This is a genomic window from Pontibacter chitinilyticus, assembly GCF_039748935.1.
GTDB classification, from domain to species: Bacteria; Bacteroidota; Bacteroidia; order Cytophagales; family Hymenobacteraceae; genus Pontibacter; species Pontibacter chitinilyticus.
In genome coordinates, this window is the sequence record NZ_JBDIZJ010000015.1 from 1 (window position 1) to 57,671 (window position 57,671).

44 protein-coding genes (1 of these 44 running past the window's edge) are annotated in these 57,671 nt (G+C 52.8%); 24 read left to right on the forward strand and 20 right to left on the reverse strand.

Features of this window, described 5'->3' with window-relative positions; all coding sequences use genetic code 11:
* The 5 genes from ABDW72_RS18045 to ABDW72_RS18065 form a co-directional block, all read left to right on the forward strand.
* Positions 1-719: T9SS type A sorting domain-containing protein (locus tag ABDW72_RS18045; RefSeq protein WP_347160003.1), on the forward strand; the 719-nt coding region annotated here is incomplete at its 5' end.
* A gap of 430 nt (positions 720-1,149) precedes the next feature.
* A complete protein-coding gene (locus ABDW72_RS18050; RefSeq protein WP_347160004.1) occupies positions 1,150-4,989 on the forward strand; it encodes a malectin domain-containing carbohydrate-binding protein in 3,840 nt (1,279 codons plus the stop codon).
* Between the two features lie 924 nt (positions 4,990-5,913).
* The gene (locus ABDW72_RS18055) at positions 5,914-10,026 is read left to right on the forward strand and encodes an Ig-like domain-containing protein (RefSeq protein WP_347160005.1); all 4,113 of its coding nucleotides are present in this window, start codon (positions 5,914-5,916) and stop codon (positions 10,024-10,026) included.
* A 248-nt stretch (positions 10,027-10,274) separates the two neighbouring features.
* Complete coding sequence (locus tag ABDW72_RS18060) at positions 10,275-11,450, forward strand: hypothetical protein (RefSeq protein ID WP_347160006.1); 1,176 nt, start codon at positions 10,275-10,277, stop codon at positions 11,448-11,450.
* A gap of 79 nt (positions 11,451-11,529) precedes the next feature.
* Complete coding sequence (locus ABDW72_RS18065; protein WP_347160007.1) at positions 11,530-11,991, forward strand: DUF4268 domain-containing protein; 462 nt, start codon at positions 11,530-11,532, stop codon at positions 11,989-11,991.
* A gap of 298 nt (positions 11,992-12,289) precedes the next feature.
* On the opposite strand, the gene ABDW72_RS18070 is transcribed toward ABDW72_RS18065, so the two are convergent.
* The 4 genes from ABDW72_RS18070 to ABDW72_RS18085 form a co-directional block, all read right to left on the reverse strand.
* Positions 12,290-14,884, reverse strand: a complete 2,595-nt coding sequence (locus ABDW72_RS18070) for a phosphoenolpyruvate carboxylase (protein ID WP_347160008.1) — start codon at positions 14,882-14,884, stop codon at positions 12,290-12,292.
* 276 nt (positions 14,885-15,160) lie between these two features.
* Positions 15,161-16,513, reverse strand: coding sequence for an ammonium transporter (locus tag ABDW72_RS18075; RefSeq protein ID WP_347160009.1), 1,353 nt, complete (start codon positions 16,511-16,513; stop codon positions 15,161-15,163).
* A 413-nt stretch (positions 16,514-16,926) separates the two neighbouring features.
* A complete protein-coding gene (locus ABDW72_RS18080) occupies positions 16,927-18,234 on the reverse strand; it encodes an NCS2 family permease (RefSeq protein ID WP_347160010.1) in 1,308 nt (435 codons plus the stop codon).
* 347 nt (positions 18,235-18,581) lie between these two features.
* Positions 18,582-19,256 carry a hypothetical protein gene (locus tag ABDW72_RS18085; protein ID WP_347160011.1) on the reverse strand — a complete coding sequence of 225 codons (675 nt, stop codon included), beginning with the start codon at positions 19,254-19,256 and terminating at the stop codon, positions 18,582-18,584.
* 321 nt (positions 19,257-19,577) lie between these two features.
* Between ABDW72_RS18085 and ABDW72_RS18090 the strand changes: the two genes are divergently transcribed.
* Both ABDW72_RS18090 and ABDW72_RS18095 read left to right on the forward strand, forming a co-directional pair.
* A complete protein-coding gene (locus tag ABDW72_RS18090) occupies positions 19,578-20,342 on the forward strand; it encodes an oxygenase MpaB family protein (RefSeq protein WP_347160012.1) in 765 nt (254 codons plus the stop codon).
* A 19-nt stretch (positions 20,343-20,361) separates the two neighbouring features.
* A complete protein-coding gene (locus ABDW72_RS18095) occupies positions 20,362-21,111 on the forward strand; it encodes a Mut7-C RNAse domain-containing protein (protein ID WP_347160013.1) in 750 nt (249 codons plus the stop codon).
* 78 nt (positions 21,112-21,189) lie between these two features.
* Here ABDW72_RS18095 and ABDW72_RS18100 read toward each other — a convergent pair whose 3' ends face one another.
* From ABDW72_RS18100 to ABDW72_RS18120, 5 genes are all read right to left on the reverse strand, one after another.
* Positions 21,190-22,704, reverse strand: coding sequence for a malate:quinone oxidoreductase (locus ABDW72_RS18100; RefSeq protein ID WP_430438165.1), 1,515 nt, complete (start codon positions 22,702-22,704; stop codon positions 21,190-21,192).
* 324 nt (positions 22,705-23,028) lie between these two features.
* Entirely contained in the window at positions 23,029-23,688 is a 660-nt protein-coding gene (locus tag ABDW72_RS18105; protein WP_347160014.1) for an SCO family protein, read from the reverse strand.
* Complete coding sequence (locus ABDW72_RS18110) at positions 23,685-24,512, reverse strand: formylglycine-generating enzyme family protein (protein WP_347160015.1); 828 nt, start codon at positions 24,510-24,512, stop codon at positions 23,685-23,687. Before ABDW72_RS18110 ends, ABDW72_RS18105 begins: the two co-directional genes overlap by 4 nt.
* Before the next feature lie 11 nt (positions 24,513-24,523).
* A complete protein-coding gene (gene nirK / locus ABDW72_RS18115) occupies positions 24,524-26,002 on the reverse strand; it encodes a copper-containing nitrite reductase (protein WP_347160016.1) in 1,479 nt (492 codons plus the stop codon).
* Between the two features lie 318 nt (positions 26,003-26,320).
* The gene (locus tag ABDW72_RS18120; RefSeq protein ID WP_347160017.1) at positions 26,321-28,621 is read right to left on the reverse strand and encodes a nitric-oxide reductase large subunit; all 2,301 of its coding nucleotides are present in this window, start codon (positions 28,619-28,621) and stop codon (positions 26,321-26,323) included.
* A gap of 178 nt (positions 28,622-28,799) precedes the next feature.
* Here ABDW72_RS18120 and ABDW72_RS18125 point away from each other — a divergent pair, with 178 nt between their 5' ends.
* Both ABDW72_RS18125 and ABDW72_RS18130 read left to right on the forward strand, forming a co-directional pair.
* The gene (locus ABDW72_RS18125; RefSeq protein WP_347160018.1) at positions 28,800-29,345 is read left to right on the forward strand and encodes a c-type cytochrome; all 546 of its coding nucleotides are present in this window, start codon (positions 28,800-28,802) and stop codon (positions 29,343-29,345) included.
* Between the two features lie 127 nt (positions 29,346-29,472).
* Positions 29,473-30,756, forward strand: a complete 1,284-nt coding sequence (locus ABDW72_RS18130) for an alginate export family protein (protein WP_347160019.1) — start codon at positions 29,473-29,475, stop codon at positions 30,754-30,756.
* Positions 30,757-30,861: 105 nt separating this feature from the next.
* Here the strand turns inward: ABDW72_RS18130 and ABDW72_RS18135 are convergent, their stop codons facing one another.
* The 3 genes from ABDW72_RS18135 to ABDW72_RS18145 all read right to left on the reverse strand — a co-directional run bounded on the left by ABDW72_RS18135 (position 30,862) and on the right by ABDW72_RS18145 (position 33,700).
* Positions 30,862-31,239, reverse strand: a complete 378-nt coding sequence (locus tag ABDW72_RS18135) for a GxxExxY protein (RefSeq protein WP_347160020.1) — start codon at positions 31,237-31,239, stop codon at positions 30,862-30,864.
* Positions 31,240-31,334: 95 nt separating this feature from the next.
* Positions 31,335-31,784, reverse strand: coding sequence for a 6-pyruvoyl trahydropterin synthase family protein (locus ABDW72_RS18140; RefSeq protein ID WP_347160021.1), 450 nt, complete (start codon positions 31,782-31,784; stop codon positions 31,335-31,337).
* Complete coding sequence (locus tag ABDW72_RS18145) at positions 31,781-33,700, reverse strand: nitronate monooxygenase family protein (protein WP_347160022.1); 1,920 nt, start codon at positions 33,698-33,700, stop codon at positions 31,781-31,783. The genes ABDW72_RS18140 and ABDW72_RS18145 overlap by 4 nt, the downstream gene beginning before the upstream one ends.
* A gap of 125 nt (positions 33,701-33,825) precedes the next feature.
* Between ABDW72_RS18145 and ABDW72_RS18150 the strand changes: the two genes are divergently transcribed.
* From ABDW72_RS18150 to ABDW72_RS18185, 8 genes are all read left to right on the forward strand, one after another.
* Positions 33,826-34,473, forward strand: coding sequence for a thioredoxin family protein (locus ABDW72_RS18150; protein WP_347160023.1), 648 nt, complete (start codon positions 33,826-33,828; stop codon positions 34,471-34,473).
* A gap of 123 nt (positions 34,474-34,596) precedes the next feature.
* Positions 34,597-35,889: a hypothetical protein gene (locus ABDW72_RS18155; protein WP_347160024.1), complete on the forward strand. Its 1,293-nt coding sequence runs from the start codon at positions 34,597-34,599 to the stop codon at positions 35,887-35,889.
* A gap of 144 nt (positions 35,890-36,033) precedes the next feature.
* On the forward strand, positions 36,034-36,993 hold the full coding sequence (gene ric / locus ABDW72_RS18160) for an iron-sulfur cluster repair di-iron protein (protein ID WP_347160025.1): 960 nt from the start codon (positions 36,034-36,036) through the stop codon (positions 36,991-36,993).
* A gap of 125 nt (positions 36,994-37,118) precedes the next feature.
* On the forward strand, positions 37,119-37,625 hold the full coding sequence (locus tag ABDW72_RS18165) for a hemerythrin domain-containing protein (RefSeq protein WP_347160026.1): 507 nt from the start codon (positions 37,119-37,121) through the stop codon (positions 37,623-37,625).
* 2 nt (positions 37,626-37,627) lie between these two features.
* Positions 37,628-38,449 carry a DUF2249 domain-containing protein gene (locus tag ABDW72_RS18170; RefSeq protein WP_347160027.1) on the forward strand — a complete coding sequence of 274 codons (822 nt, stop codon included), beginning with the start codon at positions 37,628-37,630 and terminating at the stop codon, positions 38,447-38,449.
* A gap of 4 nt (positions 38,450-38,453) precedes the next feature.
* Positions 38,454-39,761 carry a cytochrome C oxidase subunit I gene (locus ABDW72_RS18175; protein WP_347160028.1) on the forward strand — a complete coding sequence of 436 codons (1,308 nt, stop codon included), beginning with the start codon at positions 38,454-38,456 and terminating at the stop codon, positions 39,759-39,761.
* Positions 39,742-40,056 (forward strand): metal-sulfur cluster assembly factor, encoded by a 315-nt coding sequence (locus tag ABDW72_RS18180; RefSeq protein ID WP_347160029.1) that lies wholly within the window; start codon positions 39,742-39,744, stop codon positions 40,054-40,056. Before ABDW72_RS18175 ends, ABDW72_RS18180 begins: the two co-directional genes overlap by 20 nt.
* 111 nt (positions 40,057-40,167) lie before the next feature.
* Complete coding sequence (locus ABDW72_RS18185; RefSeq protein ID WP_347160030.1) at positions 40,168-40,551, forward strand: RrF2 family transcriptional regulator; 384 nt, start codon at positions 40,168-40,170, stop codon at positions 40,549-40,551.
* Between the two features lie 165 nt (positions 40,552-40,716).
* On the opposite strand, the gene ABDW72_RS18190 is transcribed toward ABDW72_RS18185, so the two are convergent.
* Positions 40,717-41,256, reverse strand: coding sequence for a universal stress protein (locus ABDW72_RS18190; RefSeq protein WP_347160031.1), 540 nt, complete (start codon positions 41,254-41,256; stop codon positions 40,717-40,719).
* 232 nt (positions 41,257-41,488) lie between these two features.
* Here ABDW72_RS18190 and ABDW72_RS18195 point away from each other — a divergent pair, with 232 nt between their 5' ends.
* From ABDW72_RS18195 to hemA, 5 genes are all read left to right on the forward strand, one after another.
* The gene (locus ABDW72_RS18195) at positions 41,489-43,000 is read left to right on the forward strand and encodes a sensor histidine kinase (RefSeq protein ID WP_347160032.1); all 1,512 of its coding nucleotides are present in this window, start codon (positions 41,489-41,491) and stop codon (positions 42,998-43,000) included.
* Positions 43,001-43,006: 6 nt separating this feature from the next.
* A complete protein-coding gene (locus ABDW72_RS18200) occupies positions 43,007-43,453 on the forward strand; it encodes a response regulator (protein WP_347160033.1) in 447 nt (148 codons plus the stop codon).
* Between the two features lie 153 nt (positions 43,454-43,606).
* Positions 43,607-44,839: an ATP-binding response regulator gene (locus tag ABDW72_RS18205; protein ID WP_347160034.1), complete on the forward strand. Its 1,233-nt coding sequence runs from the start codon at positions 43,607-43,609 to the stop codon at positions 44,837-44,839.
* Positions 44,836-45,897: a response regulator gene (locus ABDW72_RS18210; RefSeq protein WP_347160035.1), complete on the forward strand. Its 1,062-nt coding sequence runs from the start codon at positions 44,836-44,838 to the stop codon at positions 45,895-45,897. The genes ABDW72_RS18205 and ABDW72_RS18210 overlap by 4 nt, the downstream gene beginning before the upstream one ends.
* 662 nt (positions 45,898-46,559) lie before the next feature.
* On the forward strand, positions 46,560-47,822 hold the full coding sequence (gene hemA, locus ABDW72_RS18215) for a glutamyl-tRNA reductase (RefSeq protein WP_347160036.1): 1,263 nt from the start codon (positions 46,560-46,562) through the stop codon (positions 47,820-47,822).
* A 187-nt stretch (positions 47,823-48,009) separates the two neighbouring features.
* Here hemA and ABDW72_RS18220 read toward each other — a convergent pair whose 3' ends face one another.
* The 6 genes from ABDW72_RS18220 to ABDW72_RS18245 form a co-directional block, all read right to left on the reverse strand.
* Entirely contained in the window at positions 48,010-48,906 is an 897-nt protein-coding gene (locus ABDW72_RS18220; RefSeq protein ID WP_347160037.1) for a DUF5777 family beta-barrel protein, read from the reverse strand.
* Positions 48,903-49,475, reverse strand: a complete 573-nt coding sequence (locus ABDW72_RS18225; RefSeq protein ID WP_347160038.1) for a YceI family protein — start codon at positions 49,473-49,475, stop codon at positions 48,903-48,905. The genes ABDW72_RS18220 and ABDW72_RS18225 overlap by 4 nt, the downstream gene beginning before the upstream one ends.
* Before the next feature lie 12 nt (positions 49,476-49,487).
* Positions 49,488-49,880: a hypothetical protein gene (locus tag ABDW72_RS18230; RefSeq protein ID WP_347160039.1), complete on the reverse strand. Its 393-nt coding sequence runs from the start codon at positions 49,878-49,880 to the stop codon at positions 49,488-49,490.
* Between the two features lie 75 nt (positions 49,881-49,955).
* Positions 49,956-50,414 carry a CHRD domain-containing protein gene (locus tag ABDW72_RS18235; protein WP_347160040.1) on the reverse strand — a complete coding sequence of 153 codons (459 nt, stop codon included), beginning with the start codon at positions 50,412-50,414 and terminating at the stop codon, positions 49,956-49,958.
* Between the two features lie 105 nt (positions 50,415-50,519).
* Positions 50,520-51,854: a porin family protein gene (locus ABDW72_RS18240; RefSeq protein WP_347160041.1), complete on the reverse strand. Its 1,335-nt coding sequence runs from the start codon at positions 51,852-51,854 to the stop codon at positions 50,520-50,522.
* Positions 51,832-52,398, reverse strand: a complete 567-nt coding sequence (locus tag ABDW72_RS18245) for an RNA polymerase sigma factor (protein ID WP_347160042.1) — start codon at positions 52,396-52,398, stop codon at positions 51,832-51,834. Before ABDW72_RS18245 ends, ABDW72_RS18240 begins: the two co-directional genes overlap by 23 nt.
* A 388-nt stretch (positions 52,399-52,786) precedes the next feature.
* Here ABDW72_RS18245 and ABDW72_RS18250 point away from each other — a divergent pair, with 388 nt between their 5' ends.
* Complete coding sequence (locus ABDW72_RS18250; protein ID WP_347160043.1) at positions 52,787-54,121, forward strand: NAD(P)/FAD-dependent oxidoreductase; 1,335 nt, start codon at positions 52,787-52,789, stop codon at positions 54,119-54,121.
* A 295-nt stretch (positions 54,122-54,416) separates the two neighbouring features.
* Here ABDW72_RS18250 and ABDW72_RS18255 read toward each other — a convergent pair whose 3' ends face one another.
* Positions 54,417-56,882 (reverse strand): penicillin-binding protein 1A, encoded by a 2,466-nt coding sequence (locus tag ABDW72_RS18255; protein ID WP_347160044.1) that lies wholly within the window; start codon positions 56,880-56,882, stop codon positions 54,417-54,419.
* A 298-nt stretch (positions 56,883-57,180) separates the two neighbouring features.
* Between ABDW72_RS18255 and ABDW72_RS18260 the strand changes: the two genes are divergently transcribed.
* A protein-coding gene (locus ABDW72_RS18260) for a (2Fe-2S)-binding protein (protein ID WP_347160045.1) crosses the window boundary here: on the forward strand, positions 57,181-57,671 show its 5' portion. Its footprint extends 37 nt past the window's final position; the window shows 491 of its 528 coding nt (coding positions 1-491); it begins with the start codon at positions 57,181-57,183; its stop codon lies beyond the right edge, outside the window.

Below are 57,671 nucleotides of genomic sequence, written 5' to 3' on the forward strand. Positions count from 1 at the left end.
ACAGCTATGGGTTAACGGATCTGGCAGTGGGCCGGAAGCTATATACCGACCGTACGTACCAGGTTACCTCCGTACCAGGTGTGCTGCAGGGTGCTTGGCTCATTCAGCCGCCGAATGCCGATAAATGGAGCACGAGTACTGCCGTGCTGAGCTTTACCTTAAGCCAACCGGCCATTGTGTATGTGGCCTATGACCCACGCGCTACCGCGCTGCCGGGCTGGCTTTCCGGCTGGACGAAGCTGGCCGATAGAGTAGGCGTAGATGACTCGAAGATCAGCTCCATGGTGCTTTACAGCAAGAGCTTTCCGGCAGGCAAAGTAACGCTGGGCGGCAACATGGCCAGTCCTGCTGCCGGAGCAGAGACCAATTACCTGACCATGGCCGTGGCAGCAGGGCAGGCGCTGGTAGCCACACAACCGCTGAGCGCCACCGCTACCCAGCAGCACCTGCGTCAGCAACCTGATTTGCAGGTATTCCCGAACCCGGTGAAAGGAGGCAAATTAAATATAGGCATCACGAACTTTCCAGGCAACGAAGTCGTGCAACTCTCCGTGTATGATGTAGCAGGCCGTGTGATTGCCACTAAAAAAATTAAAACGGATGCGCAGGGTAAGGGAGAAACAGCAATTCAATTGAGCCAGCGTATCGGGAGCGGTATTTACCTGCTGAATGGCCAGTCTGCCTCTGGCAAGGTGCAGGTTAAGTTAATGATACCATAACAACAGAGGCAACGATGGGAGCAGGTTCTAAATCGCTGCCATCGTTGCCGCTGTTTAAACTATAAATTTAGCACACTGCTGAAACCTTTTCCTGTAAATTATATATAAGAGCATACAATAAAACAAGAGTTCCCGTATGCAGCTTACTAAAACAAGATAAATAGACAACCCCATCGCTGCAAGAAGGCATAGGCACTTCGTTGTATGACAGGGCGCCATGAATGCAGGGCATTCCACGCGCGTTTTAAGGAATCCGTATCTCAAAACAAACTCTAATAGAGTAATTATGACTTTAAATTTTACATTTATACCCCTATACAGGAGAATGCATGCACTTCTGCTGGTAGGGATATTCACTAGCTTACAGCTATTTTCTATTCCGGGGGCTACTGCCCGGAACATAACCTCCCTTAACACATCTGTTTCTGCTATGGCAACTACTGCGCTGGTATCGAACGTATCGGCCAGCAGCGGCAAGAGCTATAGTTTGGCAAGTATGGCCGCAGGAACGAAGATGTACACTGACCGCACCTACCAGATCACATCTGTGCCTACAGTGCTTTCCGGTGCTTCGCTCATCCAGACAGCCAATGATGACAAATGGAGCACCAGTACGTCGTTGCTTTCTTTTGACTTGAGCCAACCAGCCATCGTGTATGTGGCCTATGACCCACGGGCTACCGCGCTGCCGGGCTGGCTTTCCGGTTGGCAGAAGCTGGCCGATAGAGTAGGCGTAGATGACTCGAAGATCAGCTCCATGGTGCTTTACAGCAAGAGCTTTCCGGCAGGCAGAGTAACGCTGGGCGGCAACATGGCCAGTCCTGCTGCCGGTGCCGAGACTGGTTTTCTGGTTGTGGCCAGGTCAAGCGGTACAAACGAATCTACAACAGCCTTGGTAACGGACGTAGTAGCCAGTACCGGAAAAAGCTACAGTGTAGCAGACTTGGCAGCAGGTATCAAGATGTATGTAGACCGTACTTACCAGATCACGTCGGTACCAACTGCTCTTTCCGGTTCCTCACTTATTCAGACAGCGAACGGTGATAAATGGAACACCAGCTCTTCTTATCTGACATTTAGCCTGAGCCAGAATGCTACTGTCTATGTGGCGTATGACCCACGGGCTACCGCGCTGCCAAGCTGGCTTTCCGGCTGGACGAAGCTTGCAGACAGGCTGGGCGTTGATGATTCCAACATCAGTTCGATGGTGCTCTACAGCAAGAGCTTTGCGGCTGGCAAAGTAACGCTGGGCGGCAATATGGTTAGTCCCGCTGCCGGTGCAGAAAACAACTACCTGGTTATAGCCAAGCAGAGCGATGGCGGAACCCAAACACCAGGTATGCAGAATATCCAGGTGAACTTTCAGTTGGCCGGCTCTTCTACGCCATCGGGGTATGTGGCAGATGCAGGTTTAGCCTATGATGCCAGTCGTGGCTACGGCTGGATCAACCCGTCAACAGGACAGCCAAAAGATCAATCGGCCAGTATGCGCGAACGTTCCGGATCAGCCGACCTGCGCCTGCGCACATTAGCTCAGATGCAAGCCAGCACAGGAGGTCAAACGCCTGGTAACTGGGAACTGGCAGTGCCAAATGGCATTTATAATGTAACTGTAAGTGTGGGTGATCCCAGCTACTATGACAGCCGCCACCAGATAAATGTAGAAGGCGTATCGGCAATAGCGGGCTTCGTACCAACCTCACAAGTATGGTCTAAGTCGGCCAATGTGAACGTGGAAGTAAAAGACGGAAAACTTACCATTGATGCCAGTGGCGGTTCCAATACCAAGCTTAACTATGTGCTCGTTAGCCCTGCTTCAGCAGAGGGAGACATCATTGCGCCGGTTGCCAATGTGAGCTTCAACGGAACGATGCAATCTGAGGGAGTATACCGCAATGAAGTACAGATAACAGTTGATGCTTCGGATAATGGTGGTTCAGGGTTGGCTTCAGTACAGTATAGTTTAAATGGAGGCGCTTATGCGGCTTATACTTCTCCCCTTAAACTAACAACAGTTGGTAATTATACTTTCCGTGCCAAAGCAACCGATGGTAGTGGAAATACGACTACTACTGACCTGTATTCTTTCAGTATAGCTAAGTCTACTGCCACCAATACATATATGGTAGTAGAGAACCAGGACAAGTTACCTGCTCTGGACGAAATGACGTTCTCTTTAATTCAGATACCTTGGAGAAGGCTCAAATCCGATGGAACGTATACGTCTTATAATGCCAATCACAACCAGGTAAAATTACGCATCAGCAACAAAGGAAAAGGAACGCTGATTGTAAATGAGCTGATGCTTTCCAACACCACTGACTGGCAGATAGCGCAGTTGAACGGGGCAGCCTACAGTGCAGGATCTTCATTGCCGGTGTCTGTTGGTCCGGGTTCTTATGTAGATGCCTTGATCGAGTATAGAGCCAAAGATAAAGCTACGCGGGTAAAAGTGCAGCACGATACGCTGTTTATCCGCTCCAATGACGACTTTGTCCCTTACAAAAAAGTAGCGCTGCACGGCCTATGGCAGAAACAGGGCGAAGATGTGCATGAACCTTGGGCACAAGAGATCATCAGTGCTTTTGGCTTCCGTACAAAAACAGGTTACAATCATGACGATGGAGCAATAGATGGTAATTCGGTGGTGCCTAATTCAGATGAAATCGCTGCTTCTTTCTTTGTGAGAGCCGATCCAAGCAGGCCAATTTCCGTTACCCAGATGGCAGCCTATCATAATTGCTGCTCCTCTACTGAAAAGATTCAGTGGTACAGCCAAGGCTCCACTACTATCAATACACTGTTTACCCACAACCCAGTGGATGGACAGTCGCTGTTACCACGAAAAAGCGGATCTTCTACAGCGTTAGCACAAGCTAACTTTAGTACTTCCAGCACCTTTGCCTTTAAAGTAGGATCTGACTATACAGACCGAACCAGAAACTCAGAAGGTAAAATAGGAATTCGGGTGTGGAAAGTTATTGATAGCAAGGGGAATGTAGTTCCGAATGCTTATATCATCGGAAATGATTACCTGGGTACGCAGTACACGAATTATGACTATAATGATAACCTATACTATATCAGCAATGTGAAGCCAGCCTCCGGGTCGGCCAATTATTCAGAGCTGGTAGCTGCCCCATCGGATGTATCGTTCGGTACTCTCCAGACAGGTGCTTCTAAAACGTTGAGCGTAACCCTGAAGAATGCGGGTCAGACGTATGCCAGTGGCAATGATCCGGCGGTTCAGATTAGCAAGGTTGAATTGGTAGGACCAAACTTTGATGAGTTCTCCTACACCTTGCCTGCCACTACATCGCTGGGAGCACAGGGCACAACCAGCATGAGCGCTAAGTTTAACCCTAAATCACCTGGTCTTAAAAATGCGGCCTTGCTGGTATATTACAACAGTGGGGGATCGCCGCTGCGCATACCACTTTATGGTATAGCAAACAGTAGCAGCACCACAATCTCGTTGGTGAAGCGGATTAAAGGAGCAGCAGATGCCAATGTAAGCATCGGAGGCAACACATGGGAAGCAGACGCCAATTACCGCAGCGGGTCGATTAAACTGGATGCGCAGATGGTGAAGACTCCTATTGCGGCTACGGATGATGATGTGTTATACCAAACCTACCTTTCCGCAGCTACAGACATGGCCGAAACGGGTTACAATATTCCGCTAGCGAATGGTAACTATGTGGTACGCCTTCATTTTGTAGAGAACTATTTTTCTGCTATCGGCTCCAGGGTGTTCAACACAATTATCGAAAACTCCCTGCGCCTCGCCAACTTTGATATTTACCGCGAAGTGGGCTACAGATCAGCGTTGGTAAAAGATATCGAGGTATCGGTAACAGACGGAGTGTTAAACTTTAAGTTTGATCCTACGGCTAACCGTGTGGCGATTGCCGGCCTCGAGATCTATAAAGTGACTACCTCCGCAGGCGTAGTAGCAGCAACGGCTTCTCAAAGTAAGATAGCGGACGGTACCCATGCTGTTGAGTCCAGGAACCTGCGCCTCTATCCGAATCCGGTGACAGGCAACAAAGTGACCATGGAGCTGAATGGATTTGGTGCTAAAGAACAGGTTACTGTTACAATGCATGACATGTCAGGGCGATTGGTGCAAACAAGTGTTGTGCAAACCAACGAGCTGGGTGCTGCTGTTGTGGAAGTACCAGTGTCGAGGTCTACCAGCCGGGGTATTTACGTGCTGAAAGCAGTAGCACCTTCCGGACAGGCACAAAGCAAATTAGTTGTACACTAATATAACCGTAAATAAAAAAGGGGAGCTGCAGCAATGTGGCTCCCCTTTTTTATTTACTCCAATAAGGAGGAGCTAAAATAGGAGGAATGGCACAAGCAGGATGCAATCTAAGACAGGGAATTACCAAGGAAGTATTAAGCTGCTATGTTGGTGAAATTTAACAGCTTTTTGTGTGGTAGCGGAATTATAAAGAAAGCTGGTGCTGTTTAACCAAAATTACTAGGGCTTTATGCTCTAAAACCGTAGTGCTGATTTTTGTTCCTATTTAATTTAGTTAGTATAAGTATAACCTATTGATAGACAAACGAATGCAATTTTTTTATCATTTACAGGAAAAAAATGTAGGAAAATAATCACATTACTGTTCAAAGTCCGTAATGTATACATGAAGTTTTAGAAGAAACTTCACAGCCGCACAACCTATACTAAATAACCCACAATTAAGTTGATGAAAGGCAACTGTGTTTACATCCAATCTATTCTTATAACTAAGGTTACTTAGTGCTAACCACTTAAAGATGTGAGTAATGGTGTCTGTTCAAGTATGAACTTGAGGGAAATTACTGTGCAATGTGGAAGCCTGTATAAGTTGGACGGAGTTTGAAATCAGGAAAGAAGTGAAGAGCAATTAGAAGTAGGTAAAAAGGAGAATTAAGATTTACAAAGTGACATGTCTATATGGAGAAATATACTTTTACAACTTTAATCAATAAAAGGTATTTACTAGTGCTGATAGGCTTTTTAGCAAGCTTGCAGCTATATGCATTTCCCGGTAGCAGGGATGTAAATGCAGAAATATCAAGAAGCACGAACCCTTTAAATATAGCCGCCCTGCCACCTGTTGAAGGAACAGCTTTAGTTTCAGGTATAACCGCGAGCACAGGCAGCAGCTATACATTGGCAAGCCTGGCAGTAGGAGCTAAGATGTTTACGGACCGCACCTACCAGATCACCTCCGTACCAACTTCGCTGCAGGGCGCCTCGCTTATTCAGGCGGCCAACGATGATAAGTGGAACACCAGCTCCACGCTGCTCACCTTCAGCTTAGACCAGAGCGCAACAGTATACGTGGCCTATGACCCGCGTGCTACTGCCTTGCCAAGCTGGCTTTCCGGCTGGACGAAGCTTGCAGACAAAATCGGAGTGAACGATTCTAAAGTAAGCGCGGTGAACCTCTACAGCAAAACCTTTCCGGCAGGGCAGGTGACGCTGGGCGGCAACATGGCCAGTCCTGCTGCCGGTGCCGAAAACAACTACTTCGTCATTGCGAAGCAGGCAGGTTCCCTCGTTTCAGGTATAACTGCGAGCACAGGCAGCAGCTATACATTGGTAAGCCTGGCAGTAGGAGCTAAGATGTTTACGGACCGCACCTACCAGATCACCTCCGTACCAACTTCGCTGCAGGGCGCCTCGCTTATTCAGGCGGCCAACGATGATAAGTGGAACACCAGCTCCACGCTGCTCACCTTCAGCTTAGACCAGAGCGCAACAGTATACGTGGCCTATGACCCGCGTGCTACTGCCTTGCCAAGCTGGCTTTCCGGCTGGACGAAGCTTGCAGACAAAATCGGAGTGAACGATTCTAAAGTAAGCGCGGTGAACCTCTACAGCAAAACCTTTCCGGCAGGGCAGGTGACGCTGGGCGGCAACATGGCCAGCCCTGCTGCCGGTGCCGAAAACAACTACTTCGTGCTGGTGAAACAGAACGATACTTCCACACCGCCGCCGCCGGCTGGCCAGGACGTAAAGATTAACTTTCAGGTGGCAAACTCCTCTACACCCTCTGGTTATATAGGTGATGTGGGTTTAGCCTATGACAAAGCGCGGGGCTATGGCTGGATTGATGCAGCCAGCGGCCAACCAAAAGACCAAACGGGAAGTATGCGCCAGCGGTCTGGTAGCACGGACTTACGTCTGCGAACTTTCTCACAAATGCAGGATGGGCGAACCGGCCTGACCCCGAGTAGCTGGGAGTATAACTTGGCTAACGGTGTCTACTCGGTAACTGTGAGTGCCGGAGATCCTAACTATTACGACAGCCGCCACCAGGTAAATGTACAAGGCATTGCGGCCATAAAAGATTTCGTGCCTACGTCACAGCAAAAGTTCCGCTCTGGTACCGTAACGGTAGAAGTGAAAGACGGCATGCTGCACGTGGATGCCTCCGGAGGGCAAAACACCAAGTTGAACTATATTATAATTAGCCCGTCTACACAGCAAATAAAGGCGCTGGCTTTCTCACCCACTTCGCTGCAGTTTTCGGCAGACGAGAAGATGTCGGTGGTAAAACAGTCTGTAACATTATCTGCTTCTTCCGGCACTCCTACTGTAACGCTAAGTAAATCGGCAGGGGCAGACTGGTTAACTTTGCCGGCTGCTACTACAGGCACGCTCACCTTTGGGTCATCTAACATTAACACCAACCTGGCACCAGGTACCTACAAAGCAACTGTAACAGCTTCGGCTACGGGGTATACTTCCGCAGACCTGTATATTACCCTGACTGTAAAGCAAGCTGCAACTGCGCAGGAGATGAAGATAAACTTTCAGCCGGCCAGTTCTGCTACGCCAACTGGTTTTGTTGCTGATGCAGGGCTTTCGTATGATGCTACTCGTGGTTACGGGTGGATAGATCCGGCAAGCAAACAGCCTAAAGATCAGACAGCAAGTATGCGCTACCGCTCCGGGTCAGCTGATGCCCGACTAAGCACCCTGGTGCAGATGCAGGCGACTACAGGCGGCCAAACACCCGGAACCTGGGAAATAGCGGTGCCAAATGGGGTCTTTACTGTATCTGTTAGTGTTGGTGATCCAGATTACTATGACAGCCGCCACCAGATAAATGTGGAAGGCGTGGCTGCCATTATGGGTTTTGTGCCTTCTGCTGAGCAATGGTCCAAATCGAATACTGTAACAGTGGAAGTGAAGGATGGAAAGCTTACCCTTGATGCTACTGGTGGGCAAAACACTAAAATGAATTATGTTATCATCAAGCAGGTGCCTGAAAGCGAACTGCTCCGGCCGTATGTTACGGCTGTGCGCCCTGCAGACGATGCCAAGGATGTACCGCTGGATCAATCTGTTTCAGTTGACCTGCAATTCCCAAGTGGGAAGTCGCTGAATGGCAGCACCGTAAACCCGAATACTGTAAAGCTATATACTGTAGCGATCGGGGGTGGGTCAGAAGTAACAGGAACTGCTGTGAACGCGACAGGCGGCGGTGATGCCATTACCATCTCGGCAACCCTAAAGCCAAATACAACTTATGAATTCCAGATAACGGATCAGGTGAAAGATGGCAACGGCTATGCTATGGTACCGTTTACTTCCCGCTTTACGACTACAAGTAATGTTCCGGAAACACCTACCGATCTGGCAGGTGTGTCTTTTACGGAATCAACGTTGATTGATAATACCTTCGGTTCCGATGGCTTCACGAGCTTGGTAATTGGGCCGGATCATCGGCTGTATGCTGCTACCTCAGGTGGTAAAATCGAGCGCTGGGACATCAATGCGGACGGTACGATCAAGAATCATGTAACAATTGCTCCTTTCGGTACTAACAGGCGCCTGCTGATCGGCTTCCGCTTCGATCCTAAAGCAACGGCAACAAATCTGATCGCCTGGATTAGCCATTCAGATCCGGTTTTCCTGGGAGCTGCTGATTGGTCGGGTAAAATATCTAAAGTAAACCTGAATAATCCGGCTACTCCACAGGTGGTAAACTATGTCGTGAACCTGCCCCGATCTTATAAAGACCACTCTACCAACAGCATTGACTTTGGTCCGGATGGCGCTTTGTATGTGATGCAGGGCAGTAACTCAGGTATGGGCTCGCCGGATCCGGCATGGGGTAAAAGGGAGGAGCGCCTCCTGAACGCTGCCGTGCTACGTTTGGATATTGCCAGAGCCGAGAGCATGGGCTTGCCTGTAGATGTAAAAACCGGAGAAGGGGGTACCTACAATCCGTATGCATCCGGAGCACCGTTAACGCTTTATGCAACCGGTATCCGCAACGCCTACGACCTGGTGTGGCACTCTAACGGCCAGCTGTATGTAGCCACCAACGGGTCTGCCGCAGGTAGCAATATTCCTGGCCTCAACAATGGCGAAGTATGGTCTAACGGGCAGCCCTACACAGGGCCTGATGTTGCACCTTTAACAGATGTGCGCCAGACGGAAAGCGATTACCTGTACAGAATAGAAAAAGGCGGCTATTACGGACATCCAAACGTGTTGCGCCACGAGTACATCATGAATGGTGGTAACCCGACCTCCCGTGAAGATCCGGGCGAAGTGGTGTGGACAACAGATGGTGTGAACTACGGCTATCCGGTGGGGACCCCAACAGAACCGAATTACCGCGGCTGGACATATGACTTCGGCCTGAATATTTCGCCGAATGGTAGTATAGAATATAAGAGCAATGCTTTTGGAGGCAAGCTACAAGGCAAACTGATGGTGTGCCGTTTCAGTGGTGGTGATGATATCATTATACTAGAGCCAGGCACCACAACCCCGGAAATCATCAAAGCTACAGAAGGTATTAAGGTACCAGGATTGCGCCGGCCATTTGCTAACCCGTTGGATGTGATCGAAGATGTGACAACTGGCAACCTATATCTGTCGGAGTACTATGATGGCAACGGCGACGGCCAGCCGCGCATTACGTTGCTAAAAGCAGATCAGCCGGCATCCTCTGCTGCAGCGCAAAGTACCAGTTATGCATTGCAGGCTGCCAAAGCAGCGAAAGTGGCAGCAGGTGCCAGTACCTATGAAATGAAGGTATGGCCGAACCCTACTACCGGAAACAGAGTGCAGGTAGCACTTCAGGGCTTCTTGCCAAGCGAAACCGTAAAAATTGTGATGTATGACGTGGCCGGACAAGTAGTGCAGTCCCGAAGTGTGCTAACAGATGCGACGGGTGCTGTTGCAACAGAATTGGAAGTGCCGAGTGGTACCAGCCAGGGCATGTATATGCTCCGTGCAGCCTCACCTTCGGGCAAGGCCCAGGGCAAGCTGGTGGTAGTACATTAAGTATAAGCACAAAATAATATTGCACAACGGGGCTGATATGTATCAGCCCCGTTGTTGTTTGCGGCCTGTTGTAAATACAGCATAGCAGTATAGATGAGGTAAAAAAAGCAGCTACAGAAGTATAACCAGCCGCTAAAAGGCGAACTGAAATTCTGCCGGGTATGTTCTTCGTTTAAAAGTAGTACCCCAGATCGGGCGCAGCATCGCAGGTGTTTGTGTTCAGCTGGTTCGGTAATGAAGAATGCACTATGCCTGCTATACCTTTTACATCTTATATTCGGAGCTTCTTCAAGCAAGAAAGCGCTTCATTTGCTGGGCACCGGCCAAGATATTGGCTGCTTCTGGCTGTTTCATTTATCTTGTTTAGTGGCGCTACCAGCCCCGCTGCAGAAACAGACACGATTGTGCTGCGTGCGGAGCCTTTGCCGTTCACACCAAAGGAGTTCTATATTGCGGCGGTGAACGATGAACGACCTAACCAGGCTACTGTAGGAACCTTGGTACCCGTGAGCACGACGCCAGCCGCAAAGCCGGCTGCACCGCGACCGGTAGATCTGCAAGGGGGCGGTTTAGCTGCGATCCGGCAATATATCCGGAAAAGCCTGCCTGCTAACCCAAAATTCCGGCCTGTTATCATCCGCCTGCAGCAATGTAAAGTAACAGAAACAGCAGCGGCAAATGGCCGTGTAGCAGGGCAGGTAGAAGTAGCTATGGCGTTTGATTTGCAGCGCGAGGGGGAGCCGGTACAATTGTTAACTTATAAAGGAGGCGCTAGGTACAACCGGCCGGTCAGCCAACAGACAGTGGTGGAGCCGGCCTTGCGACAGTCGCTGGAAGAGGCTCTCCGCTACCTGAATACCTGGATGGACCAAGAAGCAGATCACAACCCGAAGCTTGCCCGCTCCCTTATAGTATCAATTAAGGATTATACCCGGAATGCTGACGATGATACGGTCTTTTACGCGCCCGCGCGGCCGCTGACCTGGGATGATTTTCAGGCACCGCCCACTGCCTCGAGTAGCTTTGCCGCCTCTGTGTTTCCCAGTTTTGCTTACGAGGGCCAAACGGATGTTGTAAATGGGGTCATTCACCTTGATCTGGAGATGAAAGTATATGTGCTGCGCGGCTCATCTTGGGTTAAAGCGGCCGCCCGTAATGCCTATAGCCTTAACCACGAGCAGCGGCACTTCGATATTGTAAAGCTGGTGGCCGAACGGTTCAAGCAAAAGATTCAACCCGATAACCTGACGCTCGAAGATTATAACAGCATCATTCAGTACCAGTACCTGGAGTCGTTCCGCGAAATGAATCGCCTGCAGGAGCAGTATGACGGCGAAACGCAGCATGGGCTGAACGAGGCGGCGCAGCAGCGATGGAGTGAACGCATCGAAAAGGAACTTCAGGCCTATGGCATTAAGAAGTAAGTATAGCTTATACTTGGAAGCCGATAACCCTAGGAAGATGGCGGCTTGCTTTCCGGCGACAATTTTATAATTTGGCGCCATGTACACTCGCGAACAGGCCTCGCAACTCCGGCAGGCTTTCTGGACTACTTTCGGGCAGTATATCGCCCCGCACTTGTCGGCTGAAGGGCTGCGAACAAACTGGCTGAATTACCGCACCGGATTCAAGGATGTTTACTTCCGGATGCAGGCGGATAAAAAAGCTGCTTCGATTGCCATTGAACTCACGCACCAAGACCCGGAGATACAACAGCTTTTTTTTGAACAATTTGGCGAACTCAGGAACCTGCTGCATGAAAGCATGGGAGAGGAGTGGGAGTGGGTACTTCATACGACTGATGATGAGGGGAAAACGATTAGCCGGATTTATACTTCTATCTCGGGCGTAAATGTGTTTAGCAAAGACGACTGGCCGGCACTGATCTCCTTTTTCAAACCCCGGATTATTGCATTGGATGAATTTTGGAGCGATGCAAAGTATACGTTCGATGCGCTGCGCTAACAGGCGGTTTCAACCAAGTTTATACATCAGCTTAACGGACGCTTTACGCTGTATACAAGTATAGCTGTGAGGTAACAGCCACTTCATTTAACTACCTGCACAAGTATAAGCGACCTTTTTATCAGGCAATTTATACTTTGCTGTTGATTCGGGACTGGTTGAAATTGACTTTCGTATATCCAACCGTTAACAAAAAAAGCCTCTGTATTCCGGAGGCTTTTTTGTTGAGCTAAAACATGAAATTTATACTTGATGGGTGCCACAGGAGAACTTCCCACATGTGCCGGTATTTCTTTGGCTAAGCTGAATTACGTTCAGCGTTGATAATACCGAAGGAGCAACGCATCACCAGTTTCTCAAACGTGCGCTTGTGGGTGGTGTCGGTCTCCTGCTCCTCTATTTCTCTTATTTTTGTGAGCGCATACTGCTGCACAGTTAACAGCGGCAGCTCAATGCGCTGGCGCATTTTAATAGAAAGCTGGTTTACCGGTTTGTTCGCCATCAGTTCGGTCGCCTTTGATAAGCGCAGCACATACTTTTTCGTCAGCTCAAACTCTTCATAAATCTCCTGCCATAAAGGGCCATACTGCGGGTGCTGCGCCAGGAAAGCCGTTAGCGGGAAAAAGCATTTGGTTAAGGCCATTTCGCAGTTTTCCATCAGCGTTTTAAAGAATAGGGAGCTGTGGTAGAGCTGTTCGATCTCGTGCCAGCGGCCATCCTGCTCAAACTTACTGAAGGCTTTGCCCACGCCGTAGTAGCCGGGCAGGTTCTGTTTTAGCTGGCTCCAGGAACCTACATAAGGCACCGCCCGCAGGTCGTTGAGGTTCAGCTTGCCTGGCTTGCGCTTGGAGGGACGGCTACCGATATTTGCCTCGGCATAGTAGCGCAACGGGCTGGCATAATTCAGATACTCCAGAAAATTAGGGTTATTCTTCAGCTCACTATAGGCATCAAAGCTTACATCCGACAGCTGCTGCAGCAGGATTTCTTCGTTGCCCGAGAGCGTGGAGGCGCGTGCCGTGAAGAGGGCATTGCTGATGCCGGCATGAATCAGTTGTTCGATGTTGTACTGTGCCGCATCTGGGGTGCCAAAGTTAGAGCTGACGGTTTGCCCCTGTATGGTCAGCTGAATTTCTTTGCTGGCAATGTTGCTGCCCATGGAGGCATAGAATTGGTGCGTTTTGCCACCGCCCCTCGCCGTTGGGCCGCCACGACCATCGAAGAATACCACCTGCACGCCATACTGCTTGGATACCATACTTAACTGCTCTTTCGCCTTGTAAATGCTCCAGTTGGCCATCAGGTAACCTCCGTCTTTGGTGCCGTCCGAGAAGCCCAGCATAATCGTTTGTATGTTGTTCCGCTGCTCCAGGTGCTGGCGGTAGGTTGCGTTCTCATACAATTGCTGCATCACCTTTCCGGCTTCCTGCAGGTCGGCCACTGTCTCAAAAAGGGGCACAATATCAACGGTAAGGTCTTCCGGCCGCCAGCCACTGAGCAGCAGCAGGCCGTAAGCTTCCATCACATCCAGGGCGCTGGTGCTATGGCTGATAATATAGCGGTGGCACCCTTCTTCGCCGTTCTGCTGCTGTATGGTGCGTATAGCAGCCATCGACTCCAATGTGTCGCGGTATAGGTCGTTTTTCAGGTGTGCTGCTGGCACTGTAGTACGTATCTGCAGCAGCACCTCGATTTTCTCCTGATCTGAAAGCTGGCTATAGTTCTCCGGAATAGCAGAGGTGGTAGTCGCAATCACCTCCAGCAGTTCGCTGTGTACGGAGCTGTCCTGGCGTATGTCGAGAGAGGCAAAGTATAACCCGAACAGCTCTACTTTTCGCATCAGGTTGTCAACCAGGTTCAGAAACAAGCTGTTGTGTTGTTCGATGAGGATGGTGCGGATCTGCTGCAGCGTCTGGAGTATGCCGGCCCTGCTGAGTTCGGCTGCATCTCCCTGCTGGTACAGGTTGTCGCAGATTTTCTCTTCCAGGGCAGCTACCACATCAGCAACCCCTTTAAACGTGAGGCGCCGCCGGAGCTGGTGCACATCCGTGTAATACGACCGTATAATGCTGGCGCGCAGGGCATCAGCCACTTTCAGCGTAGTGGCGGTGTTTACGAAAGGATTGCCGTCCCTGTCGCCGCCTGGCCAGAAGCCGAGCCGTATCAGGCCCGCATGTTCGCTTACTTCCTCCGGAAACTGGTTCTTCAGTTTAGACAGAATATGACCAGCCGAGTGGTAAAAAACGTTTTCCAGAAACCAGATCAGGCTGATCGCTTCGTCGTAGGGCGTCGGTTTTTCAGTTTTGAAGAAAGGGGTTTTGCCAAGCTGCTGCAGGTAGCTGTTTACCTCGGCAGTATTATCGTGGTGAAGCGCTTTGGATAGATCGTGGATAATGCCCAGCACTTCGCTGGGATAGAACTGGGTAGGATGCGCCGTTAAGACCAACCGCACCGAAAAGTCTTTTAACTTTTCAGCGAGTTGCGCCTGCATCCCTGTTTGCAGCACCTCCGACTGCAGGTGTTTTAGGGTGCCGATGCCGTTCATGTCGTGGGTATCGCGGTAGGAGGCATCTTCCAGCGCATCAAACAGCACCACCTGCCTTTCAGCATACTGTATAAACCGGAACAGAAGCCCGAGTTTCTCCTGCTCCTCCTCGTAAGAAGTATACTGTTTTATAAAGCTGCTGATGATGTGCTCGGGACTATGTCCTTTTTCATAACCCTCTTCGCAATGCTGCAGGAAAATAGCCAGCAGAACACCCGTCCGCTCAACCCTGTGAAATGGCAGTGCCGTGAAGAGGCTGTTGTACAATTGAAATTTCAGACCTACTTCTTTGTTGTAGACTTCGAGAACATTATCGTTAGAGTTATCCATGCTTATTAATTTCTGCATTCGTATAGTCTTAAGCAAACTTCATGGTGCCAGACGGAAAAAGAAGTCGCTTGAATTTACTTCCATCTGAAACAGCCGCCCTTTAAAGGGAAGCAGCCAATAGTTATACTTCAGTTTACCCCTGCAGATGAGGTAAGACTTTTATCATTAGGTAATTAATACAATATTTAGGTAGCACCTACACTGTATACCTTGATTGGGCACAATCCTGTATTTTTGAATTGTTTACCAATAGGTATTTACTTGCATTGGATGCCGTATTCTCCTGATGAGCTGTCACACTTTTTCATCGTGCTGGCTCAGGTCCAGCCCCAGGGCTTCTTCCTGCTCAGATACCCGTAACGGTGTGATCAGATCGGTTAGTTTGAGCAGCACCCAGGAGCCACCGAATGCAAAAGCAGAAACCACAATCAGGGCGCCCAGCTGAATAAGAAACAGCTTAGTCTCTCCGAAGATCAAGCCGTTGCCGGTGGTATTAGCCGCATTCACTGCCTGGCTGGCGAACACACCTGTTAGCAACATGCCCACCATGCCGCCTACGCCGTGACACGGAAAAACGTCTAGCGTATCATCTATTGCGGTTTTGGTGCGCCAATCTACAACAAGGTTGCTGACGATGGCGGCAATCACACCAATCACCAGCGCATGCGGCAGAGTTACAAAGCCAGCGGCAGGTGTAATGGCTACTAACCCTACCACTGCCCCAATGCAAGTGCCCATAGCAGAAGGCTTGCGCCCTTTCAGCGCATCAAAAAATATCCAGCCCATGGCGGCAGCGGCAGAAGCGGTCATGGTAGTGCCGAGGGCAACAACGGCGAGCGAACTGGCACCCATGGCCGAGCCGGCATTAAACCCAAACCAGCCGAACCACAACAGGCCGGTGCCCATCAGTACAAAAACGATGTGAGAAGGACTGTGATTGGTATCGTAACGTTTTTTCAGGTAAAGTGCGGAGGCAAGCGCCGCCCATCCCGCTGACATGTGGACTACCGTGCCGCCGGCAAAATCCAGCACGCCTAGTTGTAGCAGCAGCCCGTCAGGGTGCCAGGTAGCATGTGCCAGTGGGGCATAGATGAAGATAAAAAACGCACAGATGAACAGGATATAGGATTTGAAGTTGATGCGTTCGGCAAAAGCACCGGTGATAAGCGCCGGCGTGATAATGGCAAACTTAAGCTGAAACATGGCAAAGAGCAGCAACGGAATCGTGGGCGCGGAAGGCCATGGAGCACCATCTATAACGCCGTGCATCATAAAAAAGGTACGGGGATCACCAATGATGCCGCCGATAGATTTGCCAAAGGCCAGGCTAAAACCAAACGTAATCCATAACACCGTGATAATGGCCATACAGATAAAACTCTGCAGCATGGTAGAAAGCACGTTTTTCTTGCTTACCATACCGCCATAGAAAAAGGCCAGACCGGGCGTCATAATCAACACCAGAGCAGTAGAGGTAAGCATCCAGGCTGTATCTGCCGCACTTATACCGGCAGAAGTGGTGGGGAGGGCCGGCACAGACGGGAAAGCCAGGGCTACCAGCACCACTAGCACCAGCAACAGGAAAGGTACTCTCGAAAGGGTCTTCTCAAGAGACTTTACAGTTGGTTGAGACGTTAAAACGGTCATAAAAGTAAATTAGCGTAACCTCACTTTGCGCACTGCTTTGAAGTTTTCTAGTCAGTCAGCCGCTGCGCATTCTATAATGCTTAGCAGCTTTATAAACTAGAAAAGCTGTTGTATGCTGCGCCATTTACGGAAGAAATGATGCAATAGATGGCAAAAATTAATAAATAAATTATCAACAAACAAACCCATTGTTTGTTTTAAGTTAAATTATAGTGTTAAAATGCTGTATTTTTAATAATTTATACTTGGTTAAATTGTGTAATTGTTAACCTTAAGTTTTTGTTCGGAGCGGGTGAATATGCCGGACAGCCATTCATTGAGGCAGGCCCATCAGCTTGCAGATACGGCTTTGCTTGTACTATAGCAGGTGCTAACGGCAAGTTGGCAGCACCTGAAAAAGTATGTCAAATGGCTTAGGCCAGTATAAGGGCAAGTATGGCAAAAGCATCTATCACCAGCAGGGAGGTACTGATGTCCTTGCGTTTGCCAGTTGCCAGCTTTAAGGCCGTCCAGCTCAAAAAGCCCCAGATAATGCCTTGGGTGATTGAGTAGGTGAAAGGGATCAGCACCATTGCCAGAAAAGCGGGAATAGCCTCGTCAAGCAGTAGCCAGTTGATTTTAGTAACCGGACGCACCATAAATACGCCGACCAGCACCAGTGCCGGAGCGGTAGCAATGGCCGGCACCACCGACAGCAGCGGCGCCAGAAACAGGAACGGGAGAAACAGCAAGCCACCTACCACAGCCGTCAGCCCGGTGCGGCCGCCACTTTCGATCCCTACAGCCGACTCGATATACGCTGTGCCGGGGCTGGAGCCCACCAGGCCTGCCAAAGTAGTAGCAATGGCATCCACCATCAGCGATCGCTTTACGTGGCGGGGCTCGCCGTGCTCGTCCAGCAGGTTAGCCGCCTCGGCCAGGCCGACCAGCGTAGAAAGGCTGTCGAACATATCCGTGAAAACAAAAGCAAAAATCACTGGCACGACAGACCACTGCAGCGAATGTACCAGGTCTAATTGTAAGAGCAGGCTAAAGTCCGGCGCAGCAAAAATGCCCTGCCAGTTCACGATCGTAGCTGTGGCTTCAGTACCCCACCAGCGCCCAATGGGGTAAGCAGCCACCGTTGTGAACAGAATGCCTATCAAAATACCGGCTTTAACGTTTCGTGTTACCAGCACCGCTGTTACCAGTAGCCCTGCCAGAAAGGTGAGCAGGGTAGGGTTTAACGGACTTATGCCTATAATAGTGGCGGGGTTGTGAATGATGAATTTGGCGTTCGCAAAGCCGATAAGCGAAATAAACAGGCCAATACCGGCTGCAATAGCATAGCGGAGCGGCCGCGGAATAGCCCGCACAATGTAGGTGCGGATGTTAAATGCGGAAAGGAGTAGGAAAATGATGCCCGACCAGAACACAGCGCCCAATGCTACTTGCCATGGCACTTTCATGCCCAGCACTGCCGAAAAGGTGAAAAACGCATTCAGGCCCATGCCTGGCGCCACCAGGATCGGGTTTTTAGCATACAATCCCATCATCAGGGAGCTAAAGCAGCAAACGATCACGGTGGCTGTGAGTACTCCGGCAAAAGGCATTCCCGCCTGGCTCAGGATGCTGGGGTTCACGACAATGATGTAGGAAGTGGCCAGAAAGGACGAAACACCGGCAATGACCTCGGTTTGTACCGAGCTGCCGTTTTCCTTTAGTTCAAAATAGGAGTACATGTAAGTTCACTTTTGGAATGATATGGGTTGCCGCAGCCAAGTGGCAGCACAAAGGTAAAGAATCAAACAAACGTATAGCAGGCAATTTATACTTGCCTAAAGCGCTCCTAACAGAAGGTGTACGGCTATTCGGCTCCGGGTGCAAGGTTAAGTTGCCCAGGCTATCAAGTATGGCCGGGTGCTGTTATCTACAGATGAGGAGCCGGGTCTTATAGGCAGTAAGAATCTTCGGTAGACCCGGTACAAGTATAAGCTGCGGGCAGCGCCTGCCGGAAAGTATAAACCCAAAAGCTGACTGCTGTAGCCGGCTTTTGGGTTTATACTTGGTAGTGTGCTTTGTGCGAGCGCTAGTGGTGGTGGCGCTGCAGTGTGGCTATTTCTTTGTTCAGTTCCTCTATCCGGTTCATCTCGGTCTGGAGTTCTCTTTTCAGCTTCAGCTCTTTTTCACGGGCCGACTTTTTAGATTCGGCCAGTTCCTGCTCCATTTCGTTGTAGGCGCGTTGCTTTTCGTCTGTCACTACTTTGCTCTTTCTGTACATGGCTAATATTGCGAGCAGCACCACCAGCAGTGCTATAATAATGATGCCCGTCAGCAGCACATAAACCTGTTTTGGTATTTCCATCCCCAGCACCGACAGGTTATTTACGGCACTAGCGCTTTTCTGTACTTCCTGCTCTTTGCGGGCATTTTCCTGCTTTAGCGCCTGCAACTGCTTTTGCTGGGCGGCAATGGTCGCCTGCGCCTGCGCCAGTTCCTGCCGGGTATCCTTACTTGCATTCAGTAGCTTCTTTTCCCGCTCCTCCAGGGTAGCCTGCACATTGTCCCAGAAAGCATTCAGCGATTTAACACTAACTACTTTATAGTCCACGCCCTTTTCCTGGTAGGAGTTGGCATTGCCTTTAAGTTTGTTGAACTGGTTGGATAATGCACTGGATGCAGGTGCGCCTTCTTTCGGTGTTCCCTGCGCCATGGCGGCTGTAGAAAAAATAACCAGGAACAGTGGTAGAAAGAGTGCCTTCATAGTGTAGAAATTTAAGTATGGAAATTCTCTTTTGGTAAAAATAATAAAAACCGATAAGACTGGCTAAAGTATTCTCAACTTATAAATGAAGCTGCTAAATCTCTTCCAATAACTCTTATTTCTACCGCTTTATTGCTATGCTGGCCCAGAAAACCTGTTTTAGTTTAGCTCTGTGCTTGTTTGCTGAGGTTAACTATCTACGAATGTCATAGCAAAAGCCGGGCAGATACAGGGCACCAGTTGGCATGTTGCTTTAGCTCACTGTAAACAGCTTATCCGGCGCCCACTGCACGTTTTTGGGCTGTTTGTTGTTGAGCTGATATGAAATATTTTGTGCATCAAGACTCCATTGTAAGAGAAATTTGGGGGAAGGCGGATACGGTACTTTTTATCTTTGCGGGTGCCTCCGCAGAGTTTGCCCTGAACAAAGCTGTAGACTGGCTATACTTTACCGGCCGCCTGCCTGCAGACCCGCTCGGTCGCTTGTTTTCCACAGTAGCATATGCCCGCCGGATCGTGTTTTCGGAGCTGGAGGAGGCAAACTCCGCCATTGATACCATGGCACACATCCATGCTGCAGTGGAGGCCAAGCGGGGAACAGCTATACCTGATTGGGCTTACCGCGATGTACTTTTTATGCTGATCGACTATTCTATCCGTTCGTTTGAGGTGCTGGAGCGCAAACTGACGGTTGCTGAGCAAGCGGAAGTATTTCAGGTGTTCGGCCGTGTGGGCAATCGCATGGGGCTAAAAGGTTTGCCGACTTCGCTGCAGGAGTGGCAACTGATGCGCCAAGAGCACCTGGCGCAGAACATGCAGGAAAGCTGGCACACCCGGGACCTGTATCAGCAATACCGGAAGCACCTGGGCTGGGTGCGTTATCGGCTGCTGCTGGAGGCGCAGGCGCTGGTAGCGCCGGAACAGGTGCGGCGTTTACTCGGGTTAAGGCCGTTCTCCCTATTAACGCCTGTTTTGCAGGTATATAAGTTCAGTCGTGCCTTACGGCTAGCTTGGCTCCTGAAAGCTATCGTGCTGCCTACCACCTATAAAACCGAGATCAAAGCCCTGGACCAGGTTTCCTCCTGATCTCAAAGTATAAGTATAAATGCTGCTGTCTGCTGATTTCCTTTTCTATAGTACGCTGAACGACTTTTTGCCGAAAGCAAAACGGGAAGTATGGATTCGCTATGCATTTCGTGAAGTGCCGGCTGTGAAAGATGCCATCGAAGCACTTGGCGTACCGCACCCGGAAGTGGAGGTAATACTGCTGAATGGTGCCCCGGTGCCGCTGCTACATCCTTTGCACCCGCACGACCGGGTGGCGGTTTACCCCAGAGCGGCAGCCTATACCTGGCCTGCAGGTTATGCTGCCGCGCCAGCACTGCCCACCCATCCTGCTTTTGTGCTGGATGTGCACCTGGGTAAATTAGCCAGAGCCCTGCGGATGCTGGGATTCGATACTTGCTACGAAAACAACTACTCCGACCATGCCATTGCGCAACTTGCCGCAAAGGAAAACCGGGTGGTGCTAACGCGTGATATAGGCCTGTTGAAGCAAAAAGTAATTACCTGGGGCTATTGGCTGCGATCGCAGCAGCCGGAGGAGCAACTGGCAGAGGTGCTGCAGTACTTTAACCTGGCTGAAAAGTTGCAGCCTTTTACGCGTTGCCTGTGCTGCAATGGTCGTATCGAGCTTGTCGCCAAAAACGAGGTGCTGCACGTGCTTCCTCCCAAAACGAAACAGTACTTTCACGAGTTCTTCCGCTGCCCCAACTGCCGGCAAGTATACTGGAAAGGCTCCCATTATGAACGGATGCAGCAGTTTGTGGCGCAGCTCCGGCAGCAAAGTCAATGATGGTGGGCGCTATCTGCAACATCAAAAAGGCCCCTGCTATACTTAGCAGGGGCCTTTTTGCTCAAGTATGGCAACGGCCTATTCTGCCAGTTTATAGTACGTAAGCCCGAGCACTTCGCTGGTATAGGTCCGGATCTCATCGCACAGCTTCGGGTCGTTAGCCAGCGATTTGCCGTAAGATGGGATCATCTGTTTCAACTTCTGCTGCCATTCCGGGGAGTCTATTTTGTCAGGGAAGCAGCGCTTGAGCAGCCCCAGCATAATAGCAACAGCCGTAGAAGCACCCGGCGACGCTCCTAACAGGGCGGACATAGAGCCATCCGCAGAGCTGACCACCTCCGTACCAAACTCCAGAATGCCACCTTCTTTCGGGTCCTGTTTGATGATCTGAACACGCTGCCCGGCTACTTCCAACTTCCAGTCTTCCTTGATGGCATTGGGCACGTACACCCGCAGCGCCTCAATGCGGTCATCCGATGACTGGCGCACCTGGTCAATCAGGTACTTGGTGAGCTGCATGTTATCCAGCCCGGCCTCCAGCATGGGTTTGATGTTGTTGAATTTGATAGACTTGGGCAAGTCCAGCAGCGAGCCGTTTTTCAGAAACTTAGTGGAGAAGCCGGCATAAGGCCCAAATAGCAACGCTTTTTCGCCCCCGATCACCCGCGTATCGAGGTGCGGTACTGACATGGGAGGAGAGCCGACAGACGCTTTTCCGTATACTTTAGCCTGGTGCTGCTCAACTACAGCCGGGTTTTTGCAAACCAGCCACTGGCCACTTACCGGGAAGCCGCCGAAGCCTTTACTCTCCGGAATGCCTGTTTTCAGGAGCAGCGGCAAAGCACCACCTCCGGCTCCGATAAATACGAACCGTGCCTTTAGTTTTCTTTTATGGCCTGAGGCCAGGTCCTTCACCTTCACCCGCCAACGGCCGTCCGGCTCCTGGCGCATCTTACGGACCTCGTGTTCCAGGTGCAGTGTCACACCATCCATTTCCTGCAACTGGCCCAGCAACCTCCGCGTTAGCGCACCAAAGTTCACGTCAGTACCAATTTCCATGCGGGTAGCAGCAACCCGCTCCGACTTATCGCGCCCTTGCATCACCAGGGGCATCCATTCCATTAACTGCATCGGGTCGTCACTGTAAGTCATTCCCCTGAATAAGGGCGATTGCACCAGCGCATCATGCCGTTTGCGGAGGTAATCCACGTTTTCTGGCCCCTGCACAAAGCTCATGTGCGGAATACTGTTAATAAACGAGTGCGGTGAAGAGAGAAAGCCTTCGTCCACGAGGTGCGCCCAGAACTGCCGGGAAATCTCAAAAGATTCAGCAATCTTAACGGCTTTCGATATATCAATGGAGCCATCGGGCAGCTCCGGTGTATAGTTCAGTTCGCAGAAGGCAGAATGTCCGGTGCCGGCGTTGTTCCAGGCATCCGTACTTTCAGCGGCCACTACGTCCAGCCGCTCAAATATCTCGATCGTGAGGTCAGGTTGTAATTTCTTTAGTAATACCCCGAGCGTGGCGCTCATAATGCCGGCGCCGATCAGCACAACATCAGGGTCCATTTCTTTATTGTTATATCGTGTCATAGTCAGTTGTATAAATTTCAAGAATACGATGAAAACATCGCAGGTGTTAATGCAATTATAGCCAGCCGGACTGCTGCGCCATAACTGTAGCTATTTATACCTACGGCAACGGCAGCTTTTTTGCCAGAGGCCCGGACGCTACCAGCAGCCCTTTTCGCTCAAAAAATGTGCCGTCGGCCCGGCAGCAGAAACTGTGGCAGCCTTTGCGTAGATTTTGCAGCCGCCGCCGCACATATGGCAGCCATCATGTATGCGGAAATGCAAAGACCCTGCGCTAAGGAGCAGGGTCTTCAGAAGGAAACAGAAAAAGTGAGGTGTAGACTATTATTCCAGCAAGGTGGCTGGCAGGTTTTTGAGTGCTTGCAGGGTTTCGGCAGGGTTTGTACCAAGGCCTTCCTGCTGATGTATGATTTCTCCTTCTGCATTCAACACCGTGATGAGGTTGGAGTGCGAGAAGTTGCCGTTCAGGTCTTTGGCATACTGCACGTTCAGCAGTGCGGCCAGTTCCCGGATATCGTCTGGCTGGCTGGTGAGCAGTGTCCAACGGCGGGTATCCAGGTGGTGGGCGACAGCAAAGGCCTTCAGTTTCTCCGGCGTGTCACGGTCCGGGTCCATGGTTACGAGCACAAAGCCTATCGCTTGCCGCTTGTCCTCCGGTAGCTTTGCCTCAATGTCCTGCAGGTCGGCGGTGAGGCGGGGGCAGGCGTAGGCGCAGCTGGTATACACCATCGCCACCACCTGCGGCTTGCCCTGCAGCTCCTCCAGCTTCAGCTGCCGGCCCTCCTGGTCCGTCCACTCCGAGCTCAGGTTGTACAGCGACAGGTCCGACAGGGCGCCGGCATGCGAAGCCATGGGAATGACGGCGGCTGAGGCCGTGGCAGCGGGTTTGGTGCAGCACAGTGGGATTTCGGCTTCCTGCTGCTGGCAGGCAAACAGGCCGGTCAACAGCAAAGGGAGCAGGTAAAAAGTATGTCTCGTTCTCATTTCTTTTTCTGGTTAGCAGGTTGGGTGCGGGCGGAGCCGCTGGGTGTACTTTGCGCGCAGCGGAAGCCGAGATTACCGACGGTATAGCTGGGCTTCAGGCTGGAGCGGAAGGCGTAGCGCATAAAGGCCACGTAGTTTTTAACGTTGGTGGCGCTGCTGGCCCCGGCCCCGCAGAACAGCTGCTGATCCTGGCTGCTGCTGCCCCGGGCGTCGTTCACCAGCAGGGTGGAGTTGTAGTCGGAGGTCCATTCCCACACCAGGCCGATCATGCCGTACACGCCGTAGTAGTTGCGGAAGCCGCTTTGCACCGGCGGTAGGTATTGCGGGTTGGGTTGGCTATACCACTCCAGGCTGCGCTGGTAAAATTGCTCATCATTCGTGGCGTCGGCCTTCGTTTCACTGGCAAGGGCGGCGTACTCCCACTCGTTCACGGTAGGCAGCCGCTTGCCCTGGCATTCGCAGTAGGCTTTGGCCGCAAACCACGACACGTTCGTCACCGGGCTGTTGGCGATCTTGGCTGCATCAGGGCCTATCCTTTGGTCGGCGGCCCAGTGACGCAGGTACTGCGCATCGGCAAAGAGCCTTTTCACCGTTGACTTCTGCCAGTTGGGGTGCTCCTTCACAAAGGCCAGGAATTCGGAGTTGGTCACCGGGTACTTGTCGAGCAGGAACGCCTGCACGGGCACCGGTGCCTTGCTGGCGCCGTAAAGCGGCACAAAAGGGCCTCCTTTGATCGGTGCCATCGGCGAAGGAGTGCGCTTTTGTGCCATACTTACGTGGCAAGTGCTGAGCAGCAGGAACAGGAAAAGGAGCTGTCGGGCCATGCCGTAAAGGGTTATTTCTGACTGATCGTTTTAGACTGCGCCACTTGCTGCGGCGTTACCTCGCCGCCTTTGTTGCCCCAGCTGTTCAGCACGAAGGTTAGCACGTTGGCCACCTGCTCGTCCGTCAGCTGCAGCTTGGGCATGGTGCTGTTGTAGAGCTTGCCGTTCACCTTGATCTCCCCCTCCAGTCCGTTCGACACGACACCAATGGCGCGGTGCACATCGGCGTTCAGGAAATCGGATTTGGCCAGCGGCGGGAAGGCGCCGTCCACGCCCTGTCCTTCGGACTGGTGGCAGGCCTGGCAGTTGCGGGCGAAAATGGTCTTGCCCAGCGCGATGCGTTCTGCCTTGCTGCTAGCCACCGGCGCTTTGGGTGCGGCAGCGGTCGGCATGTCCTGCACTGCAGAGCCTTCGGGCAAGTAGATCTTATCCGATATCTGGCCGGAGTAAATGTCCTTGTTTTCGGGGCCTTCCACTTTCAGCATGCCCAGCGCGCCTTTGTTAAAGGCCCGGAAGATGGCGTGGTCCACCAGGATGAAGTTGCCGGGCACGTTGGTGGTGAGCTCGGTGATGGCCGCGCCGCCGGCAGGCACCAGCGTGGTCTGCACGTTCTGGTTGGCGGTGGAGGCTCCCTCGGGGTATACTTTATCGAAGATCTCGCCGATGACGTGGAAGGAAGACACCAGGTTAGGGCCGCCGTTGCCCACGAACAGGCGCACGCTCTCGCCGGTTTTGGCGGTTAGGGAGTTGTCGCCGGTGAGGGCGCCAACAGAGCCATTGAAGAGCACGTAGGTCGGCTCCTCTTTCAGCGCCTTGCTCATGTCGAAGGGCTGCAGGCCGGGCGCCCCGAAATCGCCTTTGGTATAGAAGTCGCCCTGCATCACATAATATTCTTTATCTACCTTGGGCAGCCCGGCCTCCGGCTCCACCAGAATCAGCCCATACATGCCGTTGGCGATGTGCATGCCCACCGGCGCGGTGGCGCAGTGGTACACAAACAGGCCGGGGTTGAGGGCCTTAAAGGAGAACACCGTTTCGTGGCCGGGGGCGGTAAAGGTAGAGGCCGCGCCGCCGCCCTGGCCGGTTACGGCGTGCAGGTCGATGTTGTGCGGGTTCTTGCTGTCGGGGTGGTTCATCAGGTGAAACTCCACCTCATCGTTCTCGCGGATGCGGATGAACTTGCCCGGCACTGTGCCGCCAAAGGTCCAGAAGGTATAGTCCACGCCGTCGGCCAGCCGTTTCACCACCTCTTTCACCTCCAGGTGCACCACCACCTTGGCGGGTGTTTTACGGGTAATGGGAGCCGGCACCTGTGGCGGCGACGTCAGCTCCGCTTCTATGGTCGGCAGCTCTTTAGGGGCGGAGCTGGTGCCGGCTGTCAGCACGTTCTCGGCCTCCGTGGCCTGCGAGCTGCAAGAGCTCATAATACCCGCACTATAGATCGCAATGGCGAGTAGTTGTACTGTTTGGGTAATGGTTGACCTTTTCATATCGTATCAGGTATGGTAGAATTGATGGTACTAAATAAAGACTTAGCCCTCTTTTATTGAATGATGCCCGTCATGCCGCCGGGTGACTTCCATCACTATTGCCGAAGGGAGAAAAAGAGATGGGAGGGGATGTGTTATACTTCCTTTAAATTCATCTACTTATGTTTAATTGAGGCTATACTTTGTAGGCCGGCCGAGCCGCACTTGGGATAGGTTTCCCCTTAAAAACAGCCGACAAGTGTAGCGCCTCCAAAAAGCGAAAGCCCTGCACCGGACGAGAGGTCCGGCGCAGGGCTTTCTGTTGCTTTCGCGTACGCGTTATTTCACCAGGTTCTTTTGCTTCACGGTTGGGTAGTCCTCCAGCGTGATGTCTGTGTCGTCTTCCAGCGACCAGCCGGTTTTCAGGCCCACGATAAACCAGCCCAGGGCCAGCACCCCGCCGGCAAAAACCGTGTCGCCGATCACGCGCATCCAGCGCAGCGTTTGCATGGTGTCGGTCTGCATGAACTCCATGGAGCGGGCGTACCAGAGGCCATGCTCCACGCTGGCCCAGGTCTGCATCAAGCCGATAGGCAGCAAACTGATGAGGATCATCAGCGTCAGGCCGATGTTGATGGACCAGAAGGCGAAGCTGATGACGCCGTTTTTCCAGCGCCGGCGGGCCGCCATACTCTTCAGCACGAACAGCATCAGGCCGATGCCCAGGATGCCGTACACCCCGAACAGCGCCGCGTGGCCGTGCACCGCCGTGGTGTTGAGGCCTTGCATGTAATAGAGCGCAATCGGTGGGTTGATCACGAAACCAAATACGCCAGCACCCACCAGGTTCCAGAAGGCCACGGCAATGAAGCAGTAGATCGGCCATTTGTAGGCTTTGATCCACTCGGTGGCGCGGCTGATGGTGAGGTTGTGGTAGGCCTCGAAGCCGATGAGCACCAGCGGCACCACTTCCAGCGCGCTGAAGGTAGCGCCCAGCGCCAGCACAGAGGTAGGCGTGCCGCTGAAGTATAAGTGGTGGAACGTGCCGATAATACCGCCGAACAGGAAGATAATGGTGGAGAACAGCACGGTACCGGTGGCCAGGTGGGTGCGCAGCAGGCCCATCCGCACGAACAGGAACGCGATCACTACGGTGGCGAACACCTCAAAGAAGCCCTCTACCCACAGGTGCACCACCCACCAGCGCCAGTACTCGGCAATGGCCAGGTTGGTGTGCTGGCCCCACATCAGGCCGGCGGCGTAAAACAAGGCGATGGCTACGGAGGAGATCAGGAACATGCCCAGCAGGTGGCGACCCTCGGCCTGCGCCTTAAAGGCGGGCCAGATGGCGCGCGTCATCAGAAACAGCCACAATATCAGGCCCACCAGCAGGAACACCTGCCAGAAGCGGCCCAGGTCCACATACTCATAGCCTTGGTGGCCGAACCAGAAGTTCTGGGTATAGCCCAGCTTCTGCATGATGCCATACCACTGCCCGGCCATGGAGCCCACCACAATGAGGAGCAGGCAGACGAACAGGAAATTGACGCCCAGCCGCTGGAACTTCGGCTCATAACCCGACACGGCCGGGGCAATGTATAAGCCGGTGGCCAGCCAGGAGGTGGCGATCCAGAAAATGGCCAGTTGCACGTGCCAGGTGCGGCTCGCCGAGTAGGGGAGCAGCTCGGCCAGCGGCAGCCCGTACAGCTTTTGCCCCTCCACGCCGTAGTGCGCCGTCACCACGCCCATGATCACCTGCACCAGGATCAGGGCCGTCACGGTCCAGAAGTACTTGAGGGTGGCGCGCATGGACGGCGTGGCCTGCAGCCCCAGCAGCGGGTCCTGCTTGGGCAGGCGCTCCACGTCCAGTTCCTCTTCCTTGTTAGCGGCATAGTAATAGGCCAGCAACCCGATGCCCGCGATGAGAATGATCACGCTGAAGCCGGTCCAGATGATGAGGTCGCTGCTCGGGCGGTTGCCGACCAGTGTCTCGGCGGGCCAGTTGTTGGTGTAAGTCACCTCGGAGCCGGGGCGCTCGGTGACGCAGGCCCAGGAGGCCCAGAAAAAGAAGGCATTCATCTGGCGCATGCGCTCGGGGTCCTTGATGGCATTGTCGGCAATGGCATAGGCCTCGCGGTACTTGGCCATCTCCGGGTTATCGGTGAAGAGGCCGCTGTAAAACTGTCCGGTGTGGGCCACCGCCTTCGCCCGCAGGTCCGACACGGTGATGGTGTTGCGGGCCTTATCATAGGTGTTGGCGCGGATCTGCTGCTGGAGGCGGGCCTGCAGCATGGCCTGCGTCTCCTTGTCCAGCTGCGCATAGGGGGTGCCTTTGGCCTCCTGGGCCCAGCCGTCCAGTATAAACATCACCTCTTTGTGTATCCAGTCGGCGGTCCAGTCGGGGGCTACGTAGGCGCCGTGGCCCCACACAGAGCCCAGTTCCTGACCCCCGATCGACTGCCACACGTTCTGCCCGTTGCGGATGTCGTCGCCGGTAAAGAGCACCTGCCCAGAAGCGGTCATCACTTTGTCGGGAATGGGCGGGGCCTGGCGGTAGATCTCGGAGCCAAAATAGCCCAGCACGGAAAACGAGCCGATGATGACGGCCAGAAATCCGATCCAAAGTTTTGTGTATTTCATGATGCGATAGGTTTGAGTGAAATTCTCTTTGCATCACAAAGGTGTGGCAGAAGGAGAGGGGATAAAATGACATAGGTCATCAATAAAAGATATGTATGTCTTTTATTTAGGGCGAAAGGCCGTCTACCTTTGGTTTGTTGATCATCACCCCTTACATGCTACACCAATCATTAAAGACATGAAAAAGAGAAACCAAACCCCTGCGGCAGCCATGGCTAGAGTGACTGCCGGATCATCTTTACTGCTGGCAAGTATGGCTTTTTACAGCTGTTCCTACGGCGAAAGCGAAGGCATAAACAAAGAGGAATACCAGCAGGAGCAGACCGCCACGCCTGCAACACCAACCACAACCGCTGCGACACCTGCCGCCGCCGCCTCAGATGACGGCAAAGGCGTGGGGCCGGTAAAAGACGCGCAGGTAGGCGAGGGGATAGATGCTTCGCTGGCCAGCACCGGCAAGGAGCTGTTTGAGGGCAAGTGCGCTGCCTGCCACCAGCTATCCGACCAGAAGGTAATTGGCCCGGGCCTGGCGCATGTAACCGAGCGCCGCAAGCCGGAGTGGGTCATGAACATGATCCTGAACCCCGAAGAAATGACGAAAGAAGACCCGACCGCAAAAGCTTTGCTGGCGGAGCACAACGTGCAGATGGCGAACCTGAACCTAAACCAAGAGCAAGCCCGCGCTATTCTGGAGTATTTCCGCCAGCAAGACAAAGCCAGCTAAGTTGAGAACAACAAAGAGCTGCCTGCGCCAGCCCCGACAGCGCATGAAGCAGAGGTGACAGGTGCCTCTGCTTTGTGCTTTGGCAAATTGCGCAAGACCATACTTCCACTATTTAATTATGTGCGTTATGAAAAGATTATTTACTCACGCGCTCCTCCTGCTTGCCAGCCTTTTGTGCTCCGCGCAGGCGGCCTTTGCCCAGTTTTCATTATCTGCCGAGATCCGGCCCCGGGCGGAACTCCGCAACGGCTTTAAAACCGTGCAGACGGATAAAGAGTCGGCGGCTTTTTTTATTGAGCAGCGGTCGCGGCTCAACGTGAACTATGCCCATGATAAGCTGGCCCTGCGGCTGTCGGTGCAGGATGTGCGGGTATGGGGTGGCACCAACCAAGTGTACAAGGCAGACCCCAGCCTGATGAACGTGTATGAAGCCTATGGCGAGTACCGGTTTACGCCGGAGCTGGCGCTGCGGGTGGGCCGGCAGGAGCTAGACTACGACAATGCCCGTTTCCTGGGCAACCTGGATTGGGCGCAGCAGGGCCGCAGCCATGATGCCGTGCGGCTCATGTATGCCGACAGCACCGGCTTTGCCGTGCACATGGGCGCCGCCTTTAACCAAAACGTGCCCAATGAGCCTACCAAGCTGAGCAACACCTTCTACGGCGGCCTCGACAACTACAAGACCATGCAGTACCTATGGCTGCACAAGGAGGGAAGGCTGGGCAAAGTATCCGGCTTGTTCTTTAACGATGGGCGCCAGCGGGCCACCGACTCCACCGTGTTCTTCCGGCAGACATACGGGGTGCTGGGAGAGCGAAAAGCCGGGCCTGTAACGTTGGGCGGTGAGTTGTACTACCAGGGCGGCAAAGATCCGTCAGGCACAAAAGTCAGCGCTGTGCTGGCCGCCTTCAACGCCACCCTCCTCACCAAAGCCACGCCACTTACCCTGGGCGTAGACTACCTCTCTGGCTCCGGCGCCACCAACACCCGCAACCATGCCTTTGCGCCGCTCTATGGCACCAATCACGGCTTCTACGGTTTCATGGACTATTTTTATGTGGGCAACAACCACGGGCAGAACGGCCATACTGCCGGCTTAACCGATGTATACCTCAAGACCAGCTTCAAACTCAATCCCAAAATGGCTTTGCTGGCGAACTACCACCACTTTGAGTCGCCGGTGCGGGTGGTAAGTATGGAGGATGCCGGCACAAAGCTTCGCTCCCGGTTGGGCGAAGAGCTGGACCTGGTGCTGAACCTGAACGTGAACCCGGAGTTTAATGTGAAGGCCGGTTACTCCCAGCTGATGGCGACAGACGCGTTGGAAGCATTGAAAGGAAAGAAAGGGGAAGGCACAAACCAATGGGCCTGGGTGATGCTGACCTTCAAGCCGGTGCTGTTCAAGCAGTAGAGGTTTAACCGCGAAGTACGCGAAGACTTTACGCAAGGGGCGCAAGGAGGTATGACTCTCTTTGCGCCCTTGCGTTTTAACTTTGCGGTCTTGGCGGTAAAAAAATTACAAATTATTCACCACCCTCCGAACCCCATTCTTCAGCAACATCACATTAAAGTTGATCAGCAAGCCAAGTTTGCAATCGGCTAGTTTGAGGTAGGTGAGGAGCTGGGCCAGATGAATGTCATTCAACGCATCCACCGCTTTCACTTCGATGATAAACTTTTTCTCCACCATGATATCCACCCGGTAGCCCGCCTCCAGCTTTACCTCCTCATACAACAAAGGCAATGCTTTCTGCTTCTCTACAAGCAAGCCAGATTTAATCAGCTCATAGTATAAACAAGCTTCATACGCACTTTCCAATAGCCCCGGCCCTAATGCTCTGTGTACTTTCAAAGCAGCATCAAATACTAAACGAGCAATTTCATTCTCTGTCATTTCTTTGCGCTCTTTGCGTAAAAACCCTCGCGCCCCTTGCGGTTAAAATCTTACCGCTAAGAACGCGAAGGGTTTCGCAAGGTTCGCTAGGAGACTTATACCTGATCTGCCGCATACCACTCGGCAAAGGCGTTCTCTGTTTCCCAAAGCTTGAGGCTGTGCAACGCCACCTCCGCCGGCAACCATTTAAGCAACCTTGTTTTAAAGTCCAGCAGCATATTCTCGCAGGTGGGCTGGTAGGGCGTGAGCAGGATTTTGTGGTGCAGTTGCCGCAGCGGCTCCACTAGCGCTGGCGGCGTATCGGCGCGCAGGAGCAGGGCATGGTCCACAACATCCAGTATCTTTTCCTGCACCAGTTTTTTGAGGTCGCCGAAGTCCAGGACCATGCCGTTTTTCGGGTGCTGCTCGTCCACCAGCGGCGTGCCCATCACCGTTACCTCGAGCTTATACGAATGCCCGTGGATATTGCGGCAGGCGCCGTCATAGTGTAAGAGCGCGTGGGCCGCCTCAAAGGTGAAGCGGCGGGTTATGCGTATTTTACTCATACCGTCGCAGCTTCTTTTAGCCGTGCCGTCCAGAGCTGATCCTCTGCTTCGAGCAGTTCATCCAGCAGAAGTACCTGCTTTTCCAGCTGATCGGCAAACAGGGCGGGCAGTAGTTGTTTATAATAGCGGATGCCGGCCTGCAGGTTCTGCCAGAAATTCTGCAGGTACTTTTGCTGCTTTTCGGTGAGGCCGTCCAGCTGCTCGGCTTTCTTGTTTTTCCAGTAGTCGATGTACATGCGCAGCTCGTTCATGAACAGGTGCGGGCGGTACGTCTGGTTCAGGGCGTTAAAGCGGCCATAGATATGGTCTACCATCTCCTGCAGCCTGAACACGCCGGAGAAGTATGCCAGGTTGGGGCCGGGGCAAATGGTGACTGCTTTAGAAGCGGCTTTTTTTCCAATGGTAAAGAGCTGCAGCGCGGAGTTAGCCAGTCCGTCGCAGAGGCACTCTTTGGCCAGCACTTTGGCCTCCTCGGCTAGGTATACATGCGGGGCCAGGTTGCCGGCCTGCAGCTGCTCCAGCTTCCGTCGCTGGTATTTGCGGGAGGCCGTGCAGATGGGTTCGTTCGTAAACTCGGTGCTGAACACCAGGTGCTTTTTAATGCAGGGGCTGCCGGGCTTGCCTTTGCCAATGCGCTCCTCCTTTTGCTGTTCGCTGGAGGTTCCGCGCAACGCATTGAAGGGAACACCCAGCGGCGAGATCGGGCTCAGGTAAAGGTCATCAGCCGTGGCCTGCACCAGCTTTGCCAGCGTCTCGTCGTCCACGGTGGTGGCTTCGGGTACCAGCAGGAAAGGCGTGCCCCAGCCGGTGGCGTCTGCGCCATAGTGCTGCAGCATAAAAGTGTGCTCTTCGGCCGTTCCGAGGCCGCCCTGCACCGTCAGTTTTTGGGTCGGAATCTGTAAGGGCACGTGCAGGCCTTTGGAGGCGAGTGCAGAGCTCCAGATGCTGTAAAGCTCCTCCCGCATCCCTTCGCGGTTTTGCTTGAATTCCTCCATAATAGGGCCCAGCAGGTAGCCATCGGTGGCAAAGGCGTGGCCGCCGCAGTTCAACCCTGACTCCACCCGAAACTCCGACACCCAAATGCCTTTTTTCGCCAGGATCTTGCCCTGCACAAAAGCGGAGCGGTAGTCGCTCACCTTGATGATGACCTGCTTTTGGAACCTATCATTTTTATCCTGAGCAAAGCACGGGAACTGCTCCAGGTAACTATAGAGGCGCATGTTCATACCTGCCGAGAAAACAACTGCCCCGCCCACCGTGCTGTTAGCAAAGCCACGCAGTGCCGACAGCGCATCCGAATATTCCTGTGGCAGCGGCTCCCCGTTTTTGGCGTAATTCGTTTTATCGAGCTTGGTCATGATGTTCACATCGATGCTGCCTGGCACCACGGCATTGCGCAGGGCCTGCTGCAGGTGATGCTTCTGCTCGGCGTCTACGGTTTGGCACATGTTCAAGTATAAAGCCCGCATAGGCGCGTTGTTTGGGAGCATCCGGAAGTATTTGGCCAGTTCCGACTCCGGCGTGAATTCCTCCTGCCGCAGCGCCTGTACCTGCTCTTTCACCAGCTCATCCAACAAATTGAGGTAAGCCGTGATGCGCCGGGCCCGGTAATCTTCCTGATCGGTGGTGATGGGCGTATAGGCGCGTTGGTACTGCTGGCAATAGTGCGTCCGCATTTGCTCCAGCAACTTATCGTCGCTGATAGAAACCACGGAGGAAATGCCGAAGCGGGCCACTTTTAAAGGAGAATCAACGGTAAAGGCCAGTCCCATGACAGGGATGTGAAAGGTATGAGGTGCGTTTGGACACATGCGTGTGAGGTATAAGGGAATGTTCTTGAAAGCGTTTTTCAGGCTGCCAAGGTAGCGGCAGCGGCGTGGAGGCGGTATGAGCTGGATCAGTTGGGAAGCTGACATGCGTCATTGCTATATTCCAAAGTATGCATGTTGATGCACTTCGCCGGAAAATTTTAGAAGAAGTGACAAGTGTCATTTCTAAGGCTGTTGCGTTGTGCTAAACTTGCAGAAACTCCTTAGAACTCATGGAATTATTTGCGATAACTGCCCCAGCCATGCTTAACCCGCGCTCTTACCCGGCCTATAGGAGCGTGGTGGAGGAACTGGTCAGGCAGCAGAAAACCACAGGCCCTGAACAGACGGAGCGGCGGATTGACCTCACCCGCCAGAACTGGCAGCGAATGCAAGAGGTAGAGTCGCAGTATGAACTGCTGCCCGCTTTGCAGGAACTATTGCAGATGCATCAGCCCCAGTGGCAGTGGGTGGTGTTAGCCGAAGCCTGGTGTGCCGATTGCGCCGCGCTCGTGCCAGCCCTTGCGGCCATCGCAGCCGCTTCGCCTGGTATTAAGCTGCGGGTGCTGCTGCGGGATGAAAACCCCAACTGGATGGACAGCAGCCTCACCAAAGGCAGCCGCGCTATTCCGAAACTAGTTTGCTATGCAGCAGCAAGCGGCGAAAAGTTGTTTTCCTGGGGGCCGCGGCCGCTTGCCATCCAGGAGCAGCTAAATAGGTTCCAATCTGATCATCCTGACGCCCCGGCGGAGGAGGAGAATTTATTCCTGCACACCCGCTATGCCCAAGACCGCAGCAAGGCCGTGCAGCAGGACCTGCTGGCGCTGGTGCAGGAGGCCCTGAAAACAGACGAGCAGCGGGAGCCAGTAGTGGCGTTTTAAGGGGAGCTCTTGTATCCTTTGCGTAGATCTTTGCGTTCTTCGCGGTTAGCCCTTCACCGCAAGAGACGCAAAGGAAGCGCCAGGAACGCAACGTGGCACGGTGGCTTAAAAATAAAGTATAAGATGCACGCTAGTTTTAGACGGGATTGGTTGTTAGTGGCCCTGCTGAATTTGGTGGTGGTGGCCTTCCTGGGCTTGCTGCTCCGGTGGCTGTACGTGGCGCCGGTGGAGGGTATCAACTATAAGTTTTTGCTGCACGGGCACTCGCACGTAGCCCTGCTGGGCTGGCTGTACTCGGCTTTTTTTGTGGCCTTGCTGCACGTCTACCTGCCCTCGGAAATGCAGCAAAAAAAAGTATATGCCTGGCAGTTCTGGCTCTCGCAGGGGGCGGTGGCGGGTATGCTGGTGAGCTTCCCGCTGCAGGGCTACGCCTTGTTTTCCATCATCTTCTCCACGCTGCACATCCTGTTGAGCTACGGGTTTGCCTACCGGTTCTGGCGCGATGCCAGGGCTGTTCAGCGCAACCAGGAGCAGCATCGGCTATCGTTTAACTTCATCAAAGCCGCGCTTTTTTTCCTGGTGCTCTCCTCCCTGGGTCCCTGGGCGATGGGGCCGATCATGGCCACCGGCCACCATGGCGACAGCCTATACTTTAACGCCATTTACTTTTACCTGCACTTCCAGTACAACGGCTGGTTCACTTTTGCCGTGCTGGGCCTGTTTTTCTGGCTGCTTGAGAAGCATCAAATACACTTCAACCGCAGGTTGGCCATGTCTTTTTTTCGCTGGATGTTCTGGTCCTGCCTGCCCGCGTACCTGCTCTCCGTACTCTGGACCAAACCGGCTGCTATACTTTATGTTGTCGGCGGGGCCGCCGCCTTTGGACAGGTAATGGCGTTGGTCTTGCTGGTGCGGATGCTGTACCCTATGCGCCAGGCCATCCTGCGCTTGTTTGATGATTGGAGCCGTGGTTTGATCTACTTGTCCGCGCTGGCTTTTGTGCTGAAAGTACTGATGCAGTTCTCCACGGCTTTCCCCTACATGGCCGACCTGGCCTACCGGCAGCGCAACTTCGTGATTGGTTACCTGCACCTGGTGCTGCTGGGCTTTGTTAGTTTGTTTGTGTTTGCCTTTTTCGTGCAGCAGCGCTGGCTGAGCCTGGCGCAGCGCCAAAGCCGCCTTGGCATCAGCTTTTTAGTGGCTGGCATCCTCAGCAGCGAAGCGTTACTATTTCTGCAGGGTGTTCTGTACTGGGCTGGCCTTGGTACTTTACCGCACTACTTCGGCCTGCTGTTTAGCCTGAGTGTTGCTTTGCCCGTTGGAATCCTGTTGTTTTTCCTGGCGCAGCTCACAGATCGCCACCCAAAAATCGGGCAGCCAAAAACTACCTTAAACCTGCAGCACAGCCAGGTATAAAGCATTAATCCTGTCATTCTTCAGAAGTGACAAAGATCATCTGTATAGAAGACATTTGTCTCTTTTATTCTGTCTTGTCTTCTCTACTTTTACAACGGTGATGATCACAACCCCTCAATCTTTAACAATCATAAAATCATACAAATGGAACATACCCTTCCCATCGACATACTGGATGTAACCGTGCTCGAACCACGCCTGAAGCATCCCACCATCTTCGACCGCTTCGATCAGCTGCAGGGCGGCGAGGCTTTCATCATTCACAACGACCACGACCCCAAGCCGCTCTACTACCAGTTGCTGGGCGAGCGCGGTAATAGCTTTAAGTGGGAGTACCTGGAGCAGGGCCCCGAAGTATGGGAAGTGCTCCTCTCGAAGCTGAACCGGGAAACTGGCGACACCGTGGGTGAGCTCGTAGCCAAGGATTTTCGCAAAGCGCAGGTATTCAAAAAGTATGGCATTGATTTCTGCTGCGGCGGTAAAAAATCGGTGAAGCAGGTGTGCGAAGAAAAAGGCCTGGACGCTACCAAAGTAGAACAGGAGCTGCAGGCCCTTCCTGATGCCAGCACCACCAACGAAACCGACTACGCCAGCTGGGAACCTGCGTTCCTGGCCGATTACATCGTGAACGTGCACCACAAGTATGTGCGCGAGGCGATACCGGTCTTGTATGAGTATACTTCGAAGATTGCCCGCGTGCACGGCAAGCGACATCCGGAGCTGCTGGAGATCGCCAAGCACTTTGTGAACGTGGCTAACGAGCTAGAGGCGCACATGCCGAAGGAGGAGCGCGTGCTGTTCCCCTTCATCAAGCAGCTGGCCGAAGCGCAAAAGAGCGGCGTAAAGCTGGACAAGCCGGCTTTCGGCACCATTCAGAACCCGATCAATATGATGGAGATGGAGCACGAGGTAGCCGGCAACGACATGGAGGCGATCCGCGAGCTGAGCGGCAACTATACGCTGCCGGAGGATGCCTGCGCCACCTATACCGTCGCCTATAAAAAGCTGCAGGAGTTTGAAGAGGACCTGCACCGCCACATCCACCTCGAGAACAACATCCTGTTTCCAAAAACACTGGAGATGGAAAAAGAAGTGATACGATAAACTATGTGTCTGAAAAAGGATTTGCGGGATTTTAGGAATAGGGGATTTTATACATCATGGAACCAAATAATCCTGTTCATCTTATAACCTGTAAATCCTGATTCGGGCTACAATCGACCATGGATATGAAAAAGACAGAAGCTAGCCCCCAGAAAAGAGATAAAAGCCTGTTGCCGCTTTCGCGGGAGCACCACTTTGGCCTACTGTTCTGCTGGAAACTGCGGCAGGGGCTCAATAACGGCACCGACCTGCAGGTGCTGCGCGATTACGTGCGCTATTTCTGGGACACGATCCTGAAAGACCATTGCGAAGAAGAAGAGTGGCTGCTGCAACGGTTGCTGCCTGAAAACGACGCGCAGCGCATCCGCATGGAGGAGGAACACCACCTGCTGTATGGCATCGTGCACCTGATCAGCCACAACAAGCGCCTGACGCGCGACCTGTTCGAGACGCTGCAGCAGGACCTCAACGACCATGTGCGTTGGGAGGAGCGGGAGCTGTTTCCCTACCTGCAGGCCACCGCGCCCGCCGATGAACTGGAGCAGGCCGGCAAGCTGCTGGAATACCGGCACACGGTGCACACCGACACGTTTACTCCTGAGTTCTGGACTAAAGCCACAACAGCAGCATAAAGATGAAACTTGCCGCTGACACCAAGATCTCGGCCATCATCAAAGCTAACCCTGCCGCGATAGAGATCATTGCAGGCATTAGCAGCCACTTTGAGAAGCTGCGCAACCCGCTGCTGCGTAAACTGCTGACCTCGCGGGTAAGTATAGGCGATGCTGCCCGCATTGGTGGTTGCCAGGTAGATGATTTCTTTCAGAAGCTAGGTCCGCTGGGCTTTACCGTGAACGAACCGGAGGAGCCGGAAAAACCGGAAGTAAGGACAACAGGAGCCTCTAAACCCGGTTTTCTGCAGCAACTTTCTCCTGATAAGATTACGACGCTGGATGTGCGGCCGCAGATTGCCTCCGGTCAGGACCCTTACCGCAGCATTATACTCGCAGTGAATGCGCTGACTACCGGGCAGGCACTGCTACTGGTCAATACCTTTGAGCCGACGCCCCTGCTGACCATACTTCAAAAGAAAGGCTTTAGCCATTTTGTAGAGAAGCTGTGTTCTGAACTGGTGTATACTTACTTCTGGAGAGCAACAACTGCTGCTCCTGTTGCCGAAGAAACCCCGCAGCAAACTACTGAAGACACGTTTGAAGATAAGCTGGCTTCATATACCGGTAAGATGCGTCGGGTGGATGTACGCCAACTGGAGATGCCAAAACCCATGATCACGATTCTGCAGGAACTCGAGCGGTTAACGATGGCCGAGGCGCTGTATGTGCTCCATAAGCGCGTGCCGCAGTACCTGCTACTGCAATTGCAGGAGCGGGGCTTTGCCATAAGTATAAAAGAGGCAGGGCCCGGCGAAGTATACTTGCTGATTTATAAAATCTAAGACCATGCCCGCTACGACTGCTTCCAACTCACCTGCCAAATGGGTTGTGCTGCCGCATTATGCCTTTGCTGCGCTCTCTTTTATGGCGCTGAGCGTACTGCTGCTGTTCTCGACTGATGCGTTTGGAGGCCACTATTTCAATCCGAAGCTGCTCACGCTCACGCATGTCACGGTACTGGGCTGGGCCACCATGCTGATCTTCGGGGCGCTTTACCAGTTGCTGCCCGTGGTGCTGGAGGGGCGGCTGTATAGTGAGAAACTGGCGCTTTATACTTTTGGGTTACTGGCGTCGGGCACCCTGCTGCTGGCGTGCGCCTTCTGGCATTTCTGGGTAGACGTGCCCCTGCAACTGGCAGCCATTTTGCTCTTTCTGGCTTTCGTGCTCTTTACCCTCAATGTCATTCAAACTGCCCGTAAAGCTCCAAAGTGGACGATCGAAGCGGACTTTATCGTGACCTCGGCTATCTGGCTGCTGGTAACAGGGGCGGTAGGGCTGCTGATGGCCTTTAACTTCACCTTTGCCTTTCTGCCCGAGCAGCACCTGCATTACCTGCAGCTGCATGCCCACATCGGCATGGCCGGCTGGTTTCTGCTGCTCATCATTGGCGTTGGTTCCAAGCTAATTCCCATGTTTCTGCTGGCGCACCCCACGAGTACAAAAAAGCTGCACTGGTCCTACAACCTGGTAAACGGCGGACTGGTGCTTTTTATCTTCGACCACCTGTTTTTGCACACGGTTTTTGTGCCCGCTTATGCAGCGTTGGTTACCGGAGGCGTCGGCTTGTTTTTGTGGTTCCTGGCAGACGCCAACAAGCTAAAGCGGCGCGAGGATCTGGACCTGGGGATGAAGCAAACTTTCGTGGCGCTGCTGCTCACATTTCTGCCCCTGGCGCTGCTGTTTGTAGTAGGTGGAAACTTTACTTTGCCGCAGCACTTGCTTTCTTCCATTTACCTGGTGTACGGCATCTCCATTTTCCTGGGCTTCATCTCGGCCCTCATACTCGGGCAGACCTTCAAAACCCTACCCTTTATCATCTGGATGCACGCGTACGAGGAGTATGTGGGCCGCTTTAAAACACCCCTGCCCAAGGACCTGTACAGCCATACCTGGCTGCGCTGGCAGAACAGCTTTTACCTGGCTGGCTTGCTGCTGCTGCTGGGGGGCGTGCTCCTGAGAATACAGCCGGTTATACTTGCCGGCGCACTTTGCTTTTGCGTAACGGCCCTGCTGTATGCCGCCAATGTTTTCCGGCTGCTGGCGCACAAAGCGCACGATTTAAAACCTTTTACCTATGGAAGCGCAAACACCTGATTTCGGAGACGAGGTTTTCGAGACGCTCAAATACATTATCGACCCCGAGGTGGGGATAAACATTATAGACCTGGGGCTGGTTTACCAGGTGGCTCTGGAGGGTGACACACTGGAAGTGCAGCTGACGCTGACCACGCCCGGCTGCCCCATGAGCAACACGATTGTGACAGCAGCCGAGCAGATCCTGCGCAAGCGCTTCCCAAACCTGGAGGTGCAAGTGGCGCTGGTCTGGTCGCCGCCCTGGTCTACTGAAATGATCACTGAAGAGGGCCTGCGCCAGCTTGAAAGGCAGTAAGACCCTTGCGAACGTAGCGCTTACTTCGCGTTTAAATACCAACCGCGAAGGCCGCAACGTCTTTACGCACAGTTCGCCAGGGTTTCATACAGCAGCTTAGCTATAGAATTCATGTTATCGAAGACCACAGAATACGCCCTCCGCGCCATCGTGTACATTGCCCTTAGCAACACCGAGGGGCACCGTGCCGGCGTAAAGGAGATTGCCAAAGAACTGGAGCTGCCCGAGCCGTTTATGGGCAAGATCCTGCAGGACCTGGTGCGTAAAGGCATAATCGCCTCGGCCAAAGGACCCCATGGTGGCTTTTTTCTGCATCGCCCGGCCAGTGATATCAGCATTCTGGAAGTGGTGCGCCAACTCGATGGGCTGGATGAATTCAGGAAATGCGGAATGGGAATGAAGGAATGCTCCGACAAGCACCCCTGCCCGCTGCACAACGACATCAAAGCCTACCGCGACCACCTGCTAAAGGTATTCAGCGCCAAAACCATATAGGACCTGGTGGATGAGATCAAATCAGGAAAATACTTTATCAAAAACGTGCCTGAAGAGCAGCTGGGAATTAGTTAAAAAGAGCAAGTATAAGAGAGGCTTGGGTATACTTTAGTAAGTTGTAGCACAAGAGCTTCAGCTTTTAGTTAACTGCGCGTGTTTTGCAATTTAAGTAGCATTGGCGCAAGCTGCTCTAATGCCTTCGGATTGGAGCAATTCCGGTTCTCCGGCGACAAAGTACATTTCTGTTTGCCCGGCTTTTTGTACGTAAGACAAATCAGCACCCGGAATAAAAACGGCACCAGCAGGAATAGCTAAAACAGGTATCTGAGTTTTCTGAATAACAGCGTTAGCCACCTCTCTTTTCGCCTTCAAACACGCACTACAGCCCAGCACGATCAAGTTTGCTTTCACTTTGCTGGCCAGGGCCGTAATCTCTTCTGCAGCATTGCCCGGCTTGAGCAGGCGCGTAACCGATACGCCCTGTTTCTTGTGCAGCTCCCGTGCCAGGGCATCCAGTTTCGCCTGCGAGCGTACTTCCAAATCAGTTAAAGCTATTTCTTCTGCATCAGCCGCTGCAAACAATGGGAGCACGTGCAGCAAGATCAGTCTGCCACCGGTAGCACTGGCCAGCTGCGCTGCGTAACGTGCTGCTGCCTCGGCACCTTCCGTAAAATCTGTCGCGACAAGTATATTCTTAAGTTTCATAGAAGCTTGTGTTATAGATAAGCAGCAGTTAGAGCGCTGGTGTGTAAGCGGCTAATACCTGCTGCTGTCTGAGTTTGTAAAGGTACCATTAACGTATGGAGGAGCGGATGATTTCAGACACTCCAAAAAATGACATATATCACTATCCGGGAATGTATGGCTGCGGAGTTGGCAATTCTTTGCAGAAGTACCTATTTTTACGAGAAGGCTATACAAGAAATACGTGGATACGATGGAAAATAAGTCGCGGCTGAAGGCGATCATTGATACGGCGATAGATGGCATCATCACCATCGACAGCCACGGCATCATCGAAACGGTAAATCCGGCAGCGGCGAAAATATTCGGTTATGAGCCAGAGGAAGTGCTTGGGCGCAACATCAGCATGCTGATGCCGGAGCCGGATCGCAGCCAGCATGACCAATACATTGAGAACTACCTGCGCACAGGGCATGCCCAGATCATTGGGAAAGGCCGCGAAGTGATGGGCAAAAAGAAAGACGGCACGGTGTTCCCGTTCCTGCTCAGTATTAGCGAAGTGCAGCTACCCGACAAGCTCATTTTCACCGGCATCGTGCACGACATCACGGAGCTCAAAAAGACAGAAGCGGCTCTGCGCGAGAGTGAGAACAAAATCAATTCCATTATTCAGGCGGCCGTGGATGGCATCATTACCATCAACATGCGGGGCATCATTGAGATGGTGAATCCTTCGGCGGCGAAATTGTTTGGCTATGATGCCACAGAGTTGCTGGGGAAGAGCATCAACGTGCTGATGCCGGAACCTGACCGCAGCCTGCACGACGGCTACATGCACCATTACGAGGTGACAGGAGAGAAGCGCATCATCGGCATTGGCCGGGAAGTGACGGGCAAGCGCAAAGATGGGAGCGTATTTCCATTTTACTTGAGCATCAGCGAAGTACAGTTGGCCGACCGCAAAGTATATACGGGTTTTGTGCACGACATCACCAAACAGAAATTAGACGAAGAACGCCTGCGCCGTTACGCTGCCGAGCTGGAGCGCAGCAACCGTGAGCTGCAGGACTTTGCCTACGTATCCTCGCATGACCTGCAGGAGCCGCTGCGCAAGATACAGGCCTTCGGCGACCGGCTGCTCACCAAAGAGTACGACCACCTGAGCGAGCAGGGCAAAGACTATGTAGACCGCATGTTGAATGCCGCCTCGCGCATGCAGAACCTGATCAACGACCTGCTCGATTTCTCGCGGGTTACCTCCAAGTCGAAGGCATTTGTGAAGGTAAGCCTCGACGAGATCTTGTCGGAAGTGATCTCAGACCTTGAGGTAAGCATCGAGCAAACAGGCGCAGAGATCATCCGCTCGCCATTGCCTGACATTGAGGCGGAGCCGACGCAAATGCGGCAGCTGTTTCAGAACCTGCTCAGCAATGCCATTAAATTTCGGAAGCCCAACGAGAGCCCCATCATCAATATTTATGCAAAGAACCTGCAGCGCAAAGCACACCTCACCGCCACACCCGGCGACGAGGTAACGGAAATTTACATTGAAGATAACGGGATCGGCTTTGATGAGAAGTACCTGGACCGCATCTTCAACATTTTTCAACGACTGGAGGGGCAGAAGTATGAGGGCTCGGGTATTGGCCTGGCCGTGTGCCGCAAGATTGCCATACGGCATGGCGGCGACATCACCGCCACCAGTCAGCCCGGCGTGGGCACCCGCTTTATCATTACGCTTGCACTAAGACAACCACAGGAATAATATACCATGTCTGATAAACGATCTATTGTGATACTCATTGCCGACGACGACGCCGAAGACCGCATGCTGGTAAAGGATGCGCTGGAGGAAAGTCGGCTGAAGAATAATATTCATTTTGTGGAGAATGGCGAGGAGCTCATGGATTACCTGCACCACCGCGGAAAATTCGCCGACAAGGTGGCGTACCCCACACCCGGCCTCATCCTGCTGGACCTGAACATGCCCAAAAAAGACGGGCGCGAGGCGCTAAAAGAGATCAAGGAAGACGAGCACCTGCGCCTGATCCCGGTGGTAGTACTCACCACCTCTAAGGCCGAAGAAGACATTCTTCGTACCTACGATTTGGGCGTGAGCTCCTTCATCACCAAACCCGTAACTTTTGCCTCGCTGGTAGATGTGATGAAAACGCTGAGCAAGTACTGGTTCGAGATCGTAGAACTGCCCAAACTATAAGGTAGAAGTTAGACACTGGAAACAAGGTACAAGATGAAGGACTTTCTCACGTGCTGTTTTGCATTCCTAATCTGAAAAACAACAAGAGGAGCAATGTTCCAAATAAAGTATAAAGGGAAGTCTAACGTCTAGAATCTAACGTCCAAAATAAAGATGCTGGATAAAACACGCATACTGCTGGTTGACGACGACGAGGATGACTATATCATCACCCGGGACATCATCAATGATATTCCCGGGCGTAATTACCTGCTCGAGTGGACTGGCACTTTTTCGGAGGCGCTGCAACTGATCGGGGAGGGGCGGCATGATGTTTACCTGGTAGATTACCGCCTGGGTGCGCATGACGGGCTGGAACTCATCCGGGAAGCCGTGAAGAAGGGCTCTATGGCTCCCTTTATCCTGCTCACCGGACAAAGCGACCGCGAAACAGACGAAAAAGCTATGCGCGCCGGCGCCCTCGACTATATCGTGAAAGGCACCATCAGCCCGAACGAACTGGAGCGCTCCATTCGCTACAGCATCGAGCATGCTAAGAGCCTGGCCGTGATCCAGCGGCTCAATACGGAGCTGGAGCAGCGCGTGAAGGAGCGGACGCAGGAGTTGGGCGCGGCCATCAAAAAGCTGGAGCATACCAACCGCAGCCTCTACGAGGCCGAGCAGGAGGTGCGAAAGGCGCTGCAAAAAGAAAAAGAGCTGCACGAGCTCAAGTCGCGCTTTGTGACGATCGCCTCGCATGAGTTTCGGACGCCATTGAGCACTGTGCTTTCCTCCGCCTCGCTCATCAGCAAGTATAAAACCACGGAAGATGACGAGAAGCGGCAAAAGCACGTGGACCGGATCAAGTCGGCGGTAAGCAACCTGACGGGCATCCTGAACGACTTCCTGTCCATCAGTCGCATAGAGGAAGGCAAAATCTATAACGTACCCACGGAGTTTGACCTGGTTGCTTTTGCGGCGGAGGTAGTGGACGAGATGCAGGGCTACCTGAAGGCTGGCCAGCGCATCCACTACCAGCATTACCGTCCCAAAGCTGTCATCACCCTCGACAAGCAATTGCTCAAGAACATCCTATTCAACCTGCTGTCGAACGCGAGCAAGTATTCGGCTGAGGAGAAGAACATTTACTTGAGCACGAAAACAACTGAAGAGAACATCACCATCACCGTGCAGGACGAGGGCATCGGTATTCCGGACGCCGACAAAACACACCTGTTCACCCCTTTTTTCAGGGCACAGAACGTGACCAACATACAGGGAACAGGCCTTGGGCTGAACATCGTTAAGAAATACGTAGACATCATGGGTGGCTCACTGCAATACCAGAGCGAACTGGACAAGGGCACCACGTTCACCATCACACTTCCGCAAACAACTGAAGCATGAAAAAGATACTGCTGATTGAAGACAACAACGAAATCCGCGAGAACATCGCAGAAATTCTCGCCCTTGCCAACTATGAAATTCTGGAAGCCGAAAACGGCAAGGTAGGCGTAGAACTGGCTAAGCGCGAGCTCCCGGACCTGATCATCTGCGATATCATGATGCCCCAACTCGACGGCTATGGCGTGCTGCACCTGCTCAGTGGCAATCCCGCCACAGCGGGTATCCCATTCATCTTCTTGACGGCCAAATCGGAGAAAGAAGACTTCCGGAAAGGGATGAATCTGGGCGCCGACGATTACCTGATCAAGCCTTTTGATGACCTGGAGCTGCTGGATGCGGTGGAGATGCGCCTGAAAAAGAATGAGGCGCTCAAGTCTGGCTTCCAAAAAAATGCCGAAGGATTGAACGAGTTTATGCAGGAAGCCAAAGGCCAGGAAAACCTCGACAAGCTGACCTCTGATGCGCAGAAGCTACAGCACTTCAAGAAAAAACAGCCCCTGTTTTCAGAAGGCAATTACCCCAACGCCTTATACTTCCTCAACAAAGGAAAGGTAAAAACCTACAAATCCAACGAGGAGGGGCGCGAGTACATCACCAACCTTTACAAAGACGGCGACTTCATCGGCTACCTCGACCTGATCGAAGAGAAAGCCTACCGCGAATCGGCGATGGTGATGGAGGACTCAGAGATCTATGTAATCTCGAAAGAAGATTTTTTCCTGCTGCTGCACAACAACCGCCTGGTGGCGAATAAATTTATCAAGATCCTGTCGGATAACTTGGCGGAGCGGGAAGAACGCTTGCTGAAGCTAGCCTATAATTCAGTGCGCAAGCGTGTAGCAGAGGCGCTGGTGTTTGTTGAGAAGCAGTACAAGCAGGAGCAGCAGGGCGTGTCGCAGGTAGTGATCTCGCGCGAGGATTTGGCCAGCATCGTGGGCGCCTCCAAGGAAACCGTAATTCGTACTTTGGCTGATTTTAAAGACGAGAAGCTCATCGATAGCCAAGGCAGCAAGATTATGATTCTGAACAGTGAAAAGCTCAAGCGTATGCGGAACTAGGGCTGTATTTGTTTGCTGCTGTTCTATGTATACATCACGTTATAGTTGATAGCTACTGCTTTATACTTTAGCAGGCAAGCTATACTTGGTAGCTGCTGTTTGATGCGCAGTTTTATACTTGCCTAGTTTCATTTTTGGCTTTGGTGCCCTCACGGCCTGGAGGCCACGTCCTCGGGCATCGCGCGGCGGTGAGTAGCTGCCCTAGCGGGCTGCCGCTCCCGCGGCACCGCAACACACCAAGGCGCTCCACCCAAGGACTGGAATTAATTCGATAGCTGCTGCTATACTATAATTGAAATACAAGTATAGCAACTTCTTTCCTATCCCCTTTGTCATCCTGCAATGACCCTAGTGGAAAGGAGGTTAAGCCAATCTATACTATTTAAGTCAACACAATACTACTTCTACTTCTCTTCCTCCTACAGCCGAATTCCCTCTTAAGGGGGGTGGGAGGTGTTCTTGATAGGCGCAACTACAACGCTCATACTTTAGCTAAAGTAACAACAGACGCCCCTCCTTAGATAAGGAGGGGCAGGGGTGGTTGGATGCGGCGATACCACCCGATACCCCAGTACTGACATCAATCCTTTTCTAAACTGATATTTATCATGTTTTGCGGCAGCTAACTTGCCCAAATTTGCATTGGAAGTAACCCGAAGAAAATGCAAAACCAGTTTAAAGCCCTCACCCTGTCTTACAAAAATGCACCCATTGCCGTTCGCGAGGCTGTCGCCTTGAACGAAATCGGTTGTCGCAACCTGCTGGACAAGCTCAAGGAGTTCACCCCCGCAACAGAGGTGCTGGTGCTTTCTACCTGCAACCGAACCGAAGTATACTATAATGCAGACAAGGACCTCTCCCGCGAGATCGTGAAGTTGCTCGCCATAGAGAAAGGCTTTATCGCTACCAGAAAGATACAGCCGTACTTCCTGCCGATCCTGAAGCAAGAGGAGGCCGTGGCGCACCTGTTCCGGGTATCACTGGGGCTGGAGTCGCAGGTGGTGGGCGATTTGCAGATCATGAACCAAGTGAAGAACGCCTACCAGTGGGCGACAGATGCAGAGTTGGCAGGCCCCTTTCTGCACCGCCTGTTGCATACGGTTTTCTTTTCGAACAAGCGCGTTTCCAACGAAACAGGTTTCCGCAGCGGGGCGGCCTCGGTTTCTTACGCTACGGTGGAGCTGACAGAGGAGCTGACGCAACACCTGCTGAACCCGCGCGTGCTCATGATTGGGGTGGGAGAGATTGGCGCCAACGTTTGTGATAACTTCCAGAAGTCCACGCTCCGCAACATCGTGATTGCTAACCGCACCCACCACAAGGCACAGGAGCTGGCGCAGAAATGCCATGCCAAAGCCGTATACTGGGAGAACGTGTGGGAGGAGATCGCACTGGCCGATGTGGTGATCTCGTCGGTGCCCGGCGACTGCTTCTTCCTCAGCAAAGAGCAACTAGAAGCTCAAGGGCCTTGTACCCCCAAGTTCTTCATCGACCTCTCCATGCCCCGCAGCATCGACAGTGCCCTGGAAAGCTTAGCCGGCATGCAGGTATATAACGTCGATAACATCCGCAACCGCACCAATGAGGCACTCGAGCTACGCTTAGCGGCCATTCCGCAGGTGCAGCAAATTATCGCAGAAGCAATCGCGGAGTTCCAGAGCTGGACGCGGGAGATGGCCATGTCGCCGGCCCTGCAGCAGTTCAAGAACCGCCTGGAAGAGATTCGCCAGCAGGAAGTGGCCCGTTACCTCAAAAAGCTGGGAGCTGAAGAGAAGGAACTGGTGGAGGCGATCACAAAAAACATCCTCAACAAGATCGTGAAAATGCCGGCTCTGGAGCTGAAAGCCGCCTGCCAAAGGGGAGCATCAGAGAGTTTGCTGGAAGGGCTGAGTACGCTGTTTAACCTGGAGGGACAGGAAGTATAAATGCTGTTAAAAGGCAAATAATAGGCAGATCAAAAGAGAAGTGCATACCAGGGAAACAGGGCTAGCATAACTTTACACGCCTGCTTACCACAAGTATAACTGGCCGCCGGATACCTCCGGCGGCTTTCTGTTTAGGAGCTATACATGTATCTTTTTTCAGAATGAAATAGGAAGTTTTTACCGCCGTCTACCAGGTCTTTTTGCCTTTCAGGCTAAAGCTTCGTGATATATTGAAGCCGAAGTAAACGTCGCCCTTTGTCCAGGCTCCGGTGGTTTGCGGAATAAAGAATTTCTCAATCATACCTTGTGCGTTGGTAAAAATAAGCTGGAATACGTGTCCACCTGTTTCCACATCAAACCCCAGAGCAAGGCTGTTGCGGAAAGAATCAGCAGTTTCGCCGGGCAGCACATAGTAGTATTCTGCATTAAAGGAGGTCCGTTTGGTGAGCTTATACCTGCCACCGGCACCCAGGGCATACACATTGTTCTCCGCTTTCCGGTCAGCCACCAGGTTGCGGTGCACCAACGTAGGCGAGAGCTGAAGCGAAAGCTTTTCGTTAAACTTGCGGGCCAGCAGCAGCTGGTGTGTGTAAGTGAGCCTGTAGGGTAGGTCGTCGTTCTCTGCCTCATCTACCTTAAGGGTTTTTATGGCTGCGCTTGTGAAGAGGGTGAGTGTTATGGGCATGCCGTTGCGCTGCCGGGTCTGCTGCAGTAACCGGTATTTCAGAAAGCCATCGAAGGTTTTCTCCAGCGAACTACGGCCGATGCCAACTGTTAGCCTGTCCGTAAGCCCATAGTCCAGGCCGAGGCGGATGGTTGCCTGGTCAAGGCCAAAGAAGTTGTAGGCGCCGCTGTTCAGGGTGCCGAAGCGGTGCGAGATGAGAAACAGAAGCTCCCCGGCGCCGCTGGTTTCTACGGTATGGCCGTTTGCAAGGCGTGTGCCTTTAAACGTGCCTGTCACGGCAGTTGTCTTGAGGCTGTCCTGTGCTTCGGCCAAGGCCATCAGATCGTCCTGTGCGTATCCTTTCTGTGTCAGCAGCAGGAGAAACAATGCCCCCAGCCAATACAATTTATACTTGATCATGGCATGTTGCGGGTATAAGGTTCGTAAAGCATATCTACCTTAATAGCAATGTTTTTGGCAATGTGCTCGCGTACCAGCAACGGAATCTCAATGTTGAATTCCTGCGGCGTAACTGAAAACTCGGCTTTCCCCAGCAGCTTGTTCCCTTTTACCTCCAGCGTGCCGTCGGTTGTAATCTGTCGCTCTACGCCATGCACCGTGAGCGCCCCCGCCACCTGTACTTTATAGGTGTTGTCGCGCGACAGGTCAAGCGAACTGATGTTGGTGATCTTGCCTTTGAAAGTTGCTTTAGGGTATTTGTCAGACTCCACAAAGTTCTCATTGAAATGGTGCTGCATCAGGGATTTCCGGAACTGGAAGTCCTGCATCGTTGCTGAAAAAACGATCTCGCCGGTTTGCGTGTCCAGCAACGACACGACCTGCTCGTTATGCGCCGCAATGTCTTCGAGAAGTGCTTCCGAAAAAAACGAGATGTGGCCCGTCTTGGTGAAGTAACGGCTTTGGCTGTTGTGCACCGGCAGCGCCGTGCACAGCAGCCACGCCAGCAGCAGAAGTAGGCTATTTTTCATGAGCAGCAAAGGTTAATTGTTGGGCGCCCCATCCGCTATCCATTTCTTGATCTTGCTGATGTTGCAGCTGGACAGTTTCGCACCGCCTTGCGGCATTGCCGGGTAGCCGGTAGCATGGGTAATCACTCCGATCAGATTGCCGTTACCGGCTTGCTTTTGCACGCCCGCATAGGTGTCGAGCACGACGCCAGATTGCGCTACTGCCGTGCTGTGGCAGCTGTAGCAGTTAGCTGAAAGGATCGGTTGCACAGTAGCGGTGAAGGTAACATTGGTCGTGTCGCAGGTCTGCGTTTGTGGTTGCGGTTGCGGATCCAGGTCCTCTTCGTTCGCATCTTTACAGCCCGGAATTGCAGCGCCGGCACAGGCTAAACCAGCTGCCAGCATTATGTAAGTAAAACGTGCCATAGGTATATCATTTAAGGTGGATAATGTTTTTGGTGAATAGCCTGACTGCCCCGGAAGCAGCCAGGCACCGGGAACTTAGCGCGTGAGTTGTCCCCGGATTTCACCAGCAGGAAACTGGCTGCTGTGGATGTTGACGTACCAGTCGCCTGCCAGCAGGTCTGCTTCCTGGTCTTGTGTTAGCACAGGCGTTTGCCCTGTTACCGGGCTGCTGTACGGTGTGCTGCCGATGGGCACCTCCACACCGCCACTCTGGCCGATCGCTTCTTTATGGAAGTGCATGGCTGTCGGGGTGATACCGTCGTAGGTGAGGGTATAAGTCAGCACTTTGGTGTTGCGGTTATAGGTGCCGTTAAAGGTGCCGGTGGCCTGCGAACTGTTCGCCGGTACTTCTTGAGCCCCTGTTAGCGCTATATTCTTAAACTGCACCTTATTCAGGCTTGTTTTTTCATCATCGTCATCATCACAGCCGGCCAGCACCAGTAGCAGGCAGCACAGGAGGATCTTTGCTGGTAAAGTAGTCATGTTGCGTAGCATAGTATAAAGATTTAGGTAAGCGTTAATCAGAAATGTAAGGCACAGCAGAGCAACCTAACACAGGGCATGCTGTGTTATCACGGGAAGAAAAAGGGTCTGATTACTTTATTTTCTTAGCGGTATCGTATAGCCGGCACTCAGGAAAATGCCGGCGCTTGTCAGCTGCACATGGCCGGCACCAATGCTGGTCAAGGGTATTTTTACAAAAGGCGCCGCACCAACCGAAAAGGCCGGCGACAGCCTGTGGGTGTAGCTTACGGAGAGATTCTGCACGCCAAACCAGTGCTTGTTCTGGTTGGCAACTTCCCATACTTTACTATAGGAGCCATAGCCGCCCTCATACTCGTAGGTATACTTCTCATTCAGCATCAGGTAGCTCGATAGGCCAGCCTCTATAGCAAGTACCCCTTTTTTAAGCTCCAGCAGCCGCCACTGTAAGTTTAGCGGGATGTCGAGTACTTTACACTGCGCTTCGATGACAGTTGGCAATGTTTTGCCCTGCCAGAAGTCCTGCGAAGGAGCATAGTCCTCTGGAGCGGCATTATAAACTTTATCTGCCCAAACTGCCCCGGTCACCAGGCTGAGTTTACGGGTCAGGGGCACGCTAACGCTGATGCCGGCGTTTGCACTAACCGCATTCGGCTGCTTGAACTTAACTGTCGTAACATCCGGTGCCACCAGGAGCGAGATGGTAACGTGCTGCAGAAAAGCGCGCTTATTTTGTCTCTGGCTGCTATCGGCGGCTGCCACAGCGGGAGCAGTTGTTTCTACAGAGTCAGTTAGCGCAGGCTCCAGGTCTGCAGCCGCAGCCGCGCTGTCCGGTGCTGCCTGGGCCAGAACTGAGGCCTCAGAAGCAGCAGCAGGCACGACAACCGAATCAGCAGCAGCTGACGGTGGTAAGAGAGCCGGTGCCGCTTCTGTCCGTTCTTCCCGTTGGTTTTCCCTTACGTTGCGATCTTCGGCAGCTGCTGCTTTTACATCTACTATAGCAGCACCTGTGTGTTGAAGCTGAAGCCGGACTGCTGTCTTTGCATTTGGCAGAGTACCAGCTACAGTCTCAGGCGCGGCTTTTGGTATAGTATGGGCAGCTACTGGTTGCTGTTGTGTCCGCCCCTGTTGCGGTGCAGCTTGCTGTGGCTGCGTGTTAAGCTTTTCCTGTACAGCAGGGTTCTCCTGTACAGTCGCTGTTGTCTGATCCGGTGCATGTGTGGCTTCTGGCCCTGGTGCCGCGGCTTGCTTCCAGAACACTGCCAGGCTGACGAGCAGGAGCAGAAGCAGGAGCGGGTATAAACGCTTATACCAGGTCTGGCGAGGCTGCACGCTGTCCAGCTTCTGTTCCATTGCCGTCCAGGCATCTGGCTCAAAAACCGGTTCAAAGCTGTCGGTAGCCTTTCTGAAAAGATCGTCCAGCTCTTCGTCAGACATGTTGTTTGTACTCATCTATTCTGTTTTTTTTTAATGCTTCTCTTAAGTTTGCCCTGGCTTTTGCCAGGTTAGACTTGGATGTACCGACGTTAATGCCCAGTATACCTGCAATTTCTTCGTGTGTGTATCCATCTACCACATATAGGTTAAACACCGCTCTATAACCGGGTGTCAGCTGCTGAATAAGGCCGATCAGGTCTTCATAGTTAAATTGCTGCAACACATCAAACGGATCAGCCGGTGGGTCCACTTTGTCAATGTCAGTCAGATGGTAGTGCTTCAGGTTATGCCGGTAATTGTCTAGCGCAGTGTTGATCATGATCCGCCGTAGCCACAGTTTAAAGGGCTTGTGCCGCTCATACAGCTCCAGTTTGGTGAATACCTTCAAAAAGCCGTCGTTCAGCACTTCTTTTGCCTCTTCTGCATCCCTGGAATAGCGCACGCAAACACTCATAGCATAGCCATAAAAAAGCTTGTATAGCTTTCTTTGTGCTTCCCGGTCGTGTTGCAGGCACCCTTGAAGCAGAATCTCTACCTCTTTACTACATGTGTTACTCACGCTCTTTTGTTTTGCGCTCTCATCACGGAGCAGGATTGTAAATGGTTGCCTCTGCAGAAAAAAAAAACTATAACTGTATCTGCTGTGCTATACGTAGTTAACAGGTTAATAATCAGAATGAAGATGTGCTGGATGCCGGGTATGAGGGCATAGCAGCCGGGCTAGTATGAAACAACATGCAGGAGTTTACGGATATATAGTAGCTTTTGCTTGGCGAGGCAGTACGCGTGCCGGGGCTATGGTAGCGCTGGTCAGTCAGCAGCCTGGTTTAGGACCTGATCAGGCCTGAGGCAGTGCTCAGCCATACTTAAAGCTGCTGCGTAAAGCGTAAAAAGGCACATGTACCACTGCTTAAGGTACATGTAAGACCAAACACGGATAGAGAATTATGGAAAATTATGCCAGAATAGCAAATACAGGAAAACGCCGGGTGGTGATAGTAGGAGGAGGCTTCGGCGGACTGGAACTGGTAAAGGCGCTGCAGCACGCCGATGTGCAGGTGGTACTAATTGACAAGAACAACTACCATACTTTTCAGCCGCTGCTCTACCAGGTGGCTACCGCCGGCGTAGAAGCGGATTCCATCATACATCCCTTCCGGAAAATATTTGAGGAGCAGGATAACTTTTACTTCCGGCTGGCGGAGGTGCAGCAGGTGGACACAAAACAGCAGGTGGTAGAAACCTCCATCGGGCTAATTCCCTACGACTTTCTGGTAGTTGCCACCGGCGCCACCTCCAACTTTTTTGGCAACGAGCAGATGGAGCAGAATGCCATCTCGATGAAAAGCATTGACGATGCGACAGAGCTTCGGAACACCATCCTCTACAACTTCGAAAAAGCCCTGCAGCTAGACGATTCTGAGCAGATCAACAGCCTGATGGACTACGTAATTGTGGGTGGCGGACCAACAGGCGTGGAACTGGCCGGTGCCCTGAGTGAGCTGCGCAAGCATGTGTTCCCAAAAGACTACCGGGAGCTCAATTTTAAGGAAATGGACATTTATGTGGTGCAGAGCGGCCCGCAACTTCTGAAGGGAATGTCGACAGAGGCATCCTGCAAATCGCAGAAGTACCTGGAGAACTTTGGCGTGCATGTATGGCTAAACCGGCGCGTAGTGTCTTACGATGGGTATACGGCGGTGATGGACACGGGTGAGAAACTGATTACGCGCACCTTGATCTGGGCAGCGGGTGTTACCGGCGCTCCTATTCCTGGGCTGCGTAAGGAAAGTGTGCTGAAAGGAAATCGCCTGCAGGTAGACCAATATAACCGCGTGGCAGGCTATGACAATGTATTTGCCATTGGCGATGTTGCCGCGATGATTACGGCAGAGAATCCGCAAGGCCACCCGATGCTGGCCCAACCTGCCATGCAGCAAGGCGATCTGCTAGGCAAAAACCTGGTTAATCTGCTGGCCGGCAAACCGCTGGAGGCTTTTGATTATAATGACAGGGGCACCATGGCTACCGTAGGCCGCAACCACGCCGTAGCTGACCTGAAGGTTTTGAACAAAGAGTATAGAACACAGGGTTTTGTGGCCTGGCTGATCTGGATGTTCGTGCACCTGATCTCCATTGTTGGCTTCCGCAACCGGCTGGCCGTGCTGCTGAACTGGAGTTGGAGCTACTTTACTTTCGACACCGGCAACCGGCTGATCATGGGAGAGCGCCACGAAAATGTTCCTATCGAAGAAACCGTGACGCATAAAACGGTGGAATAAAATCTATAAAATGTGGTACTTAGGTAGCGGACTCAGGCAAGTATAAAAAGACAAATAGTATAGAGCGCTAGACGGTTTTATACTTGTCCAAAGCTTGCTTTACTGATAGGCGTCAGGCTTTTTAGATTTGTGCCTTTTTATCTTAACTGCTGCTCACTCAGGCGCAGTGGTCATATTGCCAAGTATAAATTTTCGCCTTAACGGTGCGCAGTTGCCTGCTTCCTAATGCCAAACTGTGGGCGGCTGGAGCTCATCACAGAGCTTAAAAAGGCACGTTTATACTTGTGTACGTCGTTTAATCTCTCTTTTTACGCTGCTTTTGCTCCTGCCGGCGCTTTTTCCATTTTGCTTTCCAGCTTTCGAAAGTCTCTACCGCTTTATCGGCTACATCGTCGAGCACACGCTCCAGGAAATTCTGCTGCGGTGGTTCGGCCCGGAAAGAGGCGCAATTAAGGCTGGCCTGCAGACTAGGCGGAAGCGGATCGAAATGACTATTGTAGTAGCCTTTATAGGCAGGATCGATGGCAATGCGGCGAATGAAGTCGCCCCAGATAGGCAGGGCCGTATGGGCTCCCTGGCCCAGAGCTAGTGTCCGGAAGCGCACCTGCGGGCTCTCGCCACCTACCCACACGCCTGTAACCAGCTGCGGCGTAATGCCGATAAACCAGCCATCGGCATAGTCCTGGGTAGTGCCGGTTTTGCCTGCAATATCCATCTGCAAGCCATACTGGGGGCGCAGTTTGGCAGCGCTTCCTTCTTCTACCACGCCCTGCATCAGGTATAACATGGTGGCTGCTGTCTTCGACGAAATGACGCGCTTGGCCCGGGTATCCTCCCGGTGTTCGCGCAGCACCTGGCCGTTGCGATCGGTTATTTTGGTGATGTAGACTGGCTGCACCTGGTAGCCGTGGTTGGCAAACGTAGCATAGGCGGCTACCATTTCCTCCAGCGAGAGATCGGCTGTGCCTAGTGCCAGCGACGGCACCGCTGGCAGGTCGGACTGGATGCCGAGGCGGTGGGCCATGTCAACAGTTCTTTCTACGCCCGCTTTCATAATGATCTGGGCGGAAACAGTGTTTACCGAATGGGCCAATGCCCCGCGCATACTATACTCGCCGCCATACTGCTCGTCGGCATTGCGGGGCGACCAGTTATCATAGTCCGGGTAAGTTACGCGTTCATTGGGGAAGTAGTCGCAGGGCTTCAGTCCTCTTTCCAGGGCGGCGGCATACACAAAGGGCTTAAAGGTGGAGCCTACCTGCCGCTTGGCCAGCACATGATCATACTTAAAAATATGGTGGTTGATGCCGCCCACCCAAGCCCGTACATAGCCGGTGGTCGGCTCCATGGATAACAGGCCAGTGTTCAGGAAACGCTCATAATACGCCAGCGAATCCATCGGGCTTATGGTTTTCTGGCTGCTGCCGCCCCAGCCGTATACCTGCATTGGCACCGGTTTTTTAAAGACAGCGGCAATCTCCGCATCTGATTTGCCGGCCGCTTTCAGGTGCCGGTAGCGGTCAGAACGCTGCATGGCTACCTGCAGCACCTGCGTGTTGCGGCCCCAGGGCGTGCGACCGCGCCAGTGCGTATCAAACTGCTTCTGTAACCGCGACATTTGTTGCCGCACAGCTGCCTCGGCATGTCGCTGCATCCCCGCATCAATGGTGGTATAGATCTTCAGGCCATCCGTGTAAATATTGTATGGCTCACCGTTTTTTTTCTTTTGTCCTGCTGCCCACTGCGCCAGTTCCTGCCGCAGGTACTCCCGGAAGTAAGGTGCCAGGCCATCGTTGTGCGTGGTATAGTTATAGTGGAGCTTCAGCGGCAGCTTCTGCAGGGAATCAGCCTTTGCCGGAGTGAGATAGTTATACTTGGCCATTTGCGCCAGCACGACATTGCGGCGGACTTTGGAGCGCTCCGGATGCAGGCGCGGGTTGTAGGTAGTGGTAGCCTTCAGCATCCCGATCAGTACGGCTGCCTGTTGTGTGCTGAGCGAATCGGCCGAAGTGTTGAAGAAGCGGCGCGAAGCCCGCTCAATGCCATACAGGTTACCGCCCATTGGTACGGTGTTCAGGTATAGCGCCAGAATCTCTTCCTTTGAGTAAATGGTCTCCAGTTTCTGCGCAATGATCATCTCGCGGAGCTTATTCACTGGCATGTCCCAGATCCAGTAATCTTTGCGGGGGAAGAGGTTTTTTGCCAACTGCTGGCTCAGCGTGCTGCCACCACCGGAGCTTTCATGCTGCAGCAACAGCGATTTGACCAGCACACGCCCCAGGCTGCGCACGTCTACGCCATGGTGTTTGTAAAAACGGGCATCTTCAGTAGCGACGAGCGCCTGTACGGCAGCTGGCGAGATGTCGTCATACTTCACGTTGGTGCGGTCTTGGATGTAGTAGCGGCCCAGTAGCACGCCATCGGCCGTGTATACTTCAGAGGCCGTGTTGTTTTGTATTGCTTTCAGTTCGCGCTGCGAAGGCATGCCCCCAAGCAAGCCGATGTAAATAGCAGCATAAAAGAGAACGAAAAACAGCAGCCCGCACAAGGCCAGTTTATAAAGTATCCTGAGTATGAATTTGTAGTGGGAGCGGCGGTCGCCTTGCTGCCACTGCGCCTGTTGCTGCTGCCAGTAGCCACGGGTAAATTTCTTTTTCAGGCTGTGCCAGAAAGGGGAAAGTTCCGCGTGTATCAGCCGCGCAAGCGGGATAGAAATTCGGGTGATAAAAAATTTAATTATCTTTTTAAGCGTACTCCTCATGTTTGGGTTTATAAACCTGGCGTAGCAGGCGCGGCCATGCTTTCGAACGCGCAAGTTACGCAAATTGGTGCAATGGCAGGTATTTTACAAGAATTGCGCCAGTGCGGGTAATTGTCGGCTGCTGCCAATTTTAACACATAAGCGGCAGTTTTCAACAATCAAAAAAGCCGGATTGCTCGTATCACTTTACAATGCCTGCCCTGGCGGCGCCTCGGCCGTACGTATATCCTCCCCGATGATGTGGAAAGCTGCTCCTTTGCCGCACTGCTTCATTTTTCAAAGGCAAAAATAACTTGGTATGAAAAACAAACGACAGAACGAAAACGCCGAAACTGCCCTCCGCCCGCTGCCCTCGGCCAGCACAGTCACTATTCGTATAAATGGCGAGGAGCGGCGCCTGCAGGTAGCCCCCTGGACCAGTCTGCTGGACCTGCTGCGGGAGGAGCTGCACCTGACGGGCACTAAAAAAGGGTGTGACCACGGCCAGTGCGGCGCGTGTACCGTGCTGGTAAATGGCACCCGCATCAACTCCTGTCTCACGCTGGCTGTTATGAAAGACGGCAGCGAGGTAACCACCATCGAAGGGCTGGCAACGGATGGCGAACTGCACCCCATGCAACAGGCTTTTATCGATAACGATGCGTTCCAGTGCGGCTACTGCACACCCGGCCAGATCTGTTCAGCCATTGGCTTGCTGCAGGAGAACAAAGTACACTCCTTGTATGAAATGCGCGACCAGATGAGTGGCAACATCTGCCGCTGCGGCGCTTACAACAACATTATAGCGGC

Coding starts and splice junctions, on each gene's coding strand:
- ABDW72_RS18050 (WP_347160004.1), top strand. CDS start 1,150: ATGGCAACTACTGCGCTGGTATCGAACGTATCGGCCAGCAGCGGCAAG.
- ABDW72_RS18055 (WP_347160005.1), top strand. CDS start 5,914: ATGTTTACGGACCGCACCTACCAGATCACCTCCGTACCAACTTCGCTG.
- ABDW72_RS18060 (WP_347160006.1), top strand. CDS start 10,275: ATGCCTGCTATACCTTTTACATCTTATATTCGGAGCTTCTTCAAGCAA.
- ABDW72_RS18065 (WP_347160007.1), top strand. CDS start 11,530: ATGTACACTCGCGAACAGGCCTCGCAACTCCGGCAGGCTTTCTGGACT.
- ABDW72_RS18070 (WP_347160008.1), bottom strand. CDS start 14,884: ATGCAGAAATTAATAAGCATGGATAACTCTAACGATAATGTTCTCGAA.
- ABDW72_RS18075 (WP_347160009.1), bottom strand. CDS start 16,513: ATGACCGTTTTAACGTCTCAACCAACTGTAAAGTCTCTTGAGAAGACC.
- ABDW72_RS18080 (WP_347160010.1), bottom strand. CDS start 18,234: ATGTACTCCTATTTTGAACTAAAGGAAAACGGCAGCTCGGTACAAACC.
- ABDW72_RS18085 (WP_347160011.1), bottom strand. CDS start 19,256: ATGAAGGCACTCTTTCTACCACTGTTCCTGGTTATTTTTTCTACAGCC.
- ABDW72_RS18090 (WP_347160012.1), top strand. CDS start 19,578: ATGAAATATTTTGTGCATCAAGACTCCATTGTAAGAGAAATTTGGGGG.
- ABDW72_RS18095 (WP_347160013.1), top strand. CDS start 20,362: ATGCTGCTGTCTGCTGATTTCCTTTTCTATAGTACGCTGAACGACTTT.
- ABDW72_RS18100 (WP_430438165.1), bottom strand. CDS start 22,704: ATGACACGATATAACAATAAAGAAATGGACCCTGATGTTGTGCTGATC.
- ABDW72_RS18105 (WP_347160014.1), bottom strand. CDS start 23,688: ATGAGAACGAGACATACTTTTTACCTGCTCCCTTTGCTGTTGACCGGC.
- ABDW72_RS18110 (WP_347160015.1), bottom strand. CDS start 24,512: ATGGCCCGACAGCTCCTTTTCCTGTTCCTGCTGCTCAGCACTTGCCAC.
- nirK (WP_347160016.1), bottom strand. CDS start 26,002: ATGAAAAGGTCAACCATTACCCAAACAGTACAACTACTCGCCATTGCG.
- ABDW72_RS18120 (WP_347160017.1), bottom strand. CDS start 28,621: ATGAAATACACAAAACTTTGGATCGGATTTCTGGCCGTCATCATCGGC.
- ABDW72_RS18125 (WP_347160018.1), top strand. CDS start 28,800: ATGAAAAAGAGAAACCAAACCCCTGCGGCAGCCATGGCTAGAGTGACT.
- ABDW72_RS18130 (WP_347160019.1), top strand. CDS start 29,473: ATGAAAAGATTATTTACTCACGCGCTCCTCCTGCTTGCCAGCCTTTTG.
- ABDW72_RS18135 (WP_347160020.1), bottom strand. CDS start 31,239: ATGACAGAGAATGAAATTGCTCGTTTAGTATTTGATGCTGCTTTGAAA.
- ABDW72_RS18140 (WP_347160021.1), bottom strand. CDS start 31,784: ATGAGTAAAATACGCATAACCCGCCGCTTCACCTTTGAGGCGGCCCAC.
- ABDW72_RS18145 (WP_347160022.1), bottom strand. CDS start 33,700: ATGTCAGCTTCCCAACTGATCCAGCTCATACCGCCTCCACGCCGCTGC.
- ABDW72_RS18150 (WP_347160023.1), top strand. CDS start 33,826: ATGGAATTATTTGCGATAACTGCCCCAGCCATGCTTAACCCGCGCTCT.
- ABDW72_RS18155 (WP_347160024.1), top strand. CDS start 34,597: ATGCACGCTAGTTTTAGACGGGATTGGTTGTTAGTGGCCCTGCTGAAT.
- ric (WP_347160025.1), top strand. CDS start 36,034: ATGGAACATACCCTTCCCATCGACATACTGGATGTAACCGTGCTCGAA.
- ABDW72_RS18165 (WP_347160026.1), top strand. CDS start 37,119: ATGAAAAAGACAGAAGCTAGCCCCCAGAAAAGAGATAAAAGCCTGTTG.
- ABDW72_RS18170 (WP_347160027.1), top strand. CDS start 37,628: ATGAAACTTGCCGCTGACACCAAGATCTCGGCCATCATCAAAGCTAAC.
- ABDW72_RS18175 (WP_347160028.1), top strand. CDS start 38,454: ATGCCCGCTACGACTGCTTCCAACTCACCTGCCAAATGGGTTGTGCTG.
- ABDW72_RS18180 (WP_347160029.1), top strand. CDS start 39,742: ATGGAAGCGCAAACACCTGATTTCGGAGACGAGGTTTTCGAGACGCTC.
- ABDW72_RS18185 (WP_347160030.1), top strand. CDS start 40,168: ATGTTATCGAAGACCACAGAATACGCCCTCCGCGCCATCGTGTACATT.
- ABDW72_RS18190 (WP_347160031.1), bottom strand. CDS start 41,256: ATGAAACTTAAGAATATACTTGTCGCGACAGATTTTACGGAAGGTGCC.
- ABDW72_RS18195 (WP_347160032.1), top strand. CDS start 41,489: ATGGAAAATAAGTCGCGGCTGAAGGCGATCATTGATACGGCGATAGAT.
- ABDW72_RS18200 (WP_347160033.1), top strand. CDS start 43,007: ATGTCTGATAAACGATCTATTGTGATACTCATTGCCGACGACGACGCC.
- ABDW72_RS18205 (WP_347160034.1), top strand. CDS start 43,607: ATGCTGGATAAAACACGCATACTGCTGGTTGACGACGACGAGGATGAC.
- ABDW72_RS18210 (WP_347160035.1), top strand. CDS start 44,836: ATGAAAAAGATACTGCTGATTGAAGACAACAACGAAATCCGCGAGAAC.
- hemA (WP_347160036.1), top strand. CDS start 46,560: ATGCAAAACCAGTTTAAAGCCCTCACCCTGTCTTACAAAAATGCACCC.
- ABDW72_RS18220 (WP_347160037.1), bottom strand. CDS start 48,906: ATGATCAAGTATAAATTGTATTGGCTGGGGGCATTGTTTCTCCTGCTG.
- ABDW72_RS18225 (WP_347160038.1), bottom strand. CDS start 49,475: ATGAAAAATAGCCTACTTCTGCTGCTGGCGTGGCTGCTGTGCACGGCG.
- ABDW72_RS18230 (WP_347160039.1), bottom strand. CDS start 49,880: ATGGCACGTTTTACTTACATAATGCTGGCAGCTGGTTTAGCCTGTGCC.
- ABDW72_RS18235 (WP_347160040.1), bottom strand. CDS start 50,414: ATGCTACGCAACATGACTACTTTACCAGCAAAGATCCTCCTGTGCTGC.
- ABDW72_RS18240 (WP_347160041.1), bottom strand. CDS start 51,854: ATGAGTACAAACAACATGTCTGACGAAGAGCTGGACGATCTTTTCAGA.
- ABDW72_RS18250 (WP_347160043.1), top strand. CDS start 52,787: ATGGAAAATTATGCCAGAATAGCAAATACAGGAAAACGCCGGGTGGTG.
- ABDW72_RS18255 (WP_347160044.1), bottom strand. CDS start 56,882: ATGAGGAGTACGCTTAAAAAGATAATTAAATTTTTTATCACCCGAATT.